The sequence below is a fragment of the Streptomyces sp. NPDC059248 genome, assembly GCF_042753905.1.
GTDB lineage: Bacteria > Actinomycetota > Actinomycetes > Streptomycetales > Streptomycetaceae > Streptomyces.
The window spans coordinates 1-53,901 of sequence record NZ_JBHYZV010000056.1 but is presented as its reverse complement, the minus strand read 5'-3'; the positions used below and the strand labels follow the sequence as shown (position 1 = coordinate 53,901).

The following is a 53,901-nucleotide window of genomic DNA, read 5'->3' as shown; positions in this document are numbered from 1 at the left end:
GGGGCTGTCGCGGGCTGGCCGGCGCGCGGGGCCCGGGGGGGGGGGGGGGGGGGGCGCGCCGCCCTCGCCCGGGTGGGCGCCCCCCCCCCGCCCCCCCCCCGGCACCGGCCCCCGAGCGCGCCCGTGAATCCTCCGGAGGGAGACGAGTATGAGCGTCGACTACGACGTGATCGTGATAGGCGCGGGCAACGCCGGTCTGGCGGCGGCCGCGACACTCCAGCGCGGCGGCCAGCGAGTGCTGCTGCTGGAGCGCCACAATGTGCCCGGCGGGGCGGCCACCACATTCGTCCGGGGCCGTTTCGAGTTCGAGGTGTCGCTGCACCAGCTCGGCGGTATGTCCGGGCCCGCGCCGCTGCGGCACATCCTGGACGAGATGGACGTCACCCGGCGGGTGGAGTTCATCGAGGACGACCAGCTGTACCGGACCGTGGTGCCCGGGGTGCTCGATGTGACGCTGCCCGCGGACTGGCAGGGCATCGTCGATGTGCTCGACGGCCAGTACCCGGGCGGCCGGGACCGACTGGCGGCTTTTCTGGAGCTGGTACGGGACACCGGTCTGTGGCAGCTCACCGCGCGGGCCAATCTGCACCGGATCGACCACGAGGTGGAGCGGCTCAAGGGCATGCCGGACGTCCGGCGGCACGGGCTGCGGCCGTTCCGGGACGTCCTGGAGGAGTATGTGGACGACGAGCGGGTGCGGCTCGTCCTCTCCTCCTACTGGTGCTACAACGGCCAGTTGCCGTCCCGGATCTCGTTCATGGACTTCGCCCGGGTACTGGCGCTGTACGTGGAGACCAAGCCCTACCAGGTCGTCGGCGGCAGCCAGGCGCTGTCGTACGGGATGCTCCAATCGTTCCAGGACGCGGGCGGCACGGCCAGGTTCCATACGGCCGTCGACCGGATCCTGACCCGGGGCGGCCGGGCCGTCGGGGTGCGGCTGGAGACCGGGGAGACCGTGAGCTGCCGGCTGGTGGTCTCCAACGCGCCCGCGACCACCACCTACACCCGGCTGCTCGACCCGGCGGACGTCCCCGCGCACGTCCTGCGGGATCTGCGGTCGCGGCGGATGGGCATCTCGGCGTCGGTGCTCTATCTGGGGCTCGACGCGAGCCCCGCGGAACTCGGGTTCACCACCGCCGCGAACTTCATCCACAGCGATCTCACGGAGGAGAGCCTGCTCCGGGGGATGCACACCCTCGAACCCGCGCCGTTCCTGCTGGCGAGCTGCTACGACGTCAAGCCCAACGGGGGCGCGCCGGCCGGGGCCACCCAGCTCAACCTGGTCGCGCTCCAGTACGCGGAGCCGTGGGAGTCGGTCCCCGTCGAGGAGTACCGGCGGGCCAAGTCCGCGTACGCGGAGTCCCTGCTGGAGCTGTTGAAGGCGGTGTCGCCCGGGGTACGGGACGCGATCGAGGAGGCGGAGCTGGCCACGCCGATCACCTTCAAGCGGTATCTGAGCCAGCCCGGCGGCGCGATCTACGGCTTCGACCAGGACGTCACCGACGGCTGGCTCTTCCACGACGACGATCTGAAGCCGAATGTCCCCGGGGTGGTACTGGCCAGCAACTGGGTCACGGCCGCGGGCTACAACTCGACGATCGTCACCTCGGCCCGGATGTCCCGGCGGCTGCTGGAGGTGCTGTGACCACCACCGAACCGCGCCCCGGCTCCGCCGACCCCATGGAACGAGGAACCACGATGGCCGATACCCGAGACACCCGGCCGGCACCGCGGGCGGCGGCGGAATCATCCGTCCCGTCCGTCGCCGCCAACCCCCTGGCCCGGCTCTTCGACGGCTTCGACGAGGTCGTCGCGGAGATCGGGGCACGGGCGGACGCCGGGTCCCCCCATCCCGACGACGCCTGGGCGGAGGCCGCCGTCTACCACCCGAGGGATCTCGCCCTGACCGTCACCGAGGTCGTCGAGGAGACGGCGACGGCGAAGACGTTCCGGCTGCGGAAGACCGAGGGCGGGCCGCTGCCGTCGTTCGAGGCGGGGCAGTACGTGAGTCTGACCGTCCGGGTCGGCGACACCGTCACCAGCCGGGCGTTCTCCATCTCCTCGTCGCCCGCCGAGCGCGACCACTACGACCTGACCGTACGGCGGCTGGGCGGCGGTCTGGTGAGCAACCATCTGCTCGACACCGTCCGGCCCGGGGACGAGTTCACCAGCGACGGGCCGATCGGCACCTTCTGCCACGACCCCCTCTTCCACGGCGACGACGTGGTGTTCCTGGCGGGCGGCTCGGGGGTCGCCCCGGCGATGAGCATGCTCAGGGACGTCCTCGACCACGGGCTGACCCGGCGGATGACCCTGGTCTACGGCTCCCGGCGGGCCGACGACGTGATCTTCCGCGACGAGCTGGAGACCATCGCCCGGGAACGGCCCGACGTACTGACGCTCCACCAGGTGCTCTCGGCTCCCGACCCGGAATGGGACGGGGCGGTCGGGCCGCTGGACGCCGGGCTCATCGCCGAGCTGATCGGGCCGCTCAACGGCCGGATGGTGTATCTGTGCGGACCGCCGGGCCGGTACGCGTTCCTGGTCGGGCAGCTCCGGTCGCTCGGCCATCCGCGCCGCCGGATCCGTCTTGAGGCCAACAGTGTGGCGCTGCCGCCGCCGGCCGACCCCCGCTGGCCGGCCGGACTCGACCCGGCCGGGAAGGTCACGGTCACCGTGGGGGACAGACGGTTCGACGTGCCGCGCGGCAAACCGCTGCTGGACTCCCTGGAGGAGAACGGGGTCCGCCCGCGGGCCTCCTGCCGCTCCGGCGAATGCGCCCTGTGCCGGGTCAGGGTCTGCTCCGGCGAGGTCTTCCACGCCGAGGAGGCCCGGCTGCGCCGGTCGGACGAGACCTTCGGACACGCCCATGCCTGTGTCGCCTATCCCCTGGAGGACCTGGAAATCGAACTCTAGAACGCGGCGTTCGGCGTCCGGGGGTGAATCCGGCCGCCCGGCGGCGGGAAACAACTGCCCGCGCCTTTCCATCGTGAAAGATTCCTAAAAACAAATCAAAACCGCTTCATATCCCTCCCGGGTTATGGTTTGCTGAATATTCGGATATCCCGGCCGACTACCGGGTCTGAAAACCGGAGGACGGCGACCCGCAACCCCGCCCCTCCGGCCGCCCCAGCCAGCAAAATCGCCCGATCAATGAGCCGAATGGCCATGGGGACAATATCGAGGCCATGATGCGCGGCGGCCTGCCAAAAAAATCTCGACAGGAGGCATATCCATGTCCGCTGACCTGCAAAAAGTTATTGTCGACGCACTTCGGGACATGCACTTCGACGTGTCCTCGATCAGCGACGAAACTCCGCTCGGCGATGGCGGTCTCGAATTGGAGTCGCTGTCCATCGCGGAACTGGTGATGCAGTTGGACGGTCAGGGTGTCGAATTCTCGGACGAGGAGATGGAGACCCTGCCCAAGCTCACCTTCGGTGAATTCGTGAACGAGGCCGCGCGCCGCGCGGCCGGGTGAGCAGAGATTTCCGGTCGGTAGGAGGCGGGCGAGCGAAGGAGAGACGACGATGCCACAGCCGGCACGGACGATCTGTGTCGTGGGCCTCGGCCCGCGCGGCCTCGCGGTACTGGAGCGCCTCAGCGCCAACCACACGGCCGGGCACCCCCTGTCGGTCCATGTCGTCGACCCCTATCCGCCGGGGCCGGGACGGGTCTGGCGGACCCGGCAGTCCCCGCACCTGCTGATGAACACGGTGACCTCCCAGGTCAGCCAGTTCACCGACGACAGCGTGCCGTGCGAGGGCCCGGTCAGGCCCGGACCCAGTCTGTACGAATGGCTCCGCCGGCCGGCGCCCGCGACCGGATCGCCCCCGGGCGCCGGGCCCGAGGGCGACGGGGCGCACCGGCTGGGCCCGGACGACTACCCGTCCCGGGCCCAGTACGGCCGCTATCTGGAGTGGGTGTTCGACCGGCTGGTGGCCGAGCCGCCGGACGGTTTACGCATCACCGTGCACCGGGCCACCGCCACCGCCCTCGACGAGGACGCGGCAGGACAGTGCCTGACCCTGGACGACGGCACCCGGATCGCCGGGCTCGACGCCGTGGTGCTCACCCTCGGCCACGGGCCCGCCGCGCCGTCGCCGGAGGAGGAGCGGCTGGCCGCGTACGCCCGGGACCACGGTCTGCGGTACCACCCGCCCGCCAACCCGGCCGATCTGGAGGCCGGCCTCGACGCCGTGGAACCCGGCGAACGGGTCGCCCTGCGCGGTCTGGGCCTGGCGTTCTTCGATGTGATGGCGATGCTGACGGAGGGCCGGGGCGGCAAGTACGTCCCCTCCCCGTCCCTCGACGGCGGCCTCCAGTACCTGCCGTCCGGTCATGAGCCCGTGCTCTACGCGGGATCGCGGCGCGGGGTGCCGTACCACTCGCGCGGGGAGAACCAGAAGGGACCGTCGGGCCGCCACGAGCCGCTGTTCCTCACCCTCGACGCGATCCGCCGGATCCGGGCCGCGCCCGGGGCGACCTTCCGGCGGGACGTCTGGCCGCTGCTGGAGGCCGAGGTCGCCACCGTCTACCACCGGGCGCTGGTCGCCCAGTGGGCAGACGAGCCCACCGCCGAACGGTTCCTCGCCGAGTATCTGGCCGCGCCGGCCGGGAGCCGGACCGCCGTACTGCGCCGGTTCGGGGTCAGGGCCCAGGACGAGTGGAAGTGGTCGCGGGTCGAACGGCCCTGGGGGCGGCGGCAGTTCCACGGCCCCGAGGCCTTCGGCCGGTGGCTGGTCGGACATCTCCACCAGGATGTCCGGCACGCCAGGGCCGGCAATATCGGCGACCCCCTCAAGGCCGCTCTCGATGTTCTGCGCGATCTGCGCAACGAGGTACGGCTGGCGATCGACCATTCCGGGATCACCGGATCCTCCTACCGCGACGAGGTGATCCGCTGGTTCACCCCGCTCAACGCCTTCCTCTCCATCGGCCCGCCGCCCAACCGGGTGGAGGAGATGGCTGCCCTGGTCGACTGCGGACTGCTGACCGTCGTCGGGCCCGGGACCCGGGTCCGGGAGGACCCCGGCGGCGCGGGCTTCCTCTTCGGCTCCGACGAGATACCCGGCTCCCAGGTACGGGTGCGCACCCTGATCGAGGCCCGGATACCCGAGCCCGATCTGCGCCGGAGCACCAATCCGCTGCTCGGCCAGCTGCTGTCGGCCGGGCACTGCCGTCCCTACCGCATCGACGACCCCGGGCCCGAAGGGGCTTACGAGACCGGCGGCATGGAGGTCACCCCGCGGCCCTACCGGCTGGTGGACGCGGCGGGGAGACCCCATCCGCGCCGCTTCGCCTTCGGGGTGCCGACGGAGAACGTCCACTGGGCCACGGCCGCCGGGATCCGGCCCGGCGTCGGCTCGGTGATCCTGGAGGACGCGGACGCGGTGGCCCGCGCGGTGCTCGGCCGGTGACCGGCCCGTACCGCGTCACGGGCGCCCCGCCCTAGCTGCCACCGCCGCCGCCGCACCACGAGACCCGCACCGACCCGGGGCCGTGCCGACCGGCCCCGTACATCCGTGCCATCAGCGCCATCCGTGTCATCCGTGTCATCCGTGTCATCAGCGCCGGCTGTGCCGGCTGTGCCATGGGTGCAGTCCGTGACCGAACCGGCCCGCCCGGCCCCTGCCGTACGGAGTTCCGCAGTGGAGACGATCACCAGCTTCGACCCCGAGCTGCTCCAGCTCCCCTTCTACGACGACGGACACCGGCGCTTCGCCCGGGAGATCGGCGTCTGGTGCGACAGCTACCGGGCGCTGTGGGACACCGTCCGCCGGATGGATCCCGACGAGGCGGGCCGGCGGCTGGTCGGCGTGCTCGGCGAGGACGGCTGGCTGGCCGGGCTCGACCCGGCCGGCGGACCGCCCGAGGCGCCGGGCGACTTCCGCGCCCTGTGCCTGGCCCGGGAGGCCCTCGCCTACGCGGAGGACCTGGCGGACTTCGCGTACTCGATCCAGTCCCTGGCGGCCACCCCGATCGTCCGGTACGGAACTCCCGAGCAGCAGAAGCGCTTTCTGCCCGGGATGGCCGACGGGTCGCTGATCGGCGCGTTCGCGGTCTCCGAGAAGGAGGCCGGCTCCGAGGTGGCGGCCGTGCGGCTCGCCGCCCGGCGCACCGGCGGCGGGGACTGGGTGCTCGACGGCCACAAGGCGTGGATCGCGCACGCCACCATCGCCGGTCTGTATGTGGTGATCGCCCGCTCCGGCGACGGGCCCGGGCCGCTGGGCCTGACCGCCTTCCTGGTCCCCGCCGACACCCCCGGGGTGCGGGTCGCCGAACGTCTCGAACCGGTCGCCCCGCGCTCCTTCGGCCATCTCGTCTTCGAGCACTGCCGGCTCCCGGCCGACGCCGTACTCGGCCGCCCGGGCCGGGGCTTCGTCGTCGCCGTCGATCTGCTGGAACGGTTCCGGATCACCGTCGGGGCGGCGGCGAACGGCTTCGCCCGGCGGGCCGCCGACGCCGCGCTCGCGCACACCCGCGGCCGGTCCGCCTACGGCGGCGTCCTCCACGACCTCCAGCTCGTCAAGGCGAAGCTCGCCGATATGGAGATCGGGCTCAACGCCTCCGCGCTGCTGGTGGCCAGAGCCGCCTGGGAGTGCGACCGGGGCGGCCGGGGCTTCGGCAAGCACGCCAATATCGCCAAGGTCCACGCCACCGAGACCGCGCAGCGGACCGTGGACGACGCGGTCCAGCTCTTCGGCGCGGCCGGGGTCGTCAAGGACGGCGTACCCGAGCGCCTCTACCGGCAGATCCGCTCGTTGCGCATCTACGAGGGCGCCACCGATGTGCTGCGGCTGGCCGTCGCCGACGCCCTCGACACCCGGCGGGCCGCGCTCGCCGGGTGACCCGGCGGCCCCGCCACTCCGGTCCCGGGCCCGCCACCGGCTCCACCGAGAAGACGACACCGAACGACACGAAGGAGTCGAGTTGTCCACCGCGATCGAGGCGCCACGGTCCGCCGAGGAGCACCTCTGATGCCAGGTCTGCCCCGTCTGTGGCTGCGCCACGAGACCCGTGCCACCGAGTGCCGCACCCCGCTCGTGCCCGCCGACGCCGCCCGGCTGGTGGGCCGGGGCGTACGGATCACCGTCGAGGATTCGGCGCAGCGCGTCGTCCCGCTCGGCGAGTACGTCCGGGCGGGCTGTGACACGGCGCCCGCGGGCAGCTGGCCGCAAGCCCCGGACGACGCCTATGTCCTGGGTCTGAAGGAGCTGCCCGACGAGCCGTCCGCCCTGCGTCACCGGCATATCTACTTCGGCCACGCCTACAAGGGCCAGCCGGGCGCCCGGGCCCTGCTCGGCCGGTTCACTGCGGGCGGCGGCACCCTGCTCGACCTGGAGTATCTGACCCACGACGACGGCCGCCGGGTGGCCGCCTTCGGCTATTGGGCGGGGTATGTCGGCGCGGCGCTGGCCGTGCTGCACCGGCGCGGAACGCTCAAGGCGCCGCTGCCCACGATGGATCTGGTGGAGCTGGACGGGCTGCTGCGCGGCGGCGGGGCGCCGGACGCCGGTGAGGCGGCCGGTGATCCCGGGGCCGGTGATCCCAAGGTCGGTGAGGCGACCGGTGAGGCGTCGGCCGGACTCGGGGCCGGGGCGCTGGTGATCGGGGCGCTGGGGCGCAGCGGCCGGGGCGCGTGCGACGCGCTGGAGACCGCCGGGATCGCTCCGGTGCGCTGGGATGTGGCCGAGACCCGGAATCTGGACCGGGCGGCGCTGCTGAGCCATGGGCTGGTGGTGAACACGGTCCTGGTGAACCGGCCGGTGCCGCCGTTCCTGACCCCGGAGGCGCTGCGGTCGCCCGACCGCCGGATCTCGGTGCTGTCGGATGTGACCTGCGATGTCGGTTCGGCCTGCAATGTGCTGCCGGTGTACGACGAGGTGACGTCGTGGGAGCGGCCGGTGCGGCGGCTGGTCGACGGGGACCGGCCGGTGGATCTGATCGCCATCGACAATCTGCCGTCGCTGCTGCCCGCCGAGGCCAGCCGGGCGTTCTCGGCCGAGCTGTGGCCGCAGTTGCTGAATCTGCCCGGCCCGGGCGGCGGCGAGGGCGGCGGTCCCGACTGCCCGGCCTGGTCGCGGGCGAAGGGCCGGTTCACCGAGGCCGTACATGCCGCACGTCTGGAGGAGAACCCCCGTGAGCCGTGACCCGAATCCGTCCGCAGCCACCGCCAGTGGGGTCGTCCACTGGGTGGGTACCGGACTCTCCACCGGCCGGAGCGGGCTCGCCCTGCTGGCCGGGCGCGTCCGCCGGCTGGTGCTGTGGGACCGTACCGCCGACCGCGCGGCGGAACGCCTGGCGGCCCTCGGTCTCACCGGCCGGGCCGAGGTGCGCGGGCTGGCGCCCGGCGCCCTGGCGGCCGAGGTGGGTCCCGGCGATGTGGTGGTGTCGATGCTGCCGGCGACCGAGCATCCGGCGCTGCTGGCCCTGGCCGCCGATCGGGGCGCGCACTTCGCCTGTACCAGCTATACGTCTCCGGAGGTGGCGGAGGCCGCCGCGGCGGGGGCGGGCCGGGGCCTGGTGGTCCTCACCGAGGCCGGGCTCGACCCGGGTATCGATCATCTGTTGGCCCATGTGCTGGTGGAGCGGGCCCGGGCGGCGGTCGGGGACCGGGCGGCCTCGGTGTCCTTCGCCTCGTACTGCGGCGGGCTCCCGGCCGTGCCCAACGACTTCCGCTACCGGTTCAGCTGGGCGCCGTACGGGGTGCTGTCCGCGCTGCGCTCCCCGGCCGGGTTCATCGACGGGGGTGTGCCGCGTACGGCTCCCGAGCCGTGGCTGGCGACCCGTGAGCTGTCGCTGGCCGGGGAGGAGTTCGAGGTCTACCCCAACCGGGACAGTCTGCCGTTCGTCGCGCAGTACGGCTTCCCCGAGGGCTGGCGGGTCGACGGTTTCGTCCGGGGCACCCTGCGCAACGCGGGCTGGCGCGCCGCCTGGTCGGAGGTGTTCGCCACGGTACGCGCCGGGGACGAGGCCCGGCTGCGGTCGCTGGCGAAGGAGCTGGCCGGCCGGTATCCGACGACGGAGGCCGACCGGGACCGGGTGGTGCTGTCGGTGGCGCTGACCGTCGCGGACGCCGACGGGTCCGTCCGGTGGCGGGGCTCCGAGCTGCTGGATCTGACCGGGGACGAGACCGAGAGCGCGATGGCCCGCTGTGTGTCGCTGCCGCTCGCCCTCGGGGTGGCCCGGGTCGTCGAAGGCGCCCTGCCCGCCGGTCTCAACCGGGCCGCCGAGTCCCCGGACGAGGCGGCCCGCTGGCTGGCGGAGCTGGCCGCGCACGGCGTGAGCGCGACCCGCGAACCCCTCGAACCCCTCGAACCCCTCGAAAAAGCTGTCACTGCCGCCACCGCCACCGCCACCGGCGACATCAGCGCCGTCACCGACGACGTCAACGGCGCCGTCGACGGAGGCGGACCCCCTGCCGGTGGTCCCGCCGCCGAAGAGCTTCGCCCGCCTCGCACCGAGCGCGGCGCCCCGCCCGAAGGAGAGGTCTCCCATGGCGAGTGAATCCATCCGCCCCGGCCCGGCCCACTACCGCTGCCTCGGTGTGGGCGTGGGACCGGCGAATCTGAGCCTGGCCGCCCTGCTGCACAACCGGGAGGAGGTGAGCCACCTCTTCCTCGACCGCAAGGGGAACTTCAGCTGGCACGACGGCCAGCAGATGCCGGGGAACACGCTGCAGGTCTCCCTGTTCAAGGATCTGGTGACGCTCGCCGACCCCCGGAACCCGTACTCGTTCCTGTCGTATCTGCACGAGCAGGGCAGGCTCTACCACTTCCTGAACGCCCAGTTCGACGCGGTGCCCCGGGTCGAGTTCCGCAACTATCTGGCGTGGGCGAGCCGGATCAACCCGAACATCGCCTTCGGCGAGTCCGTCGAGGAGGTCGGCTTCGACGGCGGCGTGTTCACGGTCCGCACCGACCGGCGCACCGTCACCGCGGACAATGTCGTCGTCGGGGTCGGCAGCCGGGCCTGGGTGCCGCCGCGGGCGCGGGACCTGATCGGCCCGACCCAGTTCCACGTCAGCGACTACGCCCGGCTCGCCCGGGATCTGGGCGGCAAGCGGGTCGTGGTGATCGGCGGCGGCCAGTCGGGCGCTGAGGCGTTCCTCGATCTGATGTCGAAGCCCGGGCGGGAGCTGCCGCGCCGGGTGTCGTGGATCTCGCGCCGGGACAACTACTTCCCGATCGACGACACACCCTTCACCAACGACTACTACATGCCGTCCTACGCCGAGTACTTCTACGGCCTGGACCGGGAGACCCGGCTCGCCTTCAACGAGCGGCACATACTCACCAGCGACGGGATATCCGAGAGCACCCTGCGCGATATCTACCAGCGGATCTATCTGCACCGGTTCGTGGACGGCAATGTCGATCTGGTGGGGCTGCATCCCAACCGGGAGGTACGGGACGTACAGCCCGGCGTCTACGGCGGCTGGCAGGTCACGGCGCGCCACAACGACCACCGGGAGTCCGTGGAGCTGTTCGAGGCGGACGTGGTGATCTGGGCGACCGGTTTCCGGCCGACCCCGATGGACTTCCTCCAGCCGATCGCGGGGCGGCTGGAGCGTGACGGTGACGAACTGCGGATCGACGAGGACTATGCCGTGTACTGGGACGGGCCGGACGACCGGCGGATCTTCGTTCAGAACGCGTCGCGGGGCCAGCGGGGCCTCGCCGACCCCAATCTCAGTCTCAACGCCTGGCGCAGCCGGCGGATCGCCGACCGGCTGGCCAAGGTCTCCGGGAACGAGCAGCTGCCGTCGTTCATCGAGTGGGCGTCGAAGCCGGGCCCCCAGGCCGGGAGCGGGACGTGAGCACCCCGGCTCCCGCGGGTGCCGGCGTCCGGACGCAGGGGACGGCGTCCGGCCGGGCCGGTGCTCAGGCCGAACCGGAGACCACGGGTGTCGCGGTGGTCGGCGCCGGTGTGGTCGGCACCCTGATCGCCCGGGAGATCGTCGCCGCGGACCCGGGGGCCGCGGTGACCGTGCTCGACCGCGATCTGGTCGCCGGGGGCGCCACCCGGCGCTCCGCCGGGCTGCACTTCCCGCGCGGGGCTTCGGCGGCGGTGCGGGCGATGGCGGCGGAGAGCCAGCTCTACTGGGCGAAGCTCGCCGCCGAACGCCCCGGACTGCCGGTCCACCGGCTGCCGATGACGGTGATCGCGGACCGGGCGTCGGAGCCGGCGCTGCGGGAGGCGTATCTGCCGGAGGCCGGGCTGCGGGAGACGGCCCTGCCGGACGGCGGCCTTCCGCCGGGCCCGGTGACGCTGCCCCCGGGCGCGGCGGCCTGGGCCGGGGACGGCTGCCAGTACGCGGACGTGGCCGCCCTCACCCAGGCCGTCGCCGCGGAACTGCGGCCCCGGGTCAGGTTCCACGAGGGGGTGACGGTGACCGGGGTGGCGGCGGACGCGAAAGGCGTCCGGCTGACGCTCGGCACCGGCGCCGTACTCACCGCCGACCGGGCGGTCCTGGCGCCCGGCCCGTGGATCGCGCATCCGGCCTGGCGCGACCTGGTGGCCCCGCTCGGAATCCGGGTGAAGAAGATCGTCGCCCTGCATGTCGACGCGGTACCGGGCGAGGACGACGGCGCGATCGTCTTCCACGACGAGGACGCGTTCCTGCTGCCGTACCGGGACCGGGGCCACTGGCTGTTCAGCTACACCTGCCGGGAGTGGGACGTCGACCCGGACACCGTGGAGCCGGGTCCGACCGCGCACCATCTGGCCGAGGCGGCGGCGGTGCTGGGCCGGTACGCGCCCGCCCTCGCGGACCGCTGTGTGTCGGGCCGGGTGTTCTGCGACGCGTACAACCCGGCGGGCGGCCCGCTGATCCGGCCGCTCACCGGTGACGGACGGCTGCTCTTCGCGGGCGCCGCCGGGGGGTCGGGCTACCGGCTGGCCCCGGCGATCGCCGGGGAGACCGTACGCCTGCTCACCCCGTTCCCCGCCCCCCGCGACCCGTCCTTACGGAGGAACCCCGCATGATCATCAACCACTACGACGAGCGGCAGCTCCACGCGGCGTTCGGCATCGGGATGAGCGATGTCGAGGGCCTGGGCACGGGGGCGGGCTGGGGGCGGGTGGAGCCCGGTGGGGCGTCCACGGCCCATCAGCACGACGAGACCGAGTTCTTCGTGATCGTCGCCGGCCGGGGCGAGTTCGTCGTCGACGGCCGCAGGTACCCCGCCGAACCCGGTGTCCTGGCGCTCTTCGAGCCGTTCGAGACCCATGTGCTGGAGAACACCGGCGACACCGATCTGATCTTCCTCACCCAGTACTGGCGGGACCCCGGCCGGGCGCTGAAGTCCGCCGGGAACCAGGATCGGCTGGCCTTCGGCGACCGGCCGGTCTTCGTCTTCTCCACCCCGCCGACCCCCAACGGGGATCTGCACCTGGGGCATCTGTCGGGGCCGTATCTGGGCGCCGACGCCTTTGTCCGCTTCCAGCGCCTCAACGGCGCCCGCGCCTGGCATCTGACGGGCAGTGACGACTACCAGAGCTATGTGGTGGGCGCCGCCCGCGACGAGGGCAGGACACCCGCCGAGACCGCCGCCCACTACAGCGACGAGATCCGCCGCACGCTCGCCCTGATGGACATCGTGCCCGACCAGTACACGGTCACCGACACCGAGCGGGACTACCGCGACGGGCTGCGGGACTTCTTCTCCCGGATCGTGGCGTCGGGCCGGATCTCCGTCGAGGAGCGGGACGCCCTCTTCGACGCCGCCACCGGCGACTATCTGTACGAGGTCGACGTCAGCGGCGGCTGCCCCGGCTGCGGCGGCGGCACCGGCGGCAATATCTGCGAGGAGTGCGGCGAGCCCAACACGGTCGCCGATCTCACCGACCCCGTCTCCCGGCTCTCCGCCGACGCCCCGGTACGCGGCCGGCAGGCCCGCTGGTCGCTGCCGCTGCACGAGTTCGGTACCGAGGTCACCGAGCACCACCGCGCGGGCCGGGTCCCGGCCCGGCTGCGGGAGCTGGCCGCCCGGCTCTTCGCCCGCCCGTCCCTCGACATCCCCGTCACCCACCCGGCGGGCTGGGGCGTCGCACCGGAGGAGGGCCCGAAGACCGGCACCGACGGCCAGGTGATCTGGGTCTGGCCGGAGATGAGCTACGGCTTCCTGCACGGCATCCAGTCGCTCGGCGGGCGCGTCGGCGAGAAGTGGCGCGCCGACGACCCCGGCCAGGACTGGAAGATCGTCCACTTCTTCGGCTACGACAACAGCTTCTACCACTCGGTGCTGTACCCGGTGCTGTACAAGCTGGCGCACCCCGGCTGGCGGCCCGATATCGACTACCACGTCAACGAGTTCTATCTGCTGGAGGGCGCCAAGTTCTCCACCAGCAGGCGGCACGCCGTCTGGGGCAAGGAGATCCTCGGCCCCGACTCCGTCGACGCCGTCCGGTACTTCCTGTGCCGTACCCGGCCCGAGGAGGAGCGCACCGACTTCCGCCGCGCCGCCTACGCCGGGACCGTCGACGACACCCTCATCGGCACCTGGCAGCGCTGGCTGACCGGCCTCGGCGAGCGGATCGCCGAGGGGTACGACGGCACCGCGCCCGACGCGGGCACCTGGACGCCCGAGCACTCCGCGTTCCTCGCCCGGCTCGGCGACCGGCTCACCGCCGTCACCGGCGCCCTGCGCTCCGACGGCTTCTCCCTCAACCGGGCCGCCGCCGAACTCGACGGCTTGGTCGAGGACGTCCTGCGGTTCTCCCGGCTGGAGTCGCGGACCGCGCGCGAACCGGGCTGGGGCTCCGAGGCCCGTACCGCGATCGCGCTGGAGCTGGCCGCCGCCCGGCTGCTGGCCCATACCGCCGCGCCCCTGATGCCCCGGTTCGCCGGCCGGCTGGCCGCGGCGCTGGGACTGCCCGAGCCCGCCGTCTGGCCCACCATCGTCGAACTCGTCCCGCCGGGCTCGGTGATCGGCCTCGCCGACACCGTCTTCTTCCACCCCGACCGCGCCAACGGCACCACCGGCGCCGCCGGTGAAGCGGAGGGGGAACGGTGACGGCACAGACCCTGGGCCGGATCCTCGCCGGACCCCCGTCCGAAGGCGGCCGGATCGCCGTCGCCAGCCTCCTCGGCACGAAGACGATCCCGCTGACCGAGCTGTACCGGGGCGCGGGACAGGTCGCCCGGTGGCTGTGGGACGAACACGGCGTACGGCCCGGCGACCGGATCGGCATTCTGGCCGCCAACGGCCTGCCCTGGGTGCTGCTCGATCTCGCCGCCCTCCGCCTGGGGGCGCGTACCGCCGGATTCGAACCCGGCAAGTTCGCCCCCGGCGCCGAACTGATCCGCAAGTACGACCTCACCCTGCTCGCCACCGACCGGACCGAGGCCGCCGGCCTGCCGGGCGTCCTCACCACGGACGAGATCGCGGCCGTCGCCGAACGGCCGGGCGACGCGGAACTCCCGCCGGTGGAGTGGGGTCCGAAGGACGTCACCACCGTCAAGTTCACCTCCGGCAGCACCGGCGAGCCCAAGGGCCTGGGCGCCACCGCGGGGAGTATCGACAGCTCGTTGCGGGCCGTGCAGCAGATCTTCGGCCACGGCCCCGGCGACGACCTCTTCGTCTTTCTGCCGCTCTCCCTGCTCCAGCAGCGCTACTGGGTCTACTCGGCGCTGCTCCACGGCCACGACGTCACCATCAGTACGTACGAGGCGGCGTTCGCGGCCCTGCGCCGGGTCCGGCCGACGGTGGTGATGGGCGTACCGGCGTTCTTCGAGACCGCGAAGCGGCAGATCGAGGCCCGGCTGCGGCGCGCCGACGGCGCCCTGGAGCCGGGCGACGCGGCCCGTGCCGTCTTCGGCGACCGGATCCGCTATCTGTGGACGGGCTCGGCGCCCGCCTCACCCGACATGGTCCGCTTCCTCACCGATGCGGGGCTGCCGGTGTACGAGGGCTACGGGCTCAACGAGACCTGTATCGCCACCAAGAACCACCCCGGGGCGCACCGGGCGGGCAGCGTCGGCCGGGCCCTGCCCGGCAAGGAGATCCTCATCGGGGACGACGGGGTCGTCCATGTCCGCAGCGACCATCCCGTCAACGACCACTACCTGTACGCGGCGCCCGGCGACTCGGAGCGGATGTTCCGCCCCGGCGGGATCGTCCGCACCGGCGACCTGGGGCGGCTCGACGAGGACGGCTTCCTCTACGTCCTGGGCCGGGCCGACGACGTCATCGTGCTGGACAACGGGAAGAAGGTCGTCGTCCGGCCGGTGGAGGAGGCGCTGCGGGCCGATCCGGCGATCGCCGAGTGCGTGGTGTTCTGCCCCGGGCAGACCGATCTGGTGGCGGTGGTGTCCCCGGCCTCGGTCCCGGCCGACACGGAGGCGCTCGCCGCGCATCTGAAGCGGACCAACGAGCGGCTCACGGCCGATGAGCGGATCAGCCGGGTCGTCGTCGCCGATGAGCCGTTCTCCGTCGAGAACGGCCTGCTGACCTCCCAGTTCAAACCGAAACGGGCCCGGATCCTCGAACTTCACCACGCCGCCGTCCACGACCCCACGGAGGGAATCCATGCCTGCTGACCTGGTCTCCATCGAAACGTCGGCGCGGGAGCAGTTCTCCGCCGTCCTGCCGCACGAGATCGCGCCGTCGGCCCTCGACCTCGACGCCGACATGGTCGGCTCGTACGCCCTGACGTCGCTCAACAAGGTGCTGTTCCTGACCGAGTTGTGCGAGGCTACCGGCGTCGACCTCGGGCACTTCACCGAGGACGATCTGGAGCGGATGCACACCCTGCGGCACGTCACGGAAGCACTGGCCCGACACTCCACCGAGGGGACCTGATCCATGAGCTGGGCAGAACAGGCGCCGGCCGTTCTGGAGAACGAGCACGTCAGACTGCACCCCGTCACCGAGGCCGACCGCGAGGGCGTACGGGCCGTGGCGATGGACCCGGACATCTGGCGGTACTTCGTGGCCGCCGTCTCCGACGAGCGGGACTTCAAGGTCTTTTTCGACGCGGCGCTCGACGACACGGCCGCCGGGCGGCGGATCGTCTTCGTCGTCACCGACAAGGCGTCCGGCCGGATCGCGGGCAGTATGTGCTACGGAAACCTGGCGGAGGCCGACGCCCGGCTGGAGATCGGCTGGTCCTGGCTGGGCCGCGACTTCCGGGGCAAGGGCGTCAACCGCCAGGTGAAGTATCTGCTGCTGGAGCACGCCTTCGAGCGGCTGGGCGCGGAGCGGGTGGAGTTCAAGACCGACATCCTCAACGAGCAGGCCCGGAAGGGGCTCCGGAACATCGGGGCGACGGAGGAGGGCGTGCTGCGCTCCTTCAACTACATGCCGGGCGGGCGGCGCCGTGACGCCGTGTACTACAGCGTCCTGCGGGCCGAGTGGCCCGCGGTGAAGGAGAGGCTCAGCGGCAACGGCTGAACCCGACTGCGAGGGGGCACCACGACCGTGATCGACTCCCTGTTCCTGAAGAAGTTCAACACCATCCGAAGACGTCACCTCGGCTATCACTCCCCGCACACCGGCTGGGAGGAGTTCATCGACGCGACGTTCCACGAGGACCGGCACATCACGGACGACCGCGAACTGGCGCGGACGATAGCGGCGTCGTACATCGACTTCATGGGGGGTCCGCGCACGGTCCGGGGGATGGGCAGGTTCGCCCGCCGCTACCCCCGGACGGCGACCCGGATCCTCGCGCTGCTGACCCCCCGGCTGTTCCGCTGGCTGGTCGGCCCGATGGAGCGGACGGGGAAGCACGAACTGCGGATCACCCGCTGTACGTTCCTCACCAGCACGAACCCGGCCATGTGTCACCGAATATGCAAGGTGCCGACGGAGGAGTACTTCACCGGCACCTTGTCGATCCCGCTGACGCTGACGCCGGACGTACGGACGGCGGCCTGCGATGTGACGTTCACGCCGTACGCGCCCCCGACGCAGGAACCGAAGCCGGGGCCGGGGCCGAAGCCGGGCGCCTGACCGCGCGGGTCGCCGTCGTCACGCGACGACGGCGACCCGGCGGACCCGCTACCGGCCGCCGCCGCGCAGCCTTGCCCAGGGGGTGAAGGTGAAGACGGCGCCGCCGACCAGGAGTACGGTCCCGGCGACGAGCGCGAGGGCGTGCAGGGTGCCGTTGCCGGTGGCTCCGGTGTCGGCCAGCCCGCCGCCGGTGGCGGAGTCCCCGCCGCCCGATGCGCCGCCCGCCGCGTCGGCCGAGCCCGTGTCACCGCCGCCGCTCGCGCCGCCGTCCTGCTTCGCGGTGTCGAGTTCGAGGGAGACCGGGGCCGCGCCCTTGACCGTGCACGGGATGACGATCTTCTGGCCGCCGAGGGTGACGTCGATCGTCAGCTTTCCGGGGCTGAGCGTCGACTTGCCGGTCGCGCCGGGTTTGTACATCCCCTTCAGATCGCCGATGCCGACGGGCTTTCCGGCCTCGATCGGGTCCTTGTTGGGCTGCCCCACGGCCTTGACGGTGCCCTTGTCAGCGCCGCCGAGCACGATGTCCATGGAGCCCTTCATGGCTCCGGCGGGAAGGGCGGCGGGGCTGTTCATCACGGACGCGCCGGTCTTGACGGTGAGGGCGTAGTCCCCGCCGGACTTGGCGGCGTTGATGGTGATGGGGGTCTTGATGGCGGCTGGGCCCGGTGACGTACAGGCGTAGGTGAGCTGGACGGTCTTGCCCGGGAAGTCGGTCTGCCCGCCGTTGCCGCCGGTGGATCCGCCGGAGGTCGTGGTGCTGCCGCCCGCGCCGCTCCCACCGGTGGTGGTCGTACCGCCGTTCGTGGTCGTACCACCGGTCGTCGTGGTGCCGCCCGCGTTCGTACCACCGGTCGTCGTGGTGCCGCCCGCATTCGTGCCGCCGGTCGTGCCACCACCACCTTCCGTGACCTTGATCTTCGCCGCTACCGCCACGGCCTCCTTCGGCGCGCACTTGGTGTCCGTGGAGATCGGCCGCGAGACGTTGATCGCGTACTTGCCGGGGGTCAGGGTGATCTCCCCCGCCTTCTCCAGCTTGAGCTTGCCCTTCATATCGGAGAGCACCATCGGACTGTTCTTGGGGATGGCGGGGTTCTTCCTGGGCCCTTCGACGTTCAGCGTGCCGGTGGCGGCGCCGCCGAGTTCGAGGGTGCCGGTCGGTTTCACGGTATCCGCGGCGAGATCGAGCACGTCGGGGTTTTTCGACGCGGCCTGGACCGTCTTCCAGACGATCTCCACCTCGTCCCCGACCTTCGCCTCCGCGGGCGCGGTGATCAGCGCCTTCGTGGTGCCCTGGACCGGTGGCAGCCCCGAGATCGGGGGCGGGACGCACTCCGTCGCGTACGCCACCTCGGCGGCTTCGGCGGGGCCCGCGGCCAGCACGAGCCCCGCGCCGCCGAGCATCAGCGCGACACCGGCCGCGCTCATCCTCCGTCGGTTGCTCACGGTTGTCCCTTCGTCATGGGTCGGGTACTGGGCGGTGCGGAGTCGGGGGCGAACCACGGCAGGGCGGCCGGGGCCGGGGCCGGCGCGGGGGCGGGGTCCGGCTCGGGATCCCGGTCCCGGCCGCGGTCCCGGTCCCGGATACGGCGGAACACGGCAGGGACGGCGGCCCGGTGACGTCCGGCGCGCGGTGCCGGTGCCCCCGCCGCCGTTGTCGTTGCCGCCGGTCGGAAGCGGTCGACGACCGCCATCCCGATCCGGAACAGGGCGGCGGGTACGACGACGGCCAGCAGGACCCAGAAGAGCGTGACACCCCAGGGCCGTCCCACCCGCCACGGCTGGGACGCGATCACCTTCTCGCCGTACCGGACGGAGACCTCGTAGTCGCCGTGCGCCCCGGCGGCGAGTTCGACGGGCAGCCGGACCAGCGCCTTGCCGCCCGGTGGGATGGTGCCGCGCCACTGCCGCTCCTCCCATTGGGGCGCGTACACCCCGTGGGCGGTGCCGACTTCGAAGACGGGGTCCTTCACCGGGGTCGTACCGAGGTTGCCGATGGTGAAGGCGAGCCGTCGCGAGGGCGGGGCGCCGAAGAACACCAGGACGCCGGAGTCCCCTTCGAGCCGGGTGGTGGCCAGCACGGCGAGCCTGCCGGTGCCGGTGCCGGTCCGCTCGGGCAGCGGGGCGGTGGGATGCCCGGCGACGGCCAGTTCGGCGGCGACGGCGGCCCGTTCACCGGTGACGGTGGCCACGTGCACCACACAGGGGCAGGGCTTCGGCGGCGCGGTGACGGTCAGTTTCCGGGTGAAGCCGCCCCGGGCGTCGGTGGTGACCGCGCGGCCCTCGGCGTTGGCGCAGGAGTTGGTCCCGCCGATCATGTTCTGGCCGCAGACGAGGAGGGTGAGCAGGGTCGAGGGCCGCCAGCCGGTGCCGCCGACGGTGATCTCGGCGCCCTTCTCCGCCCGGGGCGCGGAGAGCGTCACCACCGGCTCGTCGCGGTCGGCGGGCGCGGCCGACGCGGCGGCGGCCCCCGGAAGCACGGCGCACAGCGCCATCAGCAAGGCGGCGATCATCGCGTGGGTACGGGGCCGCTCCGTCGTCACCGTGCCCCCGCCTTCTTCGGCATCGGCTGTTCCGTACGGGACGGTTCCGCGTCGCGCGACCGGCGGCGGGCGCGTCGTACGAGGAGGAACGCCGCCCCGCCGGGAACGGCGGTGGAGGCGACGAGCCACGGCCAGGGCACGAACGACGCGGACGCGGAGGCGTCGTTACGCACCCCGGGCCCGGCGGTCGCCGTGACGCGGATGTCGACCGTGTCGAGGAACGGCGCGTCGCCCCAGCGGTCGGTGCCGGTGGCCCGGCGGCCGGGGAGGAGTTCGGCCGGGACGTCGCGTACGGCCCGCCGGAACGCGGTGCCCAGGACCCCGTCGCCGTGGATCTCCACCCGGGGCCGCAGGACCGTATTGCCCCGGTTGACGAGGGTGTAGCGGACGGTGGTGCCGTCGGTGGTGACGTCCTCGACGGAGAGCGCGGCCACCGAGGGCCCGGTGATCCGCAGATGGACCGGGACGCTCGCCCGCCGCCCTTCGCGGCCGGGCGCGGTGGCGGTGACGGCGGCCGTCCGCCGCCCGGGGGGCGTACCGCCGGGGAGGGTGACGGTGAAGGGGACGTCGGCGCGGGTGCGGGGCGGGACGGTCACGGTGGCGGCCGCGAAGGCGACCCAGTCGCCCGTACTGCCGGGTCCTTCGGCGGCCAGTCGTACGGTCAGGGGCGCGGCCCCGGGATTGGTCACGGCCAGCCGGTCCTCCAGTACGGTGCCGGGCGCGCCCTCCGCGTACACGTAGGGCCGTCCGGCGTCGGCCCCGGCGACGGGCCGCAGCGTCCAGCCGCCGGACGGGCCCGGCACTTCGGCGGACGCGGGCGTGCCGGGGGCGCCCAGCAGCAGGACCGCCAGACCCGCGAGTACGGCGTGGCGCGGACGTACGGTCACGGCTCAGCCGGTGGCGCGCCGCGCGCCGCGCCGGGTCAGCCACAGCACCCCGGCCGCCCCGCTCAGCAACACGGTGCCGCCCAGGGTGGCGAGCGCGACGGCGGAGTCCAGCGGCCCGGTCTTGGGCAGCTCGTCGCCCCCGGCGGCCGACGAACCCCCCTTGTCCCCGGCGCCTCCCGTGTCACTCGTGCCACCGCCACCGGCCGCCGTGACGGCGAGTTCGAGGGCCGGATTCGGATTGTTGGTGGGCTGACAGGTGGTCGTCGTCCCCAGCGCCTTGATGGTGAGCGTCCCGGCGGTGAAGGTGACCTTCCCGGTCTTCTTCGGTGTGTACGTCCCCGTCAATGTGCCGATCTTGATGGGTGTGTTGGCGGGCACGGCCTGCGGGTTGGGGCTGCCCTTGACGGCGACCTGCCCGGAGTCGGCCCCGCCGAGCTTCAGCACGGCGCTCGGGTTCATCGCGCCCTTGCCCAGTTCGATGGGGCTGGAGGAGACGCCCTTCTCAAAGGACATCGTGACGCGGTACCCGCCGCCGCTCTTCTCGGCGGTCACATCGACCGGCGAGACGGCGCTCTTGGTACCGATGGGCGTGGTGCAGCGGTAGTTGACATCCACGACGGCCGCCTGCGCGGCGGGGGCGGTGAGCAACACCACCGGGCCCGCCATCGCGACGGCCGCGAGAGCCGTCCGTGTCCGGTACGTCACCCGGTACCCCTTCCACCATTACTGACGGGACATCAGATCGGCGGCCAAGGTACGCCCGGCACCACCACTAAGGAAGAGACAGGAGACGCCGATTTACGGCCCGTGCCCCGTACCCGGCCCGGCGGGAATTTCCCCGAGCCTGGCGGCACCACGAGAAGACGCGCTCAGGCAGCCGCACCGAGTTCGGCGCGGGTGCGGTGAATGAATTCGCGGACGGCGGGCTCGCGGCGCCAGGGGGCGAGAGCGGCGTTGAACTCGCGGACGTAGTCCTTGGCCCGGGAGGACTGGACGCGGGCGAGGATGTCGACGGAGCGGTTGGCCAAGTCGAGACCTTGGTCGAGGTCGCGGGCCTGGAGGTGGGCGGTCCCCACGATCGCGAGTCGCATGCCGACGGAGCGGGTGTACACGCCGGACGGCATCGCGGCGGCCCGCTGGTTCCAGGCGAGTGCCGCCTTGGGGTTCTTCAGGTCGCGGAAGACCTCGGCGGCGTCCGCCGACAGCCTCGCGTGGTGATAAAAGTCGATCCAGGTCGGCTCTGAGCCGTCGGCGGCGTCTGCTTGGCACAGAAGGCCCTCGGAGGCTGCGAGGGCCCGTGAAGCAGCCCTGGCATCCCTCTCGCGGGCATGGGCACGGGCCTCGATCAGTTTGTTGAACGCCAGCACCCGTGGGGCGGCACGGCCCTTCGATCGTTCGAAGGCGCCCTGGGCCATATCCACGGCCTCGGAGCCGAAACCCCGCAGCAACGACTGCATGGCCATGGTGGTCAGCACGTAACAGCCGAGCTGGACGTCCCCGCCCGCGCGGGCCAGACGGAGGGCCTGGATGAAGTGCCTTTGAGCCACATCGTGCTGGCCGACGTCGAAGGCAGTCCAGCCCGCGAGCCGGGACAACTCGGCAGTGACGGAGAACAGGTCCCGGCCGACATCGTCGGAGAAGGAGCCCCGCAGCAGCGGTGCGGCCCGCCCTTGCAGGCAGGCGGTGACGGAGTTGGCCTTCCAATTCCCGCCGCCATATTTGGAGTCCCAGCGGCGGGCCTCGTCGGCCGCGTCCCTGAGCTCGTCCAGGTCGGCCTTACCGACCCGCTTGCCGCCGACGAGATCGGCGGCCTCGTCGGCCGGAGTAACCAGCCAGCGGGTCACGGGGGTGCTGAACGCGGACACGGCGAAGCCGGATCCGGTCAGGAAGTCGCGGCGGTTCACAAAGCTCCAGAACGAGGTGGCCACTCGGACCGCATCAGCACGGTCCCGCGGGAAATCCAACCCCACATCGGCGTCCGGTGTCTCCGCATCACCCATACCGATCTCGGACAAAGCCACGGGTCGCCCGAGCCGTTCCCCGAGGGCCTGCGCGAGAAACGTCGGCATCGGCCACCTGGGGATCATGCCCCGTCGGCACCAGTTCGCGACGGAGGTATGCGAATAGTCCGTCTCCGTCCCCGCGTGCTTCGCGAGCTGGTTGACCCGCAGGGCCAGGGACTTGTGGCTCGCGCCGCAGGTCTCGATGAGCCGGGCCAGATCCGCGTTCGGCGGTCGCTTCCGACGGCTGGTCGACGCCACCCGAACCCCCTTTTCCACCAGGTCAGCAAGGGGTCTGCTGACGAGGAAACGCCATGCGGCGGGCTGCGTTCGACTGGCAATTCTCAGTCGTGCACACTCCGGCCGGATGTGGGAATCCGGTCCGGCTCCCCACACCTTGAGGCACTGAGAGTATTGCCTTGCGGACCCTGGGTGAACCTGGTTCGCGAGTCGTGAGCCCCCTTGCGAGCCCTCCCCCCGCCCCGGGCCTACCGGTGTGATGAGGGCACATACCGCGGCCGGGGACACCAGGAAGGAACCCCCGGCGGCGATCACCGCCAGACACGACGACTTCACGCTCGGGGGTGAACCAGATGTGCGGAATCGCAGGACTGGCCGGAGGCGACGCTGTCCGGCACGAGAAGACGATCGCCGCGATGGGCGCCATGCAGCACTACCGCGGCCCCGACGGCACCATGGACGCCGCCACCCGTGACGGGCGGGCGGTGCTGGCCATGAACACCCTCCTGATCGTCGACCCGCAGGCCATGCCGGGCCCCTACCTCGACCGGCCCACCGGGCTGCTGCTGGCCTTCAACGGAGAGATCTACAACTGGCGTCAGCAAGCAACCGCCTGGGGTATCGAAATCTCGGAGCGGGAGTCGGACGCCCACTTCCTGCTGCGAGCCTGGGCGAAGATCGGGCCGTCCTGCCTGGACGGCCTGGACGGCATGTTCGCCCTGGCCCTCTACGACCCGAGGACCGCGAAGCTGTTCCTGGCCCGCGACCGCCTGGGCGAGAAGCCCCTCTACTGGCGGCTCGACGGCGGTCGGCTCGCGTTCGCCTCCGAGGTCACCACCCTTATCCGCTACGGCCAAGCCCCGTTGGTCCTACGGCCGGAGGTCACCGCGATCGAGACCCCGACCGGGGTCGACACCCCGTTTCAGGGGATCCAACTGCTGGCCCCGGCCACACTGCTGACCTTTGACACCACCACCGGCTCGATCGACCATATGACCTGGTGGCATCTGGAGAACCGGGCCCCCTTCACCGGCACGTACGACGAGGCCCTGGCCAGATTCTCCACGATCCTGGCCGAGCAGGTCCCGCTCAGGATTCCGACCTGCGACTTCGCGCTGCTTCTCTCGGGCGGCCTGGACTCGGCGCTGCTGGCCTATCTGATGCGCCCGCCGGTCTGCGTGACGGTCCGCTACCGGGACCAGGACCGCCTGGACGAGTCCTCCGCCGCCGCCGTGATCGCCCGGGATATCGGGGCCGAGCTGATCGTGGTCGAGCCGGACCACATCGACTTCACCACCGCCCTGCCCCACATGATGCGGGCCCTGGACTACCCGATGGGCAACGCCAGCACCTTCTCCGAGCACATGGCCTACCGTGAGGTCTCCGGCCTCGGCCTCCGCGTCGTGATCGGCGGCCTGGGGCCCCACGAGTTCCTGATGGGCTACGTCCGCCAGGCCCTGCTCCTGTTCGGGCCCGACGCCGTCCTGGCCGCCGGGATGGAAGCCTACCGGCCGCTGGCCGCCAAGCTCATGCACGCCGCCGACGGGCCGCTGGACGCGGTGGAGGCCGTCACCCGGCTCATCCTTCGTGGCCCCGACCCTCAAGGACGCGTCCGCGAGCTCGTCGCCGACGCGTTCGACCGGGCCGGCGGGGACCTCGCCCGCGGCCTGACCCTCACCGACCTCGCGACGGCCTGGCGTCCGCTGGTGATGACCAGCGACAAGCTCGCCTCCGCCTACGCGCTGGAACGCCGGTCCCCCTACCTCGCCCGGGATTTGGTTGAGCTGTCCTACCGACTACCGACCCACTACAAGATCACGGATCCGGCCCAGGGCAAGCGAATCCTTCGGGACGCCGCAAAGGCCCTGGGGCTACCGAAGGAGGTGTGGGCGAGTCGGGACAAGCTCGGCTTCGCCTCCCCCGTACCGAGCTGGCTCAATGGGCACCTCACGAGCTGGGCCGACGAACGGATCAACGCGGCCCTGGCCGAGGCGCCCCCGGCGTTCCGCCCCCTCCTCGAAGGGGGGCTCAAGCCCGGCGGCCGGTTCGACCGGACCCGGATGCAAGCCCTCATGGCAGCCGCCTGGTTTACCGACCAGACGGCGAGGGCCGCAGCGTGATCTCCACCCCCCTTACTACTACGGTCGCCGGATGCACTCCGATGCTCCCGCCGGCCAGGAGTCGGCCGCCACCCATGGGGCCTTCGCGATCATCACCGACGGCCGCGAATCGCTCCTGCTCCACCTGTGGGACCACTGGCCGACGCCCCGGGTGCCCCGGCGCCACGTCAGGCAACTCACCCGGCACCACCCGGCCCACCCGCTGGATCCTGTTCCGCGGCTCCGCCCCTCGGAGCCCGGCCGGCGCAAACATCCCGAAGCTCGACGAAGAGTAGGAGCCGAGCTCCATCTTCGTCCCCGAGTACCTCGACATCTTCACGATCCCCCCTTTCATCCGGGCCGGGATCAACGCCATCCGGCCGCCCGGCCCTCCTGATCGCACCGCCCGTCCGGACGGGCAAGGTTGGGAGCCGCCCGCGGCGGCCCCCACCCCAAGGGACACACCTCTCATGAAGATGACCGTCATCGGCTGTGGCTACCTCGGTGCCACCCACGCGGCCTGCATGGCCGAGCTCGGCCACGAGGTCCTCGGTATGGACTCCGACATCGACAAAGTCGCCGTCCTGGCTTCGGGCAGGGCGCCGTTTTTCGAACGCGACCTCGATGGCCTCCTCACCAAGCACACCGCCACCGGCCGCCTGAAGTTCACCACCTCCTATCAGGAGGCCGCCGCCTTCGCAGACCTGCACTTCATCGGCGTCGGCACCCCGCAGCAGCCCGGCAGCGCAAGCTATGACCTCTCCCACCTCTTCGACGCCGCCCTCAAGCTCGCCCCGCACCTGAGTACCCCGGCCGTGATCGCGGTCAAGTCGACTGTCCCGGTGGGCACCGCACCCCGCCTCGCCGAGTTCCTCCAGACCGCCGCCCCCGCGGGCGACCTCGTCGAGGTCGCCTGGAACCCCGAGTTCCTCCGCGAGTCCTTCGCCATCGACGACACCCTGCGCCCCGATCGCCTCGTTCTCGGCTTTCGGAGCGCCCACTCCTGGGCCGAGAGCCTGCTGCGGCAGGCATTCGCAAGGATCATCGATTCCGGCACCACAACGATCGTCACCGACTGGCCCACCGCCGAGCTCGCCAAGGGTGCCGCGAATTCCTTCCTCGCTACCAAGATCTCGTTCATCAACGCGATGGCCGAGGTCTGTGAGAAGTCCGGCGCCGACGTCACCGCACTCGCCGACATCCTCGGCCACGACCATCGCATCGGCCGCAACGGCATGCGCCCCGGACTCGGCTTCGGCGGTGGCTGCCTCCCCAAGGACCTCCGCGGCTTCATTGCCCGCGCCGAAGAACTCGACGCCGCGGACGCCGTCGGTATCCTCCGCGAAGCCGACGACGTCAACACTCGCCGCCGCCAACACGTCATCGACCTCACTCATGAAGAAATCGGCTCCGACCTGCGCGGCAAGCGGATCACTATCTGGGGTGCAGCCTTCAAGCCCGAGACCGACGACATCCGCGATTCACCCTCCCTGGCCGTCGCCCAAAAACTCCATGAACTCGGCGCCTGCGTCACTGTTACCGATCCCCGGGCCCTCGACAACGCCCGCAAACTCCACCCCGAACTCGACTACGCCGAAGACCCCGTCGCGGCGGCCGAGGACGCCGACCTGGTCCTGCACCTCACCGAATGGCACCAGTTCTCTCACCTCGACCCCGAGCAGGTCGCCACCCGCACCGCCAGCCCAAAGATCATCGACGCCCGCGGCACCCTGAACACCGACCAGTGGCGCGAGGCCGGCTGGCTCATCCGCACACTCGGATGCGTCTGACCAGGGAGACGCAGTAATCGAGGGTGGTCCACCGGCCTTGCCCGCGGGCCGGGGCCATCAATTGGGAAGGCACGGGGGCCTCGATTTACGGCCCGGGGGCAGCGTCCGGCCCGGCGGGAAAGCCGGTGCGCCGGGGCGGACCCCTTTGTTAGGGTCGCCGTTCCTCCCCCCACCCCGAAGCGAGTGCTCCCATGTCGTCCGGTCGCCCCGCCCATATCGCGATGGTCGGTATCCCCGCCGTCAGCCATGTCCTGCCGAGTCTGGAGATCATCCGCGAGTTGGTGGCCCGGGGCCACCGGGTAACGTACGCCAACGATCCGGCGGTGGCCCGTCTGATCGAGCCCACCGGCGCGGAGTTCGTGCCCTTCTCCTCCGGGCTGCCGGTCGCGGACAACGACTGGCCCGAGGACCCGATCGCGGCGATGACGCTCTTCCTCGACGACGCCGTGCGGGTCCTGCCCCAGCTGCGTGCCGTGTACGACCGCGACCCGGCCGACGTGTATCTGTACGACATCGGCGCGTACACCGCCCGCGCAATCGCCGAGTCGCAGAACCGGCCCCTCGTCCAGCTCTCGCCCACGTATGTGGCGTGGGAGGGGTACGAGGAGGAGGTCGCGGCGCAGTTGTGGGCGCTGCCGGGCGCCGACGCGTACCGGGCGAAGTTCACACGCTGGCTGGCCGGTTCCGGGGCGACCACCACCGACATGGACGACTTCGCCGGCCGCGCCCCCCGGGCCCTGGCCCTGATCACCCGGTCGATGCAGCCGCACGCGGACCGGGTCGACACCGGCCGGGTGACCTTCGTCGGCCCCTGTTTCGCCCTCTCGGCCAGCACCGACACCGGTACGTGGACCCGTCCGGCGGACGCGGAGAACGTCCTGCTGATCTCCTTGGGTTCGGCCGACACCCGGCACCCGGAGTTCTACCGCGACTGTCTCACCGCCTTCGGCGATCTGCCGGGCTGGCGGGTGATCCTCCAGATCGGCAAGTACACCGACCCGGCGGACCTGGGCGGGATCCCCGGCAATGTCGAGGTCCACGACTGGGTCCCGCAGCGGTCGATCCTGAAGCAGGCGGACGCCTTCGTCACCCACGCCGGCATGGGCGGCTGCGGCGAGGGCCTGCTGGCGGGCGTCCCCATGATCGCCGTCCCCCGCACCTCCGAACAGGAAATGAACGCCGACCGCCTGGTGGACCTGGGTGTAGCCCGCCGCCTCGACCCCGCCGACGCCACCCCGGAAGCCCTCCGCTCGGCCCTGCTGGACCTGACCTCCGACCCTGAGGTCGCCACCCGCTCGGCCCACCTGGCAACGGCCTCGACGGCAGAGGGCGGCACGAAGCGCGCGGCGGACCTCATCGAGTCGGAACTGCGCCGGCCTTCGCGGTAGCGGCAGCTTCGAGCTCTCAAGCTCAGTGCCGAACTGCGCATCAGTGATTGCGCCGAGGTACGTGGCATCGCTCAAACACCCGAATGCTTGTTCCACCGACTCGCCCAAGCGTTCAGATTCCCATGACAAAACCGCCGGAATGTCCTTCGTTCTGTTGAGAGTGTGCCGCGACTGCGCTGATCGGAGTACACAAGTCGGGTAACCGAGGGCTCCCACCCTCGGATACTGGACGAGGACAGCCAGTGCCGGGAGTTCCTCGGCATCGGCAGAGCTCAAGGAGGGACAGCGTGAAGGAGTTCATGCCCCCGCCGAAGCGCGTTCGCCGCTTCGAGAGGTTGTTCACGACCAAAGCTCAGCGGCGGGTGCAATCGCCAGCCGAGACGCACGAGTACAAGAAGGTCTCGGGTTCGTCGGACGCCGCCAAGACGTACGACACAACCGCCGTCTGAACCGTTCGGTTTCAACGCCCGAGGGGACTGAATCCCGCGCCCCTCGGGCCCATCCGAAGGGACACCAAGCGTGATCAAGTTACGTCTCACGCCATATGCGAGCACGGCATGGGAGTGGAACGGGCGCACATACGTCACCGCCGACAGGACGAGCGAGATCGTTCCATACGATCACCCATTGATCGAAAACATTGCTGTGACAGACGGTACCCGCACACTTCTCGTTGTGCGTGAGCGTGTCGCATGCCGGGAGGCACACGAACCCGCGCTCCGCAGCGTCACTTCTCGCGAGCTCGAAGAGGCGCGCACTCTGACGGAGCAATGGCCCACGGACTACGTACTTGTGGAAACCGCCCCTGGCGACCCGTGCCGTGTCAGCACGGGCCCCGGAGGTGTCGCGCCGCTCTACGTCGCGCACGATCGTACGAGCCTGTACGGGTCGTGGAACATGGCTGACCTTGCCGAGTACAGCGTCGGCCTCAGCTCTCGTGAAGTCGCACGACTGCTGATCTACCGGCCCCGATACAGCACCGAGACGGTATTCCGGGGCATTCACCGCGTGACCGAGCGCGCGACGGCCATCTACGGCAGCCACCTCTACCTGCACTACCCCGAGCCGGTACTGCACGGCGGGCCGCGCGAACTGGCCCCTGATGCCGATGTCCTCGGGGCGTTCGTGGAGGCCATGGACGATGCCCTTGATCTCCGTCCGATCGACTGCGTGGAGACCGTTCTCCACCTCACGGGCGGATTCGACTCCGGCACCGTGGCAACCCGCCTCGCCCAGCGGTACCCGGGTCGCTTCGCGACAGCGGCTCTTCTGATCGCCGGCCCAGGGCGGGCCCACCAGATCCGACGGCGCTCGGAGATCATCAAGGCGCTGCCGTTCGCGGAGTCGGACTACCTGATCGATGCCCTGGAGCACGCGCCGCTCTCGCAGGAGTGCGCCCGGATCAGGGGCGAAAGGATCAGCCCGTACGAGGAACCTCTCCACCGGCCGTTCGCCAAACTGACCGAGGGCCTGGCCGACCATGGTGCCCGTGTGGTGGTAACCGGCCTCGGCGGAGACGAGATGGTAGCCCTGTCTCAAGCCGAGTATCCGCACAAGTCCATGGGCGAGCTCAGCGATGGCTTGCCCTGGATCGGAGACCGAGCTCGCGCCGCGCTGGAGTTCGCCGACGACGGCATTGCTCCCCCTGCCGCCGTCAACTCGATGACCTTGCTCTCGTTGGAGACCACAGCACCCGTACTCATGCGGGCAGGAGTCTGGCCGGTGCATCCGTTCGCCGATCCAGGCATGGTGCAACTCGGCGAATGGTTACCCATGCACTGGCGTGAGCTGAAACAGCTTCAACGGCGACAGTTGGCATCCCTCGGGTTGAGCCCGGATGTCACCGAATCCCGAGAACGGGAGTCTTTTGCGGAGGTTGTTCAACACACCCTCACCAACATCGCACGCCCCCTGTTCGCCAAGATGCTCCACGATGGCTCGCCGCTCTTCGACGAGAAGCTGGTGGACCCCAACGGCCTTCAAGCGGCTGTCCGGCAACTGGCCGAAGGGCAGTATCGCGAGGACCGGGACGCGCAACTGCTCGAAGTCCTTGACCTACACTTCGCCGCTCAATCCTTCCTCTAGTCCCTTGCAACCCTCAGGAGACACGGTGTTCGCCATGCGTCCGGCCACGGCCGATGACATTCCCGCCGTCGAAGAGATGATCCTCGCCCGCTCCGACTGGCTGGAAGAGCGCGGACTTCCGAGCTGGCGGGAAAGCGCGTCCGATCTCGCACGGCAGGCGGAGAATCCTGATGGTGATGTGTGGGTTCTCGCAGATGGCGACGGGGGGATCATCGGGTGCACCACCGTCCAGGAACAGACCCCTCCGTGGGGCTGGACGCAGGACGAGTTGAATGAGGCGGCGTATTACCTGTACTCGACAGTCACCGACCCTGCTTGCCGGGACCGGAAGCCAGGGACCGCGATGGCGCTCTGGGCGGTGGACAGGGCAGCGCGAGAAGGGCGCACATGGGTTCGCCGTGGCTGCCACTACCCCGAGTTGGTGAAGTACAACGAGACCCAAGGCTTCGAGCTGGTGCACGAAGTGCAGCGGACCCACACCAAGGTCTATCTGATGGGCCGCCGAGCCGAACGCGTCGCCGACCTGGATGAGAGGTTCAGGGCGCTGTACTGAGGCAGACGCACGCGGGCCCCGGCCGTCGCCGGGGCCACACGTCTTGCAGACGTCTACAGGGACGCCACAAACCGTCCCCACGCATCCCCGCCGACCACTACCACGGGCCCCTCCGGGACCTTCGAGTCGCGTACTGGGACCACACCGGGGAACTGGTCGGACACTTCTACGCAGCTACCGCCCTCGGTGTTGCTGTAGCTGCTCTTCCGCCACGCGGTGGCACGGACATCGACAGGGTGCATGGTCAGCCGGTCGCGGCGGGGTAGACGCTGTCCACCGTGTCCTGGTCCGTCGTGGTCTCCCATTCCAGGACTTTGCTTCCATCGGTCCGCTCCAGGACGTAGCGGTCGGCCCGGAACCAGATGCTCTGGGCCAAACGTCGGCCGTTCGCGGGGTACTCCCGCTCGACCGTGACCGTACGGTTACTGGACTGGGTGCTCTCGGTGGCGACACGGGTGCGCAACTGGTAGCTGACCGTGGTGCTGAGGGATGCGGAGAAGCCCTTGTACTGCACTCCGGTCTCGGCTGTGACGGAGATGCCGGTGGTGGTCTCGACTTCCCGGGCGTTGGTGGTGGAGAGCCCGACGGTGACGCTCTGGGACTCCTTCTTGTTCACCTGACCGCTGTGGTCGTAGAAGTAGACGATCTTGTAGAAGCCATACCGCTTGAGGAGGTAGTAAGGGCTCTCCTGTGCCTTGCGTGCCTGGCCGAGGGCCGGGTCGGACACCAGCGGGGACGGCAGGAGGGTGGTGCCGACGAGAACCTGGGGGGTGGCGTCAGGATTGGGCCGGGAGTAGCCGGTGGGCGACGGGACGGGGCCGACGTTGTTACTGGTCGGTCCGGTCGGGGTGTTGACGATCCGGGAATAGGTGGCTTCGCGTTCCAGCTCCCAGATCTGGGATTCCCCGTCGGCGCCCGATGCCCGGTAGAACTTGTTGACCTGACCGTTGCCGTTGACACCGCAGTTGTCGGGGGTCAGGAAAAGTCCCCCGTGTTTGTTGCTGATCGTATAGCCGGTTCCCTCGGCCCGTAAGATCCAGATCTGACTGTTGCGGACGTTGACGTCCGAGCCGTTCTGCGGATTGTCGAGGTTGACCCGAACGCCGCCGCTGGAGTAGTTGTCCGGCGTCAGGATCGTTCCGCCGACCTTCTGCTCGATCAGGTACTCGCCATTGTCCAGGCTCAGGACGTTCCAGGTCTGAGCCAGTCGGCCCTGACCGCTCGCCACGGACTGATAGATCGTCGCATAGCTGCTCGGACTGAAGTCGGCGCTGGTCAGATAGAGGCCGGTCCGCTTGTTCTTCAGCCGGTACGAGTGTCCCGATGCCGCAGTGACCGCAGGTGCCATGGAGTTCCCCTTGGAGGTCGATCCCATCGGACCCCGGTAATTCTCGTGGCCCGGGAACTCGCCACAAGAACACAGACCGCGATGACGGCGAAGGAGTCCGACAACCGTTCCCCGCCGACCCTCGGGGCGGGCCCCTGACGGCACCGCAGTAACAGAACCACCGGGGCACCGAGTACGCGTCGGCCTCCGTCACCGCCATGACCTGCGATCGCCTGTATCGAATGTACGAACGATCACCGGCGAACCGGGAACGGCCTTGAGGGACATACCCCGTGAGCACTTTGGCGAGAAGCCGGAAAGGGTGTATCCGCCATTTCTCCGAGTGCAGGGGACGACGCGTACGGGCCCCCGGCCGTCGCCGGGGGCCCGTAGCGCCGCACGTCTACAGGGACGCCACGAACCGTCCCCACGCGTCTCCGCCGACGACCACGACGGGCCCCTCCGGGACCTTCGAGTCGCGGACCGGGACCACACCGGGGAACTGGTCGGCCACCTCTACGCAGTCCCCGCCGGAGGTGTTGCTGTAGCTGCTCTTCCGCCAAGCGACGGAGGTCATGTCTATGTGGTGGTGCCGCATCGTTCCACATACTCCTTCGCCACCGATTCGATCAGGGTGAGGGACGCCTCCGGCGGCAGCGCGACGGCCCGCGCCAGATCGTAGGCCCTTCGGGCCACCACCACGACTGCCGGATCGTCGGTCAACACCCCCGTAAACGGACCCTCGCAGTAGACCATCGGTGCCGCGTCGGTGAACTCGTAGATCGCCGCCATTCCGCTCATGGCGCGATGAGCACCTTCGGAGAACGACACCACCTGGACAACGACTTGACGGTCACGGGCCAGGGTCGCGATATGCCCGAGCTGCGCCGCCATCACTTCCGGGCCGCCGATCTCCGTGCGCAGCACAGCTTCGTGCAGGACCACCCACAGCCGTACCGGATCGTCCTGGTGCAGGATCGCCGCTCGGGCAATCCTGGCCCGTACCGTGGCCGCGACTTCGTCGGCCTCGGTGAACAGATCGTCGGCGGAAGCCAGCGCGTGGACGTAGGGCTCGATCTGAAGCAAGCCCGGAACCAATGTCGGCGCGTAGTGGCTGATGAACTCCGCCGTCTGCTCGGCCTCCACGGCATCCGTGTAGTAATTGGGATGCCCGGACCTGCCGATGGTCGCCGCCGCCAGGCGTTGGAACAACTCCCCGGTGCCGAAGATCTCGTCCACCTGTTCGGCCATGAAAGGAAGCATCCGGCGCGCGCCGCGCTCCATATGTGCCACCTGTGTCCGGGACACGAACAGGGCATCACCCAACTGCTGCTGTGTCAGTTCATGTGCCTCGCGTCGCACCCTGAGCTCGTCCGCGAGGAATTCCCGCGCGGTCCGCTCGCCCGTCCGATCGTCCATCGTTCCGCCCTCCCAGTGCCGGAGCCGTGATTGCGGCCACCATGCCCCGTGGCGACACGCCCGGGCGGGAGTTCGGCGAGTGACGACACGAAAGAGGGGCAGGAGAATCCCGCCCCGGAGGGCGAGTGAGCCGAAGGGGCGCGTCGTGGTCTGGAAGGAGAGCGCGCGCAGGCCGCGAGGAACGAGCGGTCGAGCACGGTCGACTGAAGAACACGGCTTAAGCGCCCCGGAGGCGAACCGAGCCACAAAAAAATCAGGCGGGGGCCGCCAGTTCGGCCCAGACCGTCTTCCCTGGCGCGCCCGGTACGCGCGTTACGCCCCAGTCCAGGCAGAGGCGTTGGACGATGAACATGCCGTGGCCGCCGGGGCGGCCCGCGCGGTGGGGGGTGCGGGGGGCCGGGTGGCCGGTGCTGCCGTCCGTGACTTCCAAGCGGAGGACCTTGCCGTCGCAGGAGACGCGGAGTTCGTCGGGGCCGTCGGCGTGCAGGCAGGCGTTGGTGACGAGTTCGGAGACGACCAGGAGGACGTCCTCGGCGGCGGCCCGGCGGTCCGCCCCGGCCGCCGGGAGCCAGCCCCAGTCGTAGAGCGCCTGGCGGGTGAAGTCTCTGGCGAGGGGGACGATGCCGCTGGCGCCGGCCAGGGCGATGCGGCGCGCCGGGTGCGCGGGCGCGGCGCGGCGGCCCGCCGCGCGCGGCACGATCGTGTCGTACCGCGCGGTGGGGGTCTCGCCCCCGGCGTCGCTCGGCTCGGGACCGAGATCGCCCGCCTGTGGCCGGGTGGTGCTCATCAGCGCTTCACCTCACCGATTCACCGGATCGCCTGATTATTGGACTCGGAGTGCCCGACGGCGCACGCTCCGCGCGGGTCCTGTGGAAACTCTCCTGCCCCGCTGATCGGTGACGACACTCACCCATGCCAGGAGCGGAAAAGTCCGCGGATTCGCACGGAAGACGCTGCTCAGCCGTCCAGGGCCGCTTCGAGGGTCTCGTGCACGGTGAAGACCGCGCCGGCGCCGGTGATCTCCAGCACCCGGGCCACGACGGGTTGCATCGCGGCCAGATGGACTCCGCCCCCGGCGGCCTCGGCTTTGAGCCGGGCCGTCAGCAGGACGTTCAGTCCGGTGGAGTCGCAGAAGTCGAGCCCGGAGCAGTCGACGACCAGTCGTGACCTGCCGTCGGCGAGCGCCTCGTCGAGGGGCTGGGCCAGCAATTCGGCCGTATGGTGATCCAACTCACCCGCCGGTGCGAGCACCGCGCTGCGGCCCTCGTTCCTGACCTCGACCCTGAGGCGGCCCTGACTGACGCCGCCCGTGGCGGTACCGCGGTCCATGTACGCCCCTTCACACCTGTGATGTGCCTCGAACTTTACGCCGTCCGGGGGCTCCGGAGCCATGCGGCACCCCCTTCGACACCCCAACAAAGCGGACATTCTGCGCAATTAACATTTGCATCGAGTGGGGAGAACCGGGTAGGGCTTGTACTACACCGCAACGGGACCGTCCCACGACCGGCATTGGAGGCGCCGCTCACCGCAGCTCATGACTGGGCTTCGGCAGCCTTATGCCGAGAACGATGGAGGAGACGCATGTCACCCCGGCTCGACGCATCGGTAACCCCCGCCACCGCGACGTCGACACAGGAATCGTCAGCGACCACAGCAGTACCCGAGGTCCCCGACCCGAGGGCCGCGGTCGTCGCGGGCGCCTCGGCGCCCGAGGCACCGGATCCCCTCGCCGACCTCGATCTCATCGAGGTCCCCTTCGACGAGGTCGCGCCGCGCGACGCGCGGGCCCTGTCGAAGACGCTCTTCGCCCGCCTCCAGGAGCTGGAGGAAGGGACCCACGAGCACGCGTACGTCCGCAACACCCTCGTCGAACTCAACCTCGCGCTGGTCAAGTTCGCCGCCTCTCGGTTCCGCTCCCGCAGCGAGCCGATGGAGGACATCATCCAGGTCGGCACGATCGGCCTGATCAAGGCGATCGACCGGTTCGAGCTGGCTCGCGGTGTGGAGTTCCCCACCTTCGCGATGCCCACCATCATCGGCGAGATCAAGCGCTTCTTCCGGGACACCAGCTGGTCCGTCCGGGTCCCGCGCCGGCTTCAGGAGCTGCGGCTCGACCTGGCCAAGGCCGGTGACGAGCTCGCCCAGCGGCTGGACCGCTCCCCCACGGTCGCCGAACTGGCCGAACACCTCGGGCTCTCCCGTGACGAGGTCATCGAGGGCATGGCCGCGAGCAACGCCTATACGGCCAGCTCCCTCGACGCCCAGCACGAGGAGGACGACAGCGAGGGCGCGCTGGCGGACCGGATCGGTTACGAGGACCACGGCCTGGAGGGCATCGAGTACATCGAGTCCCTCAAGCCCCTGATCGCGGGGCTCCAGCCGAGGGACCGTAAAATCCTGTCCCTGCGCTTCGTCGCGAACATGACGCAGTCGGAGATCGGTGAGGAGCTGGGCATCTCCCAGATGCATGTCTCCCGCCTGCTCTCCCGGACCCTGGTCCGTCTGCGCAAGGGACTCACCCTGGAGGAGTGACCACCGGGGTGACCACGGTGTGACGCGGCGCGGAGCCGAAGCCTCCGCCGATGACGGAAGCAGGGCCCCTCCCCCCGGGAGCGGGCCCTGCTTCCGTCATTGACGCGGCCGACCGGCGTGGTCCACATTGGCGACGGGTTCTTGGGGGGACGAAATGGCTCAAGGGGAGGGTCGGCCGTCGTCCGTATCGCCCTCGTCGCCTTACTCGGCGATCGAGGAGATGATGCGGGACCGGCTGGGCCGCGAATGTCTGTACGTACCGTCGTGCAGAATCGGCATGTACCTGGCACTGAGGCACTGGGTGAAACCGGGCGGCCGGGTACTGATGGCGCCCGTCAACGACGACGTCATCTTCTTCGTCGTGCTCGCGGCCGGGCTGAAACCGGTCATGGCGCCGGTCCACCACGAGGACGGCTCCATCGATGTGGACGCCATCCCGGACGCCACCTGGGAGGGCCTGGCCGCCGTCCTCACGGTCAATATCTACGGCAATCCGGATCCGGTCGCCGAGCTGCGTTCCCGCTGCCATCTGATGGGCATCCCGCTCATCGAGGACGGCGCCCACGCGATCGGCACCACCGTCGGCGGTCGGCTCATCGGCACATTCGGCGAGGCGTCCACCTTCAGCCTCGGCAAGCACCTGGGCGCCCGCACGGGCGGCATTCTCGCGATCGCCGACCCCTCCCAGCGCCGCGCGCTCGAACGGGCCAGGGACGAGCTGCTCACCCCGGGCAGCATGGTCTCCGAGCTGGCGTACGGCATCCGTCCGTATATCGAGTCCGTCGTACGGGGGCTGCGCCTCACGTCACTGGCGTGGGCCGTGGTCCGGCTGCTCGGGATGGAGGAGCGGGGCCCGGAGATCCGGATGCCGCTACGGGCCGCGCAGCTCGTGGAGGCCCTGAACCACGCCCCGGCGCTGGCCCCGTTCAACACCTGGGTACGGGTGGACATGCACGACTACCGGATGCGGCCGGGGCCGTGGCGGCTCAATCGGACGGAACGCATGCTCGCCGAACTGGACACCCTGCTGGAGGCGTATCGCGAGGGGACCGAGAAGCTGCTGGCGTCCCGGTGGGCGATCCGCAGGCCCGGCCCCGTACAACCGCTGTTCCAGGTACCGCTGCTGGTCGAGGACCGGGAGGGGACCCGGAATCTGCTGCACCGCAACCGGATCACCACCGGCTATCTCTACGACCCGCCGCTGGACGTGTACGCCGCCGCCTTCACCGAGCACTCCCGGACGCCGGAGGCCGCCGAGTGGTTCGGTAAGCACGCCATGCCCGCCGATCCGCTGAAGGCCGACCGGATCCTCGAAGTCCTCGACCGGGCGGGGGTGGCGCCCGCGCCGCCGTTCTCCCCGCGCAGACCCGGCGCTCACCCGCTGAGCACCGGACGCAAGACGCGCCGGCCGTCGTCGCGGACCCTGACGACGGAGGCGTTCAGTACGTCCCCGGAGCACCCGGCCGCCCCCGGGCCCCTCACCGTGCCGACCGGCGGACCGGTGGGAGTGCCGTCCGGCGGCGCACCGGCCGCGCCCGGCTTCGACGAGCAGTCGACCATGCAGATCCGGGCCGCCGATCTGGCGCTGGAAGACCACACGATGCAGATACGGACTCCGGCCTCCCCGGGTTCCTTCCCGGGCGAGCCGCGTGTCTGACACCGATACCACCCGGCTGCGCAAGCTGCCGGACCCGTCCGACACCATGATGCTCCGCAGGGTCCCGTGGTCGGCCGCCGTCGCCGCCCCGCACCACCGCCCGGCCGCCCCCGGCGCCGACAAGGAAGGCGGCGAAGGGGCCGGCGGCGACGGCGCCGACGAGAGCGGCGGGGACTCCCTCTTCCGCAACGCCTATGCCCTGATGCTCTCGACGGCCGTATCGGCCGCGCTCGGCCTCGGCTTCTGGCTGGTGGCCGCCCGCTACTACTCCAAGGAGGCCGTCGGCGAGGGCTCGGCCGCCATCGCCGCGATGCGCCTGCTGGCCTCGGTCACCGCGACGACGATGATCGGCGCCGTGGTGCGCTACGTCCCCCGGGCCGGTCGCCGTACCGGCCCGCTGGTGTGGCGGATGTACCTCATCAGCTCGATCGTCGTCACCGTCGTCTCCACCGTCTTCCTGCTCACCCTGCCCCTGTGGGGCGAGTCGTACGAGCCATTGGGCGGGCTCTGGCCCGGGGTGGCCTTCGTCCTCTCGTGCGTCGGCTGGGCCCTGCTGACCCTCCAGGACGGGGTGCTCACCGGGCTGCGCCAGGCGTTCTGGGTGCCCATCGGCAACGCCGTGTTCTCCATCGGCAAGCTGCTGCTGCTCGCCGCCTTCGCGACCGCCCTGCCGGTGCTGGGGATCTTCGTCTCCTGGGGCGCCGCGATCGCCTTCTCCACCGCCCCGCTGGCCTGGCTGATCTTCCGGAAGCTGATCCCCCGGCAGTCCGCCGCCGACCGGAACCGCGAACCGCCCCGGCTCAGGGAGATCGCCCGCTTCCTCGCCGGCGACTCGGTCGGCGCGCTCTTCTCCCTGGCCATGATCAACCTGCTGCCGGTGATGGTGGCCGTCCGCTTCGACGCCACCCACAACGGCTACTTCTACATCGCGTACACCGTCGGCGGCACGATGGAGTTCATGGCCATCAACATGGCCTCGTCGCTCACCGCCCACGCCTCCCACAGCCCCGAGACCCTCGCCGCCGGGGTGCGCGGCGCGCTCCGCCGGATGGCGCTGCTGCTGGTCCCGGTGGTCGGGGTGCTGGTGCTGTTCGCGCCGCTGATCCTGGCCCCGTTCGGATCGTCGTACGCGGAGAACGGGACGACCGTGCTGCGGCTGCTGGCCGCCGCCGCGCTGCCACGGGTCGCGGTCGAGCTGTACATCGGGGTGCTGCGGGTCCAGGGCAGGACCGGCATGCTCGCCGTGGTCCAGGGCCTGATGTGCACCCTGGTCCTGGGGAGCGCCGCGCTGATGCTGGGCCCGGCCGGGATCTCCGGCGCGGGCTGGGCGATGCTGCTGTCGATGCTGGTCATGGCCGTGGTGGTGGCGCCCGGTCTGCGGGCGGCGCTGGCGGGCAAGGAGCCCGCGCCTTCGAAGCTGTGGGCGCGGCTGGTGGCCCGGGGGCCCGCGAAGAAGGCCGAGTACGGCGACGACTGGGCGCGCCGGGACGCGGAGCGGCGGGACCGGGTGGCCCGGGACGAGGAGGAGTACGGCTCGGCCGCCTATGTGTGGAGCGGGCACGACACGGCGACGCCCGCGTTCGGCATCCCGGTCTTCGTACCGCCCGAGCCGAAGGAGACGGTGCCCGTCGACCAGCCGTCGGGTCCGGACGAATCGCGGATCGCGCTGGCGCTGTGGGTGCTGCTGGGGCTCGCGGTGGCCCTGTTCTGGGGTCCGCTGCTGTCCGCGCCCGACCTGGCCGCTTCGGCCGTACTGTCGGGCAAGGAGCTGCTGAAGGCGCTGCCGCCGGTGACGGTCACGGCGGTGGTGCTGCTGATCGTGGTGCAGAGCGCCGCGTTGTCGCTGCTGCGGCCGCGCACCGGGCTGCTGTCCGCGGCGACCGTGGTGACCTTCGCCGCCCTGCACACGGCGCCCGCGGTCCTGGGCTGGGAACCGGAACCGGTGGAGGGCGCGTGGTACGAGACCCTCGCCCGCTTCCTGGGCGCGGCGGCGGGCTGGTCCGACCCGGAGGGCGCCCTGCGCTGGCTGCCGACGGTGAGCCAGTTCTTCCTGCTGGTGGCCGTGATGGCGCTGGTCCGGACGGTGCGGATGCCCGAGGAGTTCCAGTGGGGGGCGCTGTGGGTGCTGGTGGTGTGCGGCTGGGCGTTCCAGCGGGTGCTCGCGCCGGTGGCCCTGCCGCTGCAACTGCTGCTGACCCTCGCGGTACTGGCGCTGATCGTGACGCGTACGGTACGGGCGTCCCGTACATCGTCCGCGGGGTCCCGGCGGTCGGACGAACGGGACGGACAGGACGGACAGGACGGGCGGGCCGGATGAGCCGCCGGAGCCCGTACGCCCCCCAGCAGTGACCCCCTGAGAACCCGTAGCAGTCGAGCCGAACGAGCGAGACCGAGAACCATCCGAGGTGAAGCGTGCGACGACCACCCACCGATTCCGGCAGACCGGTGCCGCGACCGGACTCCGGGCAGCCCGCCCCCACCGGGCGGCGCCGCCGGGGCGACGGCGCGGCGGGATCCGGGGTGGACCAGCCCACCATGGGGCTCTCCGTGGCCCGGCTGCGCGCCTCGTTGGCGGGCGGCGCCGGTGCCGACTCCGGGCCGGGCCCGGGCGTCCCCGGACCCGGGCGCGGTGACCGCAGGGCCGCCGGCGCCGAGAGCCGGATACCCGACCGCCGTACGCTGATCACGCTGGGCGCGCCGCTCGCCGTCGCCCTGCTTCTGTGGGTGATCGCGACGGCCACCGTCGACGTCTCCGACCTCTCGGACTTCGGTCTCTTCCGGGAGCTGCCGATCGTCTTCTGGCTCGGTCTCGCGGTGCTCACCGGCGGTTTCTGGTACTGCGTCCGCGATCCCCGCCGGAGCCAGTGGTGGCCGCTGGCGTACACCGTCGGACTGCTGCTCTTCGAACGCGCCACGCAGGCCGTGGTCTATCCGACCCCGCTGTACGCCTGGGCGTGGAAGCACGACGCGATCATCGAGCATCTGCTGGACGCCGGACGGCTCCAGCGGGGCGCCGAACTGCGCGAGATGGCGGTCTACGACCAGTGGCCCGGCTTCTTCGCGGCCCAGGCGGCGCTGGTCGATCTGACCGGGGCGGAGAACGCGCTGGCGTTCATGTCCTGGTGGCCGCTGCTGTCCAGTCTGATGCTGCTGCTCCCGCTGCTGCTGATCTACCGCACCTTCACCCAGGACCGGCGGCTGATCTGGACCGCCGTCTGGATCTTCTACGCGGCCAACTGGGTCGGCCAGGACTACTTCTCGCCGCAGTCGCTGGCGTTCGCGCTCTATCTGGGGGTGATCGCGGTGGCGCTGCGCCGGGCCGAGGCCCCGGCACCGGGCCGCCGCGCCCGGCAGATCGTGTGGACGGCGCTGCTGGTGCCGCTGATCGCGGCGATCGTGGTCGCCCACCAGCTCACCCCGGTGATGCTGGTGGTGAGTCTGGCGGCCCTCTGCGTCATGGGCCGCTACCGGGACTGGACCCTGGTGATCGTGCTGGTCCTGGTCTTCGCGGCGTGGAACCTGACCGCGTCGCTGCCGTTCCTGCGCGAGGCCGTCCCCGACATGATCAAGTCCTTCGGGGACGTCGGGAGCAATCTGGAGCGGGGGTACGGCTCCGTGCCCACCGGCTCCGGGGCGCTGTTCGCCTCGTGGTCGGCGCGGCTGCTGTCGGCGCTGGTGGTCCTGCTGGCCGCGGTCGGCGTGTTCCGGGGCGGCAAACCGCTGCGCACCCGGGCCAGACCGCTGCTGCTGCTCGCCGCCGTACCGCCGCTGATGGCGATAGCCAACGGCTACGGCAGCGAGATGGTCTTCCGGGTCCTGATGTTCATGCTGCCTTTCCTGGCCTTCTTCGCCGCCGTGGCGCTGCTGCCGGTGACCTGGGCGGCGCGGGCGGGCGCCGAGCGCCCCCGGCTGGCGACGGGCATCCGCTACGGCGTCGTGCCGGGGCTGGTGCTGACGGTGCTCACGGCGTTCTACGTGCCCAGCTATATGGGCAAGGACCGGCTGAGCTACTTCCCGCCCGCCGAGGTGAAGCTGGTCAAGGATCTGCTGCGGACGGCCCCCGAGGGGTCCCTGGTGGTCGCGGCGCACCGCAACTACCCGGCCGCGTACGACCGCTACTGGGACGTGGACCACTACTGGTTCCTCGACGACGCCAAGTTCCACGTCGACGACATCGTGAAGGAGCCCGCCAAGACCCTGGCGAGCGATATGTCGGGGGTACGGCCGCCCGGTGAGGCGTACTTCCTGCACACCCGCGGCCAGGTGGCGAACTCGGAGATGAACGGACTGCTCACCGGTGAGCAGATGCGCGACATCGAGAAGGACGTGGCGGCTTCGCCGCTGTTCGAGAAGGTCGCGAGCAACGAGGCCGGGGCCGTGTACCGGCTGAAGCGCGCGTCGGGGAGGGCGTCATGAGACCCGGAGACCGAGACCGAGACCGAGACGGAGACGGTACGGGACGGGCCGCCGGGCGGGGTTCCCGACGGCGGTCCGGACCGGGCCGGGGACAGGGACCCGGGCCGGGGTTCGAGCAGGGATACGGGCAGGGGTACGGACCGGGCCAGGGCCAGGGACCGGGCCCCGGGCCGGGGTTCGAGCAGGGGTACGGGCCGGGACCGGGCCAGGGACCCGGCGGCTTCCAGGGCTTCGGCGGCCCGGTGCGGGCCCCGGACGCACAGCCGTCCGGCGGGCTCACCGGCCTCGGCGCGCGGGAGGCGCCGGCCGTCAGGTTCGGCCCGGTCGTGGCCGGTCTGGTGGCCCTCGTCGCCACCCTCCTCCCCGACGGCAATCCGCTGCGCTGGCTGCCGATCGCGGTGTTCCTGCTGGCCGGACCCGGCGTCGCGGTCCTGCGGGTCTGCGCGCCCCGGCTCCGCCGCGACCGGGCGGTCGGCCCCGAGGACGCCTGGGAGTCCGGCTTCGACCGCGACTCGGACCGGCTCGAACTGCTGATGCTCGCCCTCTTCCTGAGCATGGGCCTCACGGTGCTCGCCGCCACGGCGCTGATCGCCGCCGAGTTCTTCAGCGGAACGGGCGTGCTGCTCCTGCTGGTCGCGCTGACCGGGATCGCCGCCGCATGTCCGCAGCTCCCGGAGGGCAGACATCGCTCCGACGACCCGGCGCCCCCGCCCCGGGCCAAGTGACCCGGCGGAAAGGCGAGAAACGCACGTGACGAACCGCGGTAGGCCGTGGGCCCTGTCCACGGCCGTCGTGGTGGCGCTGCTCCTGGGCGCCGTCGCCCTGGCCCTGGAGGACACCACCGCGCACGACGACGCCCGCCCGTCGCCCGACTCCCCCGAATGCCGGGTCACCGAGCTGCTGGTGCCGCCGTGCGGTGCCTGGTTCGGCGCGTACGTCCGGCACGAGAAGCCGGAGCTGACGGAGAAGGTCCTCGCCTACGAGAAGCGGATCGGGCGCAAGCTCGACATCGTCTACGCGTACCACGACATGTCCACCGACGACCTCGAAGGGCAGCTCGTCACCGAGCAGGAGCGCGAGGTCGGACAGGAGCGGATGCTGCTGCTGTCGTGGGAGAGCAAGTGGTGGGGCGGTACGGACGCCCAGCAGCCGCGGTGGACGCAGATCTCGTCGGGCGCGCTGGACGCCACGGTGATCGACGTCCAGGCGCGGCGGGTCAAAGAGTACGGGAAGCCCCTCTTCCTCTCCTTCGACCTGGAGATGGACACCCGGATCCCGGGTGCGGGGACACCGGAGGAGTTCGTCGCCGCCTGGCGCCACATCCACGACCGGTTCGCCGAGCTGGGCGTCACCAATGCGGTGTGGACCTGGACGATCACCGGCTATCCGGGCAACAACGCGCTGTTCCCGAAGCTGTACCCGGGCGACGCGTACGTCGACTGGATCGCGTACAACCGCTACAACTACTACCGCTGTCACGACACCGACTGGGTCTCCTTCGGGGAGACCCAGCGCGACGTCCACCGCTGGATCCGGCAGCACATCTCGGCCGACAAGCCGCTGATGCTCTCCGAGTTCGGCTCGGCGGACGATCCGGAGCGGCCCGGCCGCCAGGCCGAGTGGTACGACGAGGTGCCGTCGGTGGTGAAGGAGCTGGACGGGGTGCGCGCCGCCCTCCAGTGGAACTGGCGCGACCCCGGCCCGCACTGCAATCTGTCGCTGGCCCGCGACGCGTCCTGGAAAAGCCTCGGCGACGGGATGGCGGATCCCTACTTCAACCAGAACCGCCCCTGGTGACACGGGTCGGAAGGATCGGGGCCGTCAGCCCGCGAAGACGGGCCCCCGGACCGCGGCGCGCGCCCGGCGGTACCAGCGCCAGCCCATCGTCTTGAACCCCTCGGGGAACGGCGCCACCGGCACCCCGCCGCCCGCGAGCCAGGTCTCCACATCGGCGACCGTGTGCGTACGGCGGATGATCAGCCGGGCGATCCGGTACGCGTCGTCGGTCTCCGAACTGAGCGCGTGCCGGACCGCGACGGCGGAGGTGTAGCCCGCGCGCAGCGCCGCCCTGCGTACGCCCCGGCTGCTGTAGCCGTGCGGATAGGCGAGATGGGTCACCTCGTGGCCGAGGACGTCCTCCAGCACCTCGCGCGGCTCCCGCAGCTCCCGTTCGAGGTCGCCCCCGCGGAGCGTGTCGAGCTGAGGGTGGGTGACGGTATGCGTCCCGATCTCCATGCCGTACTGCTCCAGCAGCGGCACCTGGGAGAGGGTCATCATCGGCGCGGGCGGCAGCAGGCTGCGCCCGCCGGGGGTGATCGCGCCCGTCGTCAGATACGCCGTCGACGGCAGGGACCGCTCGGCGAGCGCCTCCGCCGTGGGGCCCGGCAGATCCGCGAACCCGTCGTCGATGGTGATGATCACCGGCCGGTCCGGCAGCGGTGTCCCGTTCGCGAGATGCGCGGCGAGGGCGCCGACGGTCACCGGTGTCCGGCCACTGGCGACGACCGCGTCCAGCTGGTCGGTGAACCGGCGCGGGGTGACGGTGAACTCGGCGATCCACTCCGGCGGGTCCTCCATGACCGCGTGGTAGAGGAGGACGGGGATGTACGGGGTCCCGGGCGCGGCTCCGGCCGTCCCCGGCCGGTTCAGCTGGTCGTTCAAGGCTGCTCCTCGCCCCGTGGCTCCCACGGCGGCCGTACGCCCCGCGTCTTGCGGCGCGCCTTGGCGTAGCCCAGGGGTCCGGCGAGCATGCCCCGCCGCTCCAGCCGCGACAGTTGCCGTGGCCACGGATAGTCGTGCGTACCGTGCGCCCCGGGTACGGCGGCGCCGCCGGAGTCACGGTGTGCGGTGATCGTACGGGCCCTGGCCAGGCCGCGGGGGAGTTTCCTCAGCAGCGACGGGAGCAGGGCGGGGCGCCGGACCAGGACGGCGGTCAGATAGGCGGTGAGCCCGGCGCCGTATCCGTACGCCTGGTTGGTGAGGTCCTGCCAGGTCTCGCGGTGGTGGTGCCAGACCAGCGCCTCGGGGCTGTAGCGGAGCCGGTGTCCGGCGGTCAGTACGGCGACGAAGGCGTAGAGGTCGTCGCCGCCGCGGGCCGGGGTGCCGGTGCCGGTGGCCGGGTCGAAGCCGCCGGCCGCGCGCAGGGCGGTGGCCCGGAAGGCCATATTGGCGCCGGAGCCGAAGCTGCCCGCGGTGAACGGGAACAGCGGCTCGTCGGCGGGCGGGAGCGCCGGGTCGTAGGTCCTGGCGGCGAAGCCCTTGGCGAAGCCGCCGTGGCTCTCCAGCAGGATCTGCGCGGGGGTACCGAGCCGGGCGGGGAGGATGAGGCCGGTGGTGCAGCCGAGGCCGGGGTCGTCGGTGAACGGCCGGGTCAGCTCGGTGAGCCAGCGGGGGTCGGCGATCACATCGTCGTCGGTGAAGGCGACGATCTCGCCGTCGGCGGCGGCCACGCCCCGGTTGTGGGCGATGGCGAGGCCGGGCACGGGCTCGGTGACGTAGCGGACGGGGACGGCCCGGTCCGCGTACTCCTTGGTGACGAGTTCCTCGGTGGCCGCGGTGGTGGGCGCGTTGTCGACGACGACGATCTCGAAGTCGGGGTGGTCCTGGGCCAGGAGGGAGTCGAGGGCGTGGGCGAGCCGGTCGGGGCGCTCCCGGGTGGCGACGACGACGCTGGTACGCGGCGGGGGGCCGGTGGTGTCGGCGGCGACGGGGACCCCGGTCCTGGCGAGTTCGGCGCGGGCGTGGGCGGCGACGGCGTCGGCCGGGTTCTTGCCCGCGGGCACCGTACAGACGACGGTGGCGACCGGGCGGCCCGCGACCCGGACCAGGGCGTAGACGGCGTCGCCGCTCTCGATCGCGGCGGCGGGCGGCAGCGCGGGGCCGAAGGAGACGACCTCGCCGTCCGGCCCGGACAGATCGAGCTGGGCGACCCTGATCGGGGTCGGTGGCGTCGGCGGTGTCGCCGGGGGCGGCTGGGGTGTCACGGGTACGGGGTTCTTTCCTCGGGCTCGGAAGCGTACGGGCGGTGCGGTGACGGAGGTCTTCCGCTGCGGCGGGTCCTGACGGTGCCGGGCGGCGGGTTCAGCGGCCGCGGAGCTTCGCGAGCCCGGTGAGGGTGCGCTGAGCGGCGGACGCGAGCCGGGGCCGGTCGCGGACGTACCCCTGGGCGCGGCGCGGCGGTTCGCGCAGCAGCCAGTGGAGCGCGGCGCCGGTACTCGGCCGTACCGCCGCGCCCTCGTGGACCCGGAGCAGCCGGGTGTGCAGGGAGTCCTTGTACTCGGCGTCGCCGCGGCCCATGTCGAGGGTGGCGATGCCCGCGGCGGCGGCGCCCTCGGCCATCCGCAGATGGAGCACGAGCCCCGGCGAGTACTTGGCGAAGGCGGGGTCGTACGCCGGGAACCAGCAGGCGAGGAGGGTACGGGAGCGGAGGCCGAAGTGCGCGGCGACGGGGCGGTCCCCCGCGTACAGCACCGACAGCACCCCGGAGCAGCCGGTCTCGCCGGAGCCGTGCAGCCGCCGGACGAGTTCGGCGATCCACTCCTTGGCGAACCGGTCGCTGCGGCCGGTCCTGCGGTACTGGGCGGACTTCCACTCCATCAGGGTCGCCAGCGCCGCCGGGTCGCGCTCGTCGAAGACGAACCGGACGTCGCCCGCCTGCCGGGCGAGCCGCCGCTCCTTGGCGAGGGTCGTCTTGAGGAACTTCGGGGCGCGGGCCCGCAGCTCGTCCTCGTACGCGGGATAGCCGCGGGAGACGTCGATCGCCGGGGAGCGGAACGATTCGGCGGCGGCGGCGCCGAGTGCCTCCTGGCCGTCCTCCAGATTGTCGAACTCCCAGACGGCGAGCCCGCAGGCCGTGAGCAGGTCCCGGGCCGTGATCCCGAGGCCGGGGCGGAGGATCGCGCCCTGGCAGTCCGAGACCCCGAGGCCGATCGCCCGGCCGCGGCCGAAAGCGCCGCGTTCGAAGGGGAGGAATCCGACGGGCGGCCCGTCGGCTTCGCCGTCCTTCCACAGAATCGCCACGCGGGCCGCCGGGCGGACCGCGGCGACGGCGAGGGTGAACTCGGGCTCCATGAAGGGGCTGGCGGAGGCGCCCGCCGCGAGTTGCTCCCGGCGCACCGCTCGCCAGCTCTCGATTTCGCGTTCGCCCAGCTCGGCGGGTGCGACGACCCGGACCCGGATGCTGTGCGCGCCGGCACCGGCGGCGGCGCGATGGCGCGCGTCGGGTGTGTCGACGAGGCTCATGGACCCCCGGCCTCCCCTGAGAATTTCCCGGACAGGACGGTACCGGGTGATAACCGACAGGATAGACAGCCCCCGGAACTGTGCCCGAGGTGTGAAGACGTGGAGGACGACGTTACCCGCGGGAATGCCGGTTCCGTCCCCGGGGTCTCTTACGACCCTGTTCCGGCTTGCCCAACTGATATTCGAACGCGGTCGGTTGATCGTAGGATTCCTCCCGCTCCCGTCCCCCTGCGGGAGCCGATGCGTCCGGGAAGGACTCCGTCTTCCGTGACCTCTTCAGCACTCATCGCCCGTATCCGCCGGAAATCCTCCGCCCGGGAGGATTTCCCGCCGTTTCCCAGGGATCAGTCCGGACATTCCCGCCCCGAGTGCCCGCCGCCGCCTGGCCGCAGATGGTGAGGCGGGCCGCCGGGACCGGGGCGAAACCGGTCCGTACCCCCTTCTGGTGGCCGGTGCTCACGCTGGCCGCCGTCGCCGCAGGCGCGGTCGCCGCCGCCCAGCACACCCCCGTCGACCGGCACCGGATCGTCACCGGCGCCGCCGTCGGCGCCGGGCTCCTGCTGCTCTCCTGGACGCTGTTGCTGGCCCGGCTGCTGCGCGGCCGGCGCCGCCGGTGGGCGGCCGACCGGCGCACCGCGGAGGCCCGCGCCGCCGAGGTGGCGCGGCTGGCCGCCGTACGCGCCCCCGCGATAGCCGAGCGGCGCCGCGCCGGACGCGCTCTCGACGACGTCCCCGGACCCCTCTCACCGGCCGCCGACACCGGTGAGGAGTTCGCGGCGGACCTCGCCCTGATCGTGGCCGCGCTCGGCTCGGACGAGGCCGTGCGCCGGGAACGGGAGCTGCGCGACGCCGTCCAGGCCGCCTTCGAGTCCGTCGCCCGCCATATGCACGCCATGGCCACGGTGCAGCAGCAGGTGCTGGACGAGGTGGAGCAGAGCATCGAGGACCCCCGGCTGATGGCCGGGGTGATGCGGGCGGACCACGCCGCCGCGCAGATGACCCGCAAGGCGCAGACGCTGCTGGTGATGTGCGGGGTGTGGCCCGCGCGGCGGGAGAGCCGTCCGGTGTCGCTGTACGACTGCGTACGCGGCGCCCAGTCCCGGATCGTCGAGTTCGGCCGGGTCGAGGTGCACGGCGGCCGGACCCTGCACGTCGTACCGCCCGCCGTGGAGGGCGTGATGCACACGATCGCCGAACTGCTGGAGAACGCGACGGTCTTCTCGCCCTCGCGCACCCAGGTCGTGGTCACGGTCCGGGAGGTGGGTTCGGGCGCGGTCGTGGAGATCGACGACGCGGGCCTCGGGATGCCTCCGGACGTGCTGGAGCGGGCGGCCGCGCGGATCCGGGACGAGCTGGACCTGGCGAACCTGGGCGCGGTGCCCCGGCTGGGTCTGGCGTGCGTCGGCCGGTGGACGCGCGAGCTGGGGTTCGGCGTGGAGCTGTCGGCGGCGTCGGCGTACGGCGGCACGCGGGCGGTGGCGTTCCTCCCGTACCGGCTGCTGACCGAGCCGCTGTCGCACTTCTCGCGGGGAGCCGGGGGGCGGGACGCGGAGGCGTACCGCGGCGGCCGGTCCTACGGCGCCGCGCCGGACGCCCCGGCGGGCGACGGGCACGAGCCGGACGCCCACGACGGGCCGGGATACGGAACCGGACCGTACGGAACGCCGGACGGCGCCCGGGCCCGGGTCCGGCGGCTTCCCGAGCCCTTGCCCGAGACCCGGCCCGAACCCCGGCCCGAACCGCTCCCCCGCTACCGCCCCGAATGGTCCGACCCCCGTCCCGGCGCGCCGTCCGACGCTCCGTACGCGCCCTCGGACGACGTTCGTTACGACGTTCGTTACGACGTTCCGTACGACCCGTCGGACGATCCGGTACGCGGCCCGGGCCCCGGCCCCCGGGCCTTCCCCGGGGAGCCCGTCCGCCCCGGCGCGCCGTACGGCAGCCGCCCCCAGCAGGCGCGTTCATGGGGTGCCCCGGCGCCGGGACCGGCCGGGGACGGCGGGGACACCAGGGACACCAGGGCCGCCCTGCCGCGCCGCCGGAGCAGGCGCGGCGCGGCCGTGGAGGCCGCCGCCCAGCAGGCCCTGGGGCCGCGGACGGAGCCGGTGCTCCAGCCCGCGCCCCAGCCGCCGATACCGCCGGCGCCCGAGGTGCCGGAACGGACCGCTGTCTGGACGCCGGAGGACGCGCGGGCGTCGGTGGCGAGCGTGCTGTCCGGTACCCGGCGGGGCCGGGCGTCCGTCGCCGGGGCACAGGCGGAGGCGGACGCCGGGGACCGCGAACGGAACCGTGAACGGGCCAGGGGGCGGGCCAATGCCTCGGAGCCGGGCGTTCCGCCCGACCGGCCCCGCCCCAGGTTCCGGCTCCCGGACCCCGAGCCGCCGCCCGCGCCGTACGACACGTACGACCCGTACACCGGCTACGGACCCGGCGACGGACCCGAACCGCCCGCGGACACCACCGAACCCGATATCCACCATGGAGGCAGACCGTGAACGGTCACCTTTCGATCCTCCCCGACGTGGGGTGGATGCTCAGGCCGCTGATCGAGATCCCGGGCGTACGGCACGCCGTCGTCGTCTCCGAGGACGGGCTGCGGCTCGGCCACGCGTCGGCGCAACGGCTGACCGGACCGGTCGGGGAGTTGAGCGTCGCGCGGGCGGAGTCGCTCGCGGCGGCCTGCGCGGCGATGAACATGACGGGCCGATCGACCGCGTCCCTGCTGTTCGGCGCGGGAGCCGGGATGCGTCAGCTGATGCTGGAGTCCGAACACGGCTTCGTCCTCTTCTCCCAGGCTGGTGCGGGGGCCCATCTCGCGGTGGCGACGGGCACGGACGCGGACGTCGGTCTGGTCGCCCAGCAGATGCAGCTCCTGGTCGCCCGGATCGGGGCCCATTTGAGCAGCAGGCCCAGGGATCCCGTGGCCGACACCTCATGACCGACCCTCCGCGGGAGCGGACCACTCCGGCGGTACGCCCGTATGTCATCACCCGGGGGCGCGCGGGCGCCGAAGGGCCGCCGCTGCCGTGGGAGACCCTGGTGACGGCGGCGGGCGTACCGCCGCCGGACTCCCTCCTCCCGGAGCATCTGACGATCCTCCGGGAGTGCCGGGGACTGCTGTCGGTGGCCGAGGTCGCCGCGTACCTCGGCCAGCCGCCCCCGGTGGTGCAGGTACTGCTGGCCGACCTCGCGCACTGGGGTCTGGTCGTGCTCCGCCCGCCCGTACCACCGGCCGACCGCACCGATGCGACCATGCTGAGAAAGGTCCTCCATGGCCTCGAACGCCGTCTCTGACCCCTGGGACCGGGACACCCCCGGCACCCGGGGTCCGGGACACCAGGGCCCGCCCGCGGCCCCGCAGGTCCCGGCTGCCCGCGCCCTGCCCGCCGCCCCCTCTTCCCCCGCCCCGGCCGGGAAGTACGTCGCGGAGAGCGTCCGGGGCGCGGCCAAGATCCTCGTCGTCGGGCCGCTGGGGGTCGGCAAGACGACGCTCATCGGCACCGTCTCGGAGATCGAGCCGCTGTGTACGGAGGCGGTGATGACCGAGGCGGGCGCGCGGGTGGACACCATGGTCAGGGCCGGGAAGACCACCACCACCGTCGCCCTGGACTTCGGCCGGATGACGATCGACGGCGCCGTGGTGCTCTACCTCTTCGGCACCCCGGGACAGCAGCGGTTCCTGCCCGCGTGGCGGGAGCTGGCGCGGGGCGCGCTGGGGGCGCTGGTCCTGGTGGACACCCGCGATCTGTCGGCGTCCTTCGACGCGCTGGGCAATCTGGAGGACCTGGGGCTGCCGTTCGCGGTCGCGGTCAACGACTTCCCGGGCAGTCCGCGCCATCCGGAGGACGAACTGCGCGGGGCGCTCGATCTGCTGCCCGGCACCCCGCTGGTGCACTGCGACGCCCGGGACCTGCGCTCGTCGGTGGGGGCGCTGATCGCCCTGCTGCGGCATCTGATCGACGATGCACCGGGACCGGAGGCGGGACCAGGACCGGGGGTGGGACCGGGACCGGGGGCGGTCCTGCCGGGCGGGGGCTTGTTGTGAGCTATCCGCCGCAGCACGCGTATCCGGCGTCCCGTACGCCCGGCGGCCGGTGCCCGACGGCACCTGCGCTCTACGGGCCGGAACCGGACGGCGACGCGCTGCCGTCCTTCTACGGGGAGCTGCGCCGCGAGTACGGCCCGGTGGCGCCGGTGACCCTGGCGCCCGGTGTGCCCGCGTGGCTGGTGATCGGCCATCGCGAAGTGCTGTACGTGGCCCGGGAGGAGCAGGACTTCTCCCACGACCCGCGCCGCTGGTCGCTGCCGCGGGACGGGCGGGTCCTGCCGGAGTCCCCGGTCATGCCGGTCCTCGGGTGGCGCCCTGCGCTGCTGTACGCGGACGGGCAGCAGCACCGGCGGATGCGGACCGTGGTGTCGGAGGCGATCGCCGGCATCGACGGCCACGAACTGCGGCGCGGCGTACGGGCGACGGCCGAGGAGCTGATCGGGACGTTCGCGCCGAGGGGCGAGGCGGACCTGGTGGCGCACTACGCGCAGAAGCTGCCGTCCCAGGTGCTGGTCCGGCTGCTGGGGCTCGACGAGCGGACCGGCCAACAGCTGATCTGGGCCGTCACGGGCATGGTCGCGGCCAACGCGGACTCCGCCAACGCTGGCCGCAGGATGAGCGGGATCCTCGCCGAACTGGTCGCGGACCGGCGCCGGCACCCCGGCCCCGACCTGGTCTCCGTCCTGCTGGGGGATCCGGCGGGGCTCTCCGACGACGAGGTGCTGCACAACCTGGCGGTGATGTTCCTCGCGGGCAACCACACCACCGTCAACTGGATCTCCGCGACCCTGCGGGTGCTGCTGTGCGATCCGGCGTTCCGCTCGTCCCTGACGGGCGGCCATCTCACCGTGGACGACGCCCTCGACCTGGTCCTGTGGCGGCATCCGCCCACCCAGCACCTGCCCGCCCGGTACGCCACCCGGGACCTGGTGCTCGCCGGCCGCCCGATCCACGCGGGCGATCTGCTCCTCCTCGGCCTCGCGGGCGCCAACCGGGACCCCGAGGTCCTGCCGGCGGACGGCTCCCCGGTCGTCGGCAACCGCTCCCATCTCTCCTTCGGCGCCGGACCCCACACCTGCCCGGCACAGGACCCCGCCCGGCTGATCACCCGTACCGCCGTCGACGCCCTCCACCACCGGCTCCCCGACCTCCGCCTCTCCGTACCCGAAGCGGATCTGCCGTGGCTGCGGTCCCCGTGGAGCAAGGGCCTGGCGGCGCTGCCCGTACGGTTCGAACCGCGCCGCCGCGGGCGGGAGAGCCGCTGAGCCGCTTCTCGCGGGCCGGGCCGGCTTTCCGGATCCGGCGTACAACCATCCCCGGGGAGCGGGGGTCAAACCCTTGTGTCGGCCCGGCCGACGCACCTGGCCGTCCGGCCCGTGTCCGCCGCGTAGGGCACGGTCCGGGGGCCATCACCGGGGGATAACGGGGGTTTTCCAGCCGACCGGTCATGTTCCGGTCCGGTGCCGGGCCAATGCCTCGATTTCCCCAACTGTCCGACGAAATAAGTTGATCGGACCGAGGAACAGAGCGAATACTTCAAAACGTAGTGAACCCCCCTCAACAGGGAGTTCACTCCCATTCGCATACGGGGTGACAGCTATGACCACATCCAACGCCAACCGCACCCGCACTCGTACCCGCACCCGTGCCCTGTCCCGGCTCGCCGTCGCCGCCCTCACTGCGGCCCTCGTCGCCACCGGCACGAGCGCCGTCGCGGCCGACGAGTCCGACAAGCCGGGTGCCGCGGACCGCAAGGCCGGAAAGCTGGCGGCCGAGATCGCGAAGCGGGGCGCGAAGGGCGCCGCGGCCGACGCCCGGAGCGCCGCGCCGAACGCCGCCGAGCAGCGCGCGCTGTACGCGTTCGCCGGCGGGGAGCTGTACGGCTACGGGCTCGACGGCCTCGGCGGCTACCAGGCGCGCGAGTGGCTGGGCTCGGGCTGGGAGTTCATCAAGAACGCCACCCAGGCCGACAACGACGGCGACGGCTGGGCCGACGACGTCTGGCTCTGGGACCAGTCCGGCTATCTGCACTACTCGTCCGCCGAGTCGCCCGACAGCGTCCTGGTCGGCGGCGGCTGGAACATCTACAACCATGTCTTCTCACCGGGCAACCTGGCGGGCGGCCCCGGGGCCGACCTGCTCGCCCGGGACTCGGCGGGCGCCCTCTGGATCTATCTCGGCCACGGCGACGGCAGGGTCACCGCGCCCGTCCGGATCGGCGGCGGCTGGAACGTCTACGACCGGATCGCGGGCGTCGGCGACCTCACCGGCGACGGCAGGAGCGACATCACCGCCGTCGACAAGTCCGGCGACCTGTGGCTCTACGAGGGCACCGGTGAGCACCGGACCCCGTTCAAGCCCCGCGCCAAGGTCGGCTGGAGCTGGAACATCTACAACGGCGTCGTCGGCGTCGGCGACCTCGACCTCGACGGCAAGAGCGACCTGATCGCCCGCGACAAGGCCGGCGCCCTGTGGCGCTACTCCGGCACCGGCCAGGCCGCCGAGCCCTTCAAGCCCCGCGTGAAGATCGGCACCAACGGCTGGAACGCGTACCGCCTGATCTTCTGACCCGACCCGACCCGACCGGACCCGACTCGACCCGACCGGGGTGGGGGGGGGGGGGGGGGGGGGGGGGGGGGGGCCCCCCACGCCAGCACCCCCCCCCCCGGGGGGGGGGGGGGGGGGGAAAAATATTGGATGTAGGTTGGTGTGTAT

General features: G+C 71.6%; 46 protein-coding genes. 32 read left to right on the top strand and 14 right to left on the bottom strand.

All coding sequences use genetic code 11. From position 1 onward, the window contains the following. The first annotated feature begins 148 nt into the window (after positions 1–148). The 14 genes from ACFXG1_RS23055 to ACFXG1_RS22990 all read left to right on the top strand — a co-directional run bounded on the left by ACFXG1_RS23055 (position 149) and on the right by ACFXG1_RS22990 (position 16,961). Positions 149–1,645, top strand: a complete 1,497-nt coding sequence (locus ACFXG1_RS23055; protein WP_384717253.1) for a phytoene desaturase family protein — start codon at positions 149–151, stop codon at positions 1,643–1,645. Between the two features lie 53 nt (positions 1,646–1,698). Further along, complete coding sequence (locus ACFXG1_RS23050) at positions 1,699–2,916, top strand: FAD-binding oxidoreductase (RefSeq protein ID WP_384717256.1); 1,218 nt, start codon at positions 1,699–1,701, stop codon at positions 2,914–2,916. A gap of 319 nt (positions 2,917–3,235) precedes the next feature. Continuing rightward, on the top strand, positions 3,236–3,481 hold the full coding sequence (locus ACFXG1_RS23045; RefSeq protein ID WP_384717259.1) for an acyl carrier protein: 246 nt from the start codon (positions 3,236–3,238) through the stop codon (positions 3,479–3,481). Between the two features lie 49 nt (positions 3,482–3,530). Next, complete coding sequence (locus ACFXG1_RS23040; protein ID WP_384717262.1) at positions 3,531–5,420, top strand: FAD/NAD(P)-binding protein; 1,890 nt, start codon at positions 3,531–3,533, stop codon at positions 5,418–5,420. Between the two features lie 231 nt (positions 5,421–5,651). Further along, positions 5,652–6,851, top strand: coding sequence for an acyl-CoA dehydrogenase family protein (locus ACFXG1_RS23035; RefSeq protein WP_384744338.1), 1,200 nt, complete (start codon positions 5,652–5,654; stop codon positions 6,849–6,851). A 129-nt stretch (positions 6,852–6,980) separates the two neighbouring features. Further along, positions 6,981–8,153 (top strand): saccharopine dehydrogenase, encoded by a 1,173-nt coding sequence (locus ACFXG1_RS23030; protein WP_384713681.1) that lies wholly within the window; start codon positions 6,981–6,983, stop codon positions 8,151–8,153. After that, entirely contained in the window at positions 8,143–9,510 is a 1,368-nt protein-coding gene (locus ACFXG1_RS23025; RefSeq protein WP_384713678.1) for a saccharopine dehydrogenase C-terminal domain-containing protein, read from the top strand. Before ACFXG1_RS23030 ends, ACFXG1_RS23025 begins: the two co-directional genes overlap by 11 nt. Next, a complete protein-coding gene (locus ACFXG1_RS23020; RefSeq protein ID WP_384713675.1) occupies positions 9,500–10,822 on the top strand; it encodes a lysine N(6)-hydroxylase/L-ornithine N(5)-oxygenase family protein in 1,323 nt (440 codons plus the stop codon). Before ACFXG1_RS23025 ends, ACFXG1_RS23020 begins: the two co-directional genes overlap by 11 nt. A gap of 95 nt (positions 10,823–10,917) precedes the next feature. Beyond that, on the top strand, positions 10,918–11,991 hold the full coding sequence (locus tag ACFXG1_RS23015) for an NAD(P)/FAD-dependent oxidoreductase (protein ID WP_384713684.1): 1,074 nt from the start codon (positions 10,918–10,920) through the stop codon (positions 11,989–11,991). After that, on the top strand, positions 11,988–14,021 hold the full coding sequence (locus tag ACFXG1_RS23010; RefSeq protein WP_384744335.1) for a class I tRNA ligase family protein: 2,034 nt from the start codon (positions 11,988–11,990) through the stop codon (positions 14,019–14,021). Before ACFXG1_RS23015 ends, ACFXG1_RS23010 begins: the two co-directional genes overlap by 4 nt. Continuing rightward, positions 14,018–15,547, top strand: a complete 1,530-nt coding sequence (locus ACFXG1_RS23005; RefSeq protein WP_384713669.1) for an AMP-binding protein — start codon at positions 14,018–14,020, stop codon at positions 15,545–15,547. The genes ACFXG1_RS23010 and ACFXG1_RS23005 overlap by 4 nt, the downstream gene beginning before the upstream one ends. Beyond that, positions 15,537–15,809, top strand: coding sequence for an acyl carrier protein (locus ACFXG1_RS23000; RefSeq protein ID WP_384713666.1), 273 nt, complete (start codon positions 15,537–15,539; stop codon positions 15,807–15,809). The genes ACFXG1_RS23005 and ACFXG1_RS23000 overlap by 11 nt, the downstream gene beginning before the upstream one ends. A 3-nt stretch (positions 15,810–15,812) precedes the next feature. Further along, a complete protein-coding gene (locus ACFXG1_RS22995; protein ID WP_384713663.1) occupies positions 15,813–16,400 on the top strand; it encodes a GNAT family N-acetyltransferase in 588 nt (195 codons plus the stop codon). A 27-nt stretch (positions 16,401–16,427) separates the two neighbouring features. Next, positions 16,428–16,961 (top strand): beta-carotene isomerase domain-containing protein, encoded by a 534-nt coding sequence (locus ACFXG1_RS22990; protein ID WP_384713660.1) that lies wholly within the window; start codon positions 16,428–16,430, stop codon positions 16,959–16,961. Between the two features lie 48 nt (positions 16,962–17,009). Here the strand turns inward: ACFXG1_RS22990 and ACFXG1_RS22985 are convergent, their stop codons facing one another. The 5 genes from ACFXG1_RS22985 to ACFXG1_RS22965 all read right to left on the bottom strand — a co-directional run bounded on the left by ACFXG1_RS22985 (position 17,010) and on the right by ACFXG1_RS22965 (position 22,649). Further along, positions 17,010–18,386, bottom strand: coding sequence for a hypothetical protein (locus tag ACFXG1_RS22985; protein ID WP_384723906.1), 1,377 nt, complete (start codon positions 18,384–18,386; stop codon positions 17,010–17,012). A gap of 14 nt (positions 18,387–18,400) precedes the next feature. Then, positions 18,401–19,471, bottom strand: a complete 1,071-nt coding sequence (locus tag ACFXG1_RS22980; protein WP_384744344.1) for a neocarzinostatin apoprotein domain-containing protein — start codon at positions 19,469–19,471, stop codon at positions 18,401–18,403. Positions 19,472–19,497: 26 nt separating this feature from the next. Beyond that, on the bottom strand, positions 19,498–20,388 hold the full coding sequence (locus ACFXG1_RS22975; RefSeq protein WP_384710749.1) for a hypothetical protein: 891 nt from the start codon (positions 20,386–20,388) through the stop codon (positions 19,498–19,500). A gap of 3 nt (positions 20,389–20,391) precedes the next feature. After that, the gene (locus tag ACFXG1_RS22970) at positions 20,392–21,054 is read right to left on the bottom strand and encodes a peptidase (RefSeq protein ID WP_384710786.1); all 663 of its coding nucleotides are present in this window, start codon (positions 21,052–21,054) and stop codon (positions 20,392–20,394) included. Between the two features lie 203 nt (positions 21,055–21,257). Then, on the bottom strand, positions 21,258–22,649 hold the full coding sequence (locus tag ACFXG1_RS22965; protein ID WP_384710752.1) for a sporulation protein: 1,392 nt from the start codon (positions 22,647–22,649) through the stop codon (positions 21,258–21,260). A gap of 332 nt (positions 22,650–22,981) precedes the next feature. On the opposite strand from ACFXG1_RS22965, the gene ACFXG1_RS22960 reads away from it, so the two are divergent. The 6 genes from ACFXG1_RS22960 to ACFXG1_RS22935 all read left to right on the top strand — a co-directional run bounded on the left by ACFXG1_RS22960 (position 22,982) and on the right by ACFXG1_RS22935 (position 30,543). Next, complete coding sequence (locus tag ACFXG1_RS22960; RefSeq protein ID WP_384710755.1) at positions 22,982–24,748, top strand: asparagine synthetase B family protein; 1,767 nt, start codon at positions 22,982–22,984, stop codon at positions 24,746–24,748. Between the two features lie 449 nt (positions 24,749–25,197). Further along, entirely contained in the window at positions 25,198–26,517 is a 1,320-nt protein-coding gene (locus ACFXG1_RS22955) for a UDP-glucose dehydrogenase family protein (RefSeq protein WP_384710758.1), read from the top strand. A gap of 191 nt (positions 26,518–26,708) precedes the next feature. Further along, entirely contained in the window at positions 26,709–27,905 is a 1,197-nt protein-coding gene (locus tag ACFXG1_RS22950) for a macrolide family glycosyltransferase (protein WP_384710761.1), read from the top strand. Positions 27,906–28,192: 287 nt separating this feature from the next. Next, positions 28,193–28,354, top strand: coding sequence for a hypothetical protein (locus ACFXG1_RS22945; protein WP_384710765.1), 162 nt, complete (start codon positions 28,193–28,195; stop codon positions 28,352–28,354). Positions 28,355–28,424: 70 nt separating this feature from the next. Next, on the top strand, positions 28,425–29,990 hold the full coding sequence (locus tag ACFXG1_RS22940) for an asparagine synthase-related protein (RefSeq protein ID WP_384710768.1): 1,566 nt from the start codon (positions 28,425–28,427) through the stop codon (positions 29,988–29,990). A gap of 34 nt (positions 29,991–30,024) precedes the next feature. Further along, a complete protein-coding gene (locus ACFXG1_RS22935) occupies positions 30,025–30,543 on the top strand; it encodes a GNAT family N-acetyltransferase (RefSeq protein ID WP_384710789.1) in 519 nt (172 codons plus the stop codon). Positions 30,544–30,596: 53 nt separating this feature from the next. On the opposite strand, the gene ACFXG1_RS22930 is transcribed toward ACFXG1_RS22935, so the two are convergent. From ACFXG1_RS22930 to ACFXG1_RS22905, 6 genes are all read right to left on the bottom strand, one after another. Further along, the gene (locus ACFXG1_RS22930; protein ID WP_384744330.1) at positions 30,597–30,785 is read right to left on the bottom strand and encodes a DUF397 domain-containing protein; all 189 of its coding nucleotides are present in this window, start codon (positions 30,783–30,785) and stop codon (positions 30,597–30,599) included. 2 nt (positions 30,786–30,787) lie between these two features. Next, positions 30,788–31,891: a hypothetical protein gene (locus ACFXG1_RS22925; RefSeq protein ID WP_384710774.1), complete on the bottom strand. Its 1,104-nt coding sequence runs from the start codon at positions 31,889–31,891 to the stop codon at positions 30,788–30,790. A gap of 382 nt (positions 31,892–32,273) precedes the next feature. Beyond that, the gene (locus ACFXG1_RS22920) at positions 32,274–32,447 is read right to left on the bottom strand and encodes a DUF397 domain-containing protein (protein WP_384710777.1); all 174 of its coding nucleotides are present in this window, start codon (positions 32,445–32,447) and stop codon (positions 32,274–32,276) included. Positions 32,448–32,449: 2 nt separating this feature from the next. Beyond that, a complete protein-coding gene (locus ACFXG1_RS22915) occupies positions 32,450–33,289 on the bottom strand; it encodes a Scr1 family TA system antitoxin-like transcriptional regulator (protein WP_384710780.1) in 840 nt (279 codons plus the stop codon). Between the two features lie 253 nt (positions 33,290–33,542). After that, positions 33,543–34,076, bottom strand: coding sequence for an ATP-binding protein (locus tag ACFXG1_RS22910; protein ID WP_384711362.1), 534 nt, complete (start codon positions 34,074–34,076; stop codon positions 33,543–33,545). A 170-nt stretch (positions 34,077–34,246) separates the two neighbouring features. Further along, entirely contained in the window at positions 34,247–34,618 is a 372-nt protein-coding gene (locus ACFXG1_RS22905; protein WP_384711365.1) for an STAS domain-containing protein, read from the bottom strand. Positions 34,619–34,873: 255 nt separating this feature from the next. On the opposite strand from ACFXG1_RS22905, the gene ACFXG1_RS22900 reads away from it, so the two are divergent. The 6 genes from ACFXG1_RS22900 (at position 34,874) to ACFXG1_RS22875 (ending at position 43,694) form a co-directional block, all read left to right on the top strand. Beyond that, a complete protein-coding gene (locus ACFXG1_RS22900; RefSeq protein ID WP_384711368.1) occupies positions 34,874–35,824 on the top strand; it encodes an RNA polymerase sigma factor SigF in 951 nt (316 codons plus the stop codon). A gap of 154 nt (positions 35,825–35,978) precedes the next feature. After that, positions 35,979–37,481 carry a DegT/DnrJ/EryC1/StrS family aminotransferase gene (locus tag ACFXG1_RS22895; RefSeq protein ID WP_384711371.1) on the top strand — a complete coding sequence of 501 codons (1,503 nt, stop codon included), beginning with the start codon at positions 35,979–35,981 and terminating at the stop codon, positions 37,479–37,481. Between the two features lie 46 nt (positions 37,482–37,527). Beyond that, positions 37,528–39,798, top strand: coding sequence for a lipopolysaccharide biosynthesis protein (locus ACFXG1_RS22890; RefSeq protein ID WP_384711391.1), 2,271 nt, complete (start codon positions 37,528–37,530; stop codon positions 39,796–39,798). Positions 39,799–39,893: 95 nt separating this feature from the next. Further along, positions 39,894–41,897, top strand: a complete 2,004-nt coding sequence (locus tag ACFXG1_RS22885; protein ID WP_384711375.1) for a glycosyltransferase — start codon at positions 39,894–39,896, stop codon at positions 41,895–41,897. A 242-nt stretch (positions 41,898–42,139) separates the two neighbouring features. Beyond that, complete coding sequence (locus tag ACFXG1_RS22880; protein ID WP_384711379.1) at positions 42,140–42,622, top strand: hypothetical protein; 483 nt, start codon at positions 42,140–42,142, stop codon at positions 42,620–42,622. A gap of 25 nt (positions 42,623–42,647) precedes the next feature. Beyond that, positions 42,648–43,694: a hypothetical protein gene (locus ACFXG1_RS22875; protein WP_384711382.1), complete on the top strand. Its 1,047-nt coding sequence runs from the start codon at positions 42,648–42,650 to the stop codon at positions 43,692–43,694. A gap of 24 nt (positions 43,695–43,718) precedes the next feature. Here the strand turns inward: ACFXG1_RS22875 and ACFXG1_RS22870 are convergent, their stop codons facing one another. From ACFXG1_RS22870 to ACFXG1_RS22860, 3 genes are all read right to left on the bottom strand, one after another. Next, entirely contained in the window at positions 43,719–44,474 is a 756-nt protein-coding gene (locus tag ACFXG1_RS22870) for a polysaccharide deacetylase family protein (RefSeq protein ID WP_384711394.1), read from the bottom strand. Positions 44,475–44,554: 80 nt separating this feature from the next. After that, positions 44,555–45,880 carry a glycosyltransferase gene (locus ACFXG1_RS22865; protein ID WP_384711385.1) on the bottom strand — a complete coding sequence of 442 codons (1,326 nt, stop codon included), beginning with the start codon at positions 45,878–45,880 and terminating at the stop codon, positions 44,555–44,557. 97 nt (positions 45,881–45,977) lie between these two features. Next, a complete protein-coding gene (locus ACFXG1_RS22860; protein ID WP_384744325.1) occupies positions 45,978–47,138 on the bottom strand; it encodes a GNAT family N-acetyltransferase in 1,161 nt (386 codons plus the stop codon). Between the two features lie 368 nt (positions 47,139–47,506). Between ACFXG1_RS22860 and ACFXG1_RS22855 the strand changes: the two genes are divergently transcribed. The 6 genes from ACFXG1_RS22855 (at position 47,507) to ACFXG1_RS22830 (ending at position 53,754) form a co-directional block, all read left to right on the top strand. Further along, complete coding sequence (locus ACFXG1_RS22855; protein WP_384744323.1) at positions 47,507–49,633, top strand: ATP-binding protein; 2,127 nt, start codon at positions 47,507–47,509, stop codon at positions 49,631–49,633. A gap of 35 nt (positions 49,634–49,668) precedes the next feature. Beyond that, on the top strand, positions 49,669–50,076 hold the full coding sequence (locus ACFXG1_RS22850; RefSeq protein WP_384744341.1) for a roadblock/LC7 domain-containing protein: 408 nt from the start codon (positions 49,669–49,671) through the stop codon (positions 50,074–50,076). Then, the gene (locus ACFXG1_RS22845; protein WP_384744321.1) at positions 50,073–50,432 is read left to right on the top strand and encodes a DUF742 domain-containing protein; all 360 of its coding nucleotides are present in this window, start codon (positions 50,073–50,075) and stop codon (positions 50,430–50,432) included. The genes ACFXG1_RS22850 and ACFXG1_RS22845 overlap by 4 nt, the downstream gene beginning before the upstream one ends. Positions 50,433–50,517: 85 nt before the next feature. Next, a complete protein-coding gene (locus ACFXG1_RS22840) occupies positions 50,518–51,183 on the top strand; it encodes an ATP/GTP-binding protein (RefSeq protein ID WP_384708639.1) in 666 nt (221 codons plus the stop codon). Then, positions 51,180–52,451 (top strand): cytochrome P450, encoded by a 1,272-nt coding sequence (locus ACFXG1_RS22835; RefSeq protein ID WP_384708591.1) that lies wholly within the window; start codon positions 51,180–51,182, stop codon positions 52,449–52,451. The genes ACFXG1_RS22840 and ACFXG1_RS22835 overlap by 4 nt, the downstream gene beginning before the upstream one ends. A gap of 334 nt (positions 52,452–52,785) precedes the next feature. After that, positions 52,786–53,754 carry an FG-GAP repeat domain-containing protein gene (locus ACFXG1_RS22830; RefSeq protein ID WP_384744319.1) on the top strand — a complete coding sequence of 323 codons (969 nt, stop codon included), beginning with the start codon at positions 52,786–52,788 and terminating at the stop codon, positions 53,752–53,754. Positions 53,755–53,901 lie beyond the last annotated feature (147 nt).

Coding starts and splice junctions, on each gene's coding strand:
- ACFXG1_RS23055 (WP_384717253.1), top strand. CDS start 149: ATGAGCGTCGACTACGACGTGATCGTGATAGGCGCGGGCAACGCCGGT.
- ACFXG1_RS23050 (WP_384717256.1), top strand. CDS start 1,699: ATGGCCGATACCCGAGACACCCGGCCGGCACCGCGGGCGGCGGCGGAA.
- ACFXG1_RS23045 (WP_384717259.1), top strand. CDS start 3,236: ATGTCCGCTGACCTGCAAAAAGTTATTGTCGACGCACTTCGGGACATG.
- ACFXG1_RS23040 (WP_384717262.1), top strand. CDS start 3,531: ATGCCACAGCCGGCACGGACGATCTGTGTCGTGGGCCTCGGCCCGCGC.
- ACFXG1_RS23030 (WP_384713681.1), top strand. CDS start 6,981: ATGCCAGGTCTGCCCCGTCTGTGGCTGCGCCACGAGACCCGTGCCACC.
- ACFXG1_RS23020 (WP_384713675.1), top strand. CDS start 9,500: ATGGCGAGTGAATCCATCCGCCCCGGCCCGGCCCACTACCGCTGCCTC.
- ACFXG1_RS23010 (WP_384744335.1), top strand. CDS start 11,988: ATGATCATCAACCACTACGACGAGCGGCAGCTCCACGCGGCGTTCGGC.
- ACFXG1_RS23000 (WP_384713666.1), top strand. CDS start 15,537: ATGCCTGCTGACCTGGTCTCCATCGAAACGTCGGCGCGGGAGCAGTTC.
- ACFXG1_RS22995 (WP_384713663.1), top strand. CDS start 15,813: ATGAGCTGGGCAGAACAGGCGCCGGCCGTTCTGGAGAACGAGCACGTC.
- ACFXG1_RS22985 (WP_384723906.1), bottom strand. CDS start 18,386: ATGAGCGCGGCCGGTGTCGCGCTGATGCTCGGCGGCGCGGGGCTCGTG.
- ACFXG1_RS22980 (WP_384744344.1), bottom strand. CDS start 19,471: ATGATCGCCGCCTTGCTGATGGCGCTGTGCGCCGTGCTTCCGGGGGCC.
- ACFXG1_RS22970 (WP_384710786.1), bottom strand. CDS start 21,054: ATGGCGGGCCCGGTGGTGTTGCTCACCGCCCCCGCCGCGCAGGCGGCC.
- ACFXG1_RS22960 (WP_384710755.1), top strand. CDS start 22,982: ATGTGCGGAATCGCAGGACTGGCCGGAGGCGACGCTGTCCGGCACGAG.
- ACFXG1_RS22955 (WP_384710758.1), top strand. CDS start 25,198: ATGAAGATGACCGTCATCGGCTGTGGCTACCTCGGTGCCACCCACGCG.
- ACFXG1_RS22950 (WP_384710761.1), top strand. CDS start 26,709: ATGTCGTCCGGTCGCCCCGCCCATATCGCGATGGTCGGTATCCCCGCC.
- ACFXG1_RS22935 (WP_384710789.1), top strand. CDS start 30,025: ATGCGTCCGGCCACGGCCGATGACATTCCCGCCGTCGAAGAGATGATC.
- ACFXG1_RS22930 (WP_384744330.1), bottom strand. CDS start 30,785: ATGCACCCTGTCGATGTCCGTGCCACCGCGTGGCGGAAGAGCAGCTAC.
- ACFXG1_RS22925 (WP_384710774.1), bottom strand. CDS start 31,891: ATGGCACCTGCGGTCACTGCGGCATCGGGACACTCGTACCGGCTGAAG.
- ACFXG1_RS22920 (WP_384710777.1), bottom strand. CDS start 32,447: ATGACCTCCGTCGCTTGGCGGAAGAGCAGCTACAGCAACACCTCCGGC.
- ACFXG1_RS22915 (WP_384710780.1), bottom strand. CDS start 33,289: ATGGACGATCGGACGGGCGAGCGGACCGCGCGGGAATTCCTCGCGGAC.
- ACFXG1_RS22910 (WP_384711362.1), bottom strand. CDS start 34,076: ATGAGCACCACCCGGCCACAGGCGGGCGATCTCGGTCCCGAGCCGAGC.
- ACFXG1_RS22905 (WP_384711365.1), bottom strand. CDS start 34,618: ATGGACCGCGGTACCGCCACGGGCGGCGTCAGTCAGGGCCGCCTCAGG.
- ACFXG1_RS22900 (WP_384711368.1), top strand. CDS start 34,874: ATGTCACCCCGGCTCGACGCATCGGTAACCCCCGCCACCGCGACGTCG.
- ACFXG1_RS22895 (WP_384711371.1), top strand. CDS start 35,979: ATGGCTCAAGGGGAGGGTCGGCCGTCGTCCGTATCGCCCTCGTCGCCT.
- ACFXG1_RS22890 (WP_384711391.1), top strand. CDS start 37,528: ATGATGCTCCGCAGGGTCCCGTGGTCGGCCGCCGTCGCCGCCCCGCAC.
- ACFXG1_RS22870 (WP_384711394.1), bottom strand. CDS start 44,474: ATGGAGGACCCGCCGGAGTGGATCGCCGAGTTCACCGTCACCCCGCGC.
- ACFXG1_RS22860 (WP_384744325.1), bottom strand. CDS start 47,138: ATGAGCCTCGTCGACACACCCGACGCGCGCCATCGCGCCGCCGCCGGT.
- ACFXG1_RS22850 (WP_384744341.1), top strand. CDS start 49,669: ATGCTCAGGCCGCTGATCGAGATCCCGGGCGTACGGCACGCCGTCGTC.
- ACFXG1_RS22845 (WP_384744321.1), top strand. CDS start 50,073: ATGACCGACCCTCCGCGGGAGCGGACCACTCCGGCGGTACGCCCGTAT.
- ACFXG1_RS22830 (WP_384744319.1), top strand. CDS start 52,786: ATGACCACATCCAACGCCAACCGCACCCGCACTCGTACCCGCACCCGT.